Below are 54,971 nucleotides of genomic sequence, written 5' to 3' on the forward strand. Positions count from 1 at the left end.
AATTCGCCTCCCGCTACGAGAGATCGCAAGCGAGTCAAGTGTTTGAAGTTGAACGAGTTTCTCGCAAAATACTTCGAAATAAACGCTTGACAGACACAGAGGAAAGCGTAGAATGCGCGCCTCGGTTGAGACGAAGCGCTCAACCAACCGCTCTTTAACAAATTGAATCAAGCAATTCGTGTGGGTGCTTGTGAGTACGGTTTGATAGTCGCCAAGATTATCAGCATCACAAGTGGCCACATGAGAAATCATAGTGGTCATTTGAGATTGCTGAGCCAAGTTTAGGGTTTCTTAAAAACCCAAGCAGTATTGAACTGAAGAGTTTGATCATGGCTCAGATTGAACGCTGGCGGCAGGCCTAACACATGCAAGTCGAGCGGATGAGAAGAGCTTGCTCTTCGATTCAGCGGCGGACGGGTGAGTAATGCCTAGGAATCTGCCTGGTAGTGGGGGACAACGTTTCGAAAGGAACGCTAATACCGCATACGTCCTACGGGAGAAAGCAGGGGACCTTCGGGCCTTGCGCTATCAGATGAGCCTAGGTCGGATTAGCTAGTTGGTGAGGTAATGGCTCACCAAGGCGACGATCCGTAACTGGTCTGAGAGGATGATCAGTCACACTGGAACTGAGACACGGTCCAGACTCCTACGGGAGGCAGCAGTGGGGAATATTGGACAATGGGCGAAAGCCTGATCCAGCCATGCCGCGTGTGTGAAGAAGGTCTTCGGATTGTAAAGCACTTTAAGTTGGGAGGAAGGGCAGTAAGCGAATACCTTGCTGTTTTGACGTTACCGACAGAATAAGCACCGGCTAACTCTGTGCCAGCAGCCGCGGTAATACAGAGGGTGCAAGCGTTAATCGGAATTACTGGGCGTAAAGCGCGCGTAGGTGGTTTGTTAAGTTGGATGTGAAAGCCCCGGGCTCAACCTGGGAACTGCATCCAAAACTGGCAAGCTAGAGTACAGTAGAGGGTGGTGGAATTTCCTGTGTAGCGGTGAAATGCGTAGATATAGGAAGGAACACCAGTGGCGAAGGCGACCACCTGGACTGATACTGACACTGAGGTGCGAAAGCGTGGGGAGCAAACAGGATTAGATACCCTGGTAGTCCACGCCGTAAACGATGTCAACTAGCCGTTGGAATCCTTGAGATTTTAGTGGCGCAGCTAACGCATTAAGTTGACCGCCTGGGGAGTACGGCCGCAAGGTTAAAACTCAAATGAATTGACGGGGGCCCGCACAAGCGGTGGAGCATGTGGTTTAATTCGAAGCAACGCGAAGAACCTTACCAGGCCTTGACATGCAGAGAACTTTCCAGAGATGGATTGGTGCCTTCGGGAACTCTGACACAGGTGCTGCATGGCTGTCGTCAGCTCGTGTCGTGAGATGTTGGGTTAAGTCCCGTAACGAGCGCAACCCTTGTCCTTAGTTACCAGCACGTTATGGTGGGCACTCTAAGGAGACTGCCGGTGACAAACCGGAGGAAGGTGGGGATGACGTCAAGTCATCATGGCCCTTACGGCCTGGGCTACACACGTGCTACAATGGTCGGTACAGAGGGTCGCCAAGCCGCGAGGTGGAGCTAATCTCACAAAACCGATCGTAGTCCGGATCGCAGTCTGCAACTCGACTGCGTGAAGTCGGAATCGCTAGTAATCGCGAATCAGAATGTCGCGGTGAATACGTTCCCGGGCCTTGTACACACCGCCCGTCACACCATGGGAGTGGGTTGCACCAGAAGTAGCTAGTCTAACCTTCGGGAGGACGGTTACCACGGTGTGATTCATGACTGGGGTGAAGTCGTAACAAGGTAGCCGTAGGGGAACCTGCGGCTGGATCACCTCCTTAATCGAAGACATCAGCCTGCTGATGAGCTCCCACACGAATTGCTTGATTCACTTGTATAAAGACGATGCTGTAACGTGACCCTGTTATAGGTCTGTAGCTCAGTTGGTTAGAGCGCACCCCTGATAAGGGTGAGGTCGGCAGTTCAAATCTGCCCAGACCTACCATTGCAGATACACGGGGCCATAGCTCAGCTGGGAGAGCGCCTGCCTTGCACGCAGGAGGTCAGCGGTTCGATCCCGCTTGGCTCCACCATTTTGCTTCATGCTTCACAGCTTGTCAGAACTTAGAAATGAACATTCGGTGATGAATGTTGATTTCTGACTTTTGTCAGATCGTTCTTTAAAAATTCGGATATGTGATAGAAATAGACTGACATGCACTTTCACTGGTGTGTGATCAGGCTAAGGTAAAATTTGTGAATGCTCGAAAGGGCAGTACGAATTTTCGGCGAATGTCGTCTTCACAGTATAACCAGATTGCTTGGGGTTATATGGTCAAGTGAAGAAGCGCATACGGTGGATGCCTTGGCAGTCAGAGGCGATGAAAGACGTGGTAGCCTGCGATAAGCTTTGGGGAGTCGGCAAACAGACTGTGATCCAGAGATCTCTGAATGGGGGAACCCACTCAGCATAAGCTGAGTATCTTGTACTGAATACATAGGTGCAAGAGGCGAACCAGGGGAACTGAAACATCTAAGTACCCTGAGGAAAAGAAATCAACCGAGATTCCCTTAGTAGTGGCGAGCGAACGGGGACCAGCCCTTAAGTTGGTTTGAGATTAGTGGAACGCTCTGGAAAGTGCGGCCGTAGTGGGTGATAGCCCCGTACACGAAAATCTCTTGTCAATGAAATCGAGTAGGACGGAGCACGAGAAACTTTGTCTGAACATGGGGGGACCATCCTCCAAGGCTAAATACTACTGACTGACCGATAGTGAACCAGTACCGTGAGGGAAAGGCGAAAAGAACCCCGGAGAGGGGAGTGAAATAGATCCTGAAACCGTATGCGTACAAGCAGTGGGAGCCTACTTTGTTAGGTGACTGCGTACCTTTTGTATAATGGGTCAGCGACTTATATTCAGTGGCGAGCTTAACCGAATAGGGGAGGCGTAGCGAAAGCGAGTCTTAATAGGGCGTTTAGTCGCTGGGTATAGACCCGAAACCGGGCGATCTATCCATGGGCAGGTTGAAGGTTGGGTAACACTAACTGGAGGACCGAACCGACTACCGTTGAAAAGTTAGCGGATGACCTGTGGATCGGAGTGAAAGGCTAATCAAGCTCGGAGATAGCTGGTTCTCCTCGAAAGCTATTTAGGTAGCGCCTCATGTATCACTGTAGGGGGTAGAGCACTGTTTCGGCTAGGGGGTCATCCCGACTTACCAAACCGATGCAAACTCCGAATACCTACAAGTGCCGAGCATGGGAGACACACGGCGGGTGCTAACGTCCGTCGTGAAAAGGGAAACAACCCAGACCGTCAGCTAAGGTCCCAAAGTCATGGTTAAGTGGGAAACGATGTGGGAAGGCTTAGACAGCTAGGAGGTTGGCTTAGAAGCAGCCACCCTTTAAAGAAAGCGTAATAGCTCACTAGTCGAGTCGGCCTGCGCGGAAGATGTAACGGGGCTCAAACCATGCACCGAAGCTACGGGTATCACCTTCTGGTGATGCGGTAGAGGAGCGTTCTGTAAGCCTGTGAAGGTGAGTTGAGAAGCTTGCTGGAGGTATCAGAAGTGCGAATGCTGACATGAGTAACGACAATGCGAGTGAAAAACTTGCACGCCGAAAGACCAAGGTTTCCTGCGCAACGTTAATCGACGCAGGGTTAGTCGGTCCCTAAGGCGAGGCTGAAAAGCGTAGTCGATGGAAAACAGGTTAATATTCCTGTACTTCCGATTGTTGCGATGGAGGGACGGAGAAGGCTAGGCCAGCTTGGCGTTGGTAGTCCAAGTTTAAGGTGGTAGGCTGGGATCTTAGGCAAATCCGGGATCCCAAGGCCGAGAGCTGATGACGAGTTGCCTTTAGGCGACGAAGTGGTTGATGCCATGCTTCCAAGAAAAGCTCCTAAGCTTCAGACAATCGGGAACCGTACCCCAAACCGACACAGGTGGTTAGGTAGAGAATACCAAGGCGCTTGAGAGAACTCGGGTGAAGGAACTAGGCAAAATGGCACCGTAACTTCGGGAGAAGGTGCGCCGGCGAAGGTGAAGGGTTTACCCCGTAAGCTTTTGCCGGTCGAAGATACCAGGCCGCTGCGACTGTTTATTAAAAACACAGCACTCTGCAAACACGAAAGTGGACGTATAGGGTGTGACGCCTGCCCGGTGCCGGAAGGTTAATTGATGGGGTTAGCGCAAGCGAAGCTCTTGATCGAAGCCCCGGTAAACGGCGGCCGTAACTATAACGGTCCTAAGGTAGCGAAATTCCTTGTCGGGTAAGTTCCGACCTGCACGAATGGCGTAACGATGGCGGCGCTGTCTCCACCCGAGACTCAGTGAAATTGAAATCGCTGTGAAGATGCAGTGTATCCGCGGCTAGACGGAAAGACCCCGTGAACCTTTACTATAGCTTTGCACTGGACTTTGAATTTGCTTGTGTAGGATAGGTGGGAGGCTTTGAAGTGGGGACGCCAGTTCTCATGGAGCCATCCTTGAAATACCACCCTGGCAACTTTGAGGTTCTAACTCAGGTCCGTTATCCGGATCGAGGACAGTGTATGGTGGGTAGTTTGACTGGGGCGGTCTCCTCCCAAAGAGTAACGGAGGAGTACGAAGGTGCGCTCAGACCGGTCGGAAATCGGTCGTAGAGTATAAAGGCAAAAGCGCGCTTGACTGCGAGACCCACACGTCGAGCAGGTACGAAAGTAGGTCTTAGTGATCCGGTGGTTCTGTATGGAAGGGCCATCGCTCAACGGATAAAAGGTACTCCGGGGATAACAGGCTGATACCGCCCAAGAGTTCATATCGACGGCGGTGTTTGGCACCTCGATGTCGGCTCATCACATCCTGGGGCTGAAGCCGGTCCCAAGGGTATGGCTGTTCGCCATTTAAAGTGGTACGCGAGCTGGGTTTAGAACGTCGTGAGACAGTTCGGTCCCTATCTGCCGTGGACGTTTGAGATTTGAGAGGGGCTGCTCCTAGTACGAGAGGACCGGAGTGGACGAACCTCTGGTGTTCCGGTTGTCACGCCAGTGGCATTGCCGGGTAGCTATGTTCGGAAGAGATAACCGCTGAAAGCATCTAAGCGGGAAACTTGCCTCAAGATGAGATCTCACTGGGATCTAGAATCCCCTGAAGGGCCGTCGAAGACTACGACGTTGATAGGTTGGGTGTGTAAGCGCTGTGAGGCGTTGAGCTAACCAATACTAATTGCCCGTGAGGCTTGACCATATAACACCCAAGCAATTTGCTCATGCAGATTGCGGTGGTGAAGACGAAACGCTGAAGATTCGTACACAAACATCACATATCCGAATTTGCTGGGCCGTTCATCTGGACGTTCTGGCTACAGAATTTCTTGACGACAATAGAGCATTGGAACCACCTGATCCCATCCCGAACTCAGTAGTGAAACGATGCATCGCCGATGGTAGTGTGGGGTCTCCCCATGTGAGAGTAGGTCATCGTCAAGATTCATTTCGCAAAACCCCTATCTGCGCGAGCAGGTAGGGGTTTTGTCTTTTCCGGGATCCATAAAATCCAGAGCTGCAGCGCAGCCTAAAATTGTCGCTCCAGCTACCATTCCCGGCACTTTTTACCCCATCCAGCGCTCATAACGAAGTGCCAGTATGCTTATGTCTCGCATCAGGGCGGCCACGCGTCTCCCACAATGCGAGCCAGAACACTAGAATAGAGCCCACGCTTCCACTCAGACGCCCATATGCCCAACCCTGCCGACCCCGAAGTGCTGGCCAATCTGCCGCTGGACGACCTCATCGCCTGCCATGAGTGTGACCTGCTGCTGCGCAAGCCGCCCCTGCAGCACAATGAGAAGGCGCTGTGCCCACGTTGCGGCTACGAGCTGTACGCTCACCGCCATAACGTGGTCAATCGCAGCCTGGCGTTGGTGCTGGCTGCGCTGCTGCTTTATATACCCGCCAACTTCTTGCCGATCATGCAGCTGCACCTGCTCGGGCAGACCTCCGACGATACCGTCTGGAGCGGTGTGCTTGGCTTGTACAACTCACAAATGCACCTGATCGCCGTGGTGGTGTTTCTCTGCAGCATGGCCATCCCCTTGCTCAAGCTGCTGTGTCAACTGGCAGTACTGCTGAGCATCCGTCTGGACATCGGGCGCAGCTACGGCTTGCTGATCTACCGGGTGTATCACCACCTGCGCGAGTGGGGCATGCTCGAGGTGTACTTCATGGGCGTGCTGGTGGCCATGGTCAAGCTGCTCGACCTTGCCCAACTGAATATCGGTATTGGCCTGTTCTGCTTCATCAGCCTGCTGCTGGTGCAAGTCTGGTTGGAAGTGGTGATGTCGCCGCATCAGATCTGGGTGGCGTTGTCCGGGGAGGATCTGCATGCGGGCGATTGATGCCGGGATTCTGGTGTGCAATGAATGCCACGAGCTGAACCGTCAGGAAGGCGATGACGCCGGGCAGACCTGTATCCGCTGCGGTGCCATCGTCCACCCTCGACGGCCTAACAGCATCGTGCGCACCTGGGCACTGCTAATCACTGCGTTCATCCTGTATATCCCAGCGAACCTGTTGCCGATCATGACGGTCAGCTCGCTGGGCAAGGGCAGCCCCGACACGATCATGTCCGGGGTCATCACGCTGATGCACCACGGCATGTTGCCTATCGCAGCCGTGGTGTTCATTGCCAGTATCCTGGTGCCGACCTTCAAGTTGGTCGGCATCGGCCTGCTGCTGTACTCGGTGCAAAGACATCAGCCGCTGTCGGCCCGGCAGCGCATCTGGATGTACCGCTTTATCGAATTCATCGGGCGCTGGTCGATGCTCGACATCTTTGTCATTGCCATTTTGGTGGCGGTGGTCAATTTTGGCCGGATCGCCAGCGTCGAAGCTAATCTGGGCGCCATCGCTTTCGCCTGCGTGGTGATCCTGACGATGTTTGCTGCCTTAACTTTCGATCCCCGACTGATCTGGGATAACACGGAGTCGGATGACGACCATGAGTGACGTGCCTACGGCAAAAACCCGCCCTGCCTCGAACTGGTCGGCCATCTGGATCCTGCCCCTGATCGCGTTGATCATCGGCGGCTGGCTGGGCGTTCAGGCCTACCGTTCTGCCGGTGTGGAGATCCAGGTGCGTTTCAAGACTGGTGAAGGGATCGTCGCCAACAAGACCGAGGTGATCTACAAGGGTATGCCAGTCGGCAAGGTTACCGAACTAGAGCTGGATGACACCGGCAGCAACACCGGGGTGATCGCCACCATCGAGATGAACAAGGCGGCAGACACCCAGCTGACCACCGGCACGCGCTTCTGGCTGGTCAAGCCGAGCGTTACCCTGGCGGGCATCTCCGGCCTGGAGACACTGGTATCGGGTAACTATATTGCCGTCGACCCGGGCAAAGGCGAGCCGACCAAAAGCTTCAAGGCGCTGGCCTCGGCGCCGCCGCTGTCTGACTCCGAGCCCGGCCTGCACCTGACCCTCAAGGCCGATCGACTTGGCTCGCTCAATCGCGACAGCCCGGTGTTCTACAAGCAGATCCAGGTCGGTCGGGTGAAGAGTTATAAGCTGTCCGAGGATCAGGGCACCGTTGAGGTCAAGGTGTTCATCCAGCCCGCCTACGCCAGCCTGGTGCGCAAACATACGCGCTTCTGGAATGCCAGCGGCATCAGCATCGATGCTGACCTGTCCGGGGTCAAGGTGCGCAGTGAGTCGCTCAGCAGCATCGTTGCCGGTGGTATTGCCTTTGCTACCCCTGAGCACCGCAAGGACAGTCCGCCGACTGATCCAAGCCTGCCATTCCGCCTCTATGAAGACTTTGACGCTGCCCAGGCGGGTATCCGCATCAAGGTCAAACTGACTGATTTTGAAGGCCTGCAGGCAGGGCGTACGCCAGTATTGTACAAAGGCATTCAGATCGGCTCGCTGAAGACCCTGAAGATCGAAGACGACCTGGCCAGTGCCTCGGCCGAACTGACCCTTGATCCTCTGGCCGAGGATTATCTGGTCGAGGGCACGCAATTCTGGGTGGTCAAGCCGTCCATTTCCCTGGCGGGCATCACTGGCCTGGAGGCGCTGGTGAAGGGCAACTACATTGCCATCCGTCCAGGTGACAAGGGCGCACGGCCGCAGCGCGAGTTCGAAGCACGGGCCAAGGCGCCGCCGCTCGATCTGAAGTCGCCAGGGCTGCATATGGTGCTGTTTGCCGACAGCCTCGGCTCGCTCGAGGTCGGCAGCCCGGTGATGTATCGCCAGGTCAAGGTCGGCAACGTGCAGAGCTATCAGTTTGCCCGCAACAGCAAACGTATCCTGATCGGCGTGCACATCGAGAAGGAGTACGCCAATCTGGTCAACGGCTCAACGCGCTTCTGGAATGCCAGTGGTATCACCCTGACCGGCGGCCTGTCCGGGATCAAGGTCAAGAGCGAGTCATTGCAGACCCTGATGGCGGGCGGCATTGCCTTCGATACGCCGAAGCCGGATGTGCCGCTCAAGCGTCATATCCCGCGCTTCCGTCTGCATGAGAGCGAAGAGGCAGCCAATCGCGCCGGTACCCTGATCACCATCCGTGTCGAGCGCGCTGATGGCCTCAAGCCGGGCACGCCGATCCGCTTCCGCGGCCTGGAGGTGGGCAGTATCGAGAGTACCGACCTGACCGACGATCTGCAGGCGGTACTGCTGCGTGCGCGCATCAACGAAGCTGCCGACCGCATCACCCGTGTCGGTACGCAGTTCTGGGTGGTCAAGCCAGCATTGGGGCTGGTCAAGACCGAGAACCTCGATACGCTGATCGGTGGGCAGTACATCGAGGTGCAGCCAGCTGCCAGGAGCCAAGGCTCACAGCGTGACTTCATCGCTCTGGCGGAGGCGCCAGAGGTGAAAGGTCAGGAGATCGGCTTGCCGATTACCCTGAGTGCTCCGCGACGTGGCTCGATCAAGCCGGGCGTGCCGGTCACCTACCGCGAGGTGGCGGTGGGCAAGGTCACTGGCTTTGAATTGGGACAGAACGCTGATCGAGTGCTGATCCACATCCTCATCGAACCGCGCTATGCCGGGCTGGTGCGCGGTGGCAGCCGGTTCTGGAACAGCAGCGGCTTTGGCTTCGACTGGGGCTTGTTCAAGGGGGCAACGGTGCGTACCGAGTCGCTGGAGACGCTGATCGACGGCGGCATTGCCTTTGCCACGCCAGAGGGCGAGCAGATGGGTAACCCGGCACGACCGAAGCAGACCTTTGCCTTGTTCGACAAGCCTGATGACGTGTGGCTGCAGTGGGCGCCGAAGATACAGTTGGGCAAGTAAGCAATACGGCTGCGCTGCAGATCTTGTAGCGGCGGCCTTGTGTCGCGAAAGGGGGCGCGCAGCGCCCCCAGCAGTTCTGCGGCGTTGCCTAAATCGCGGGGCCGCTGCGCGCCCCTTTCGCGACACAAGGCCGCTCCTACAGGGGTTGCATCCAGGCGGGGATAAATCGCAGGCAATAAAAAACCGACCCTAGGGTCGGTTTTTAACAAGCGCGTCGCTTAGGCAGCTGCAGTTTCTTTCAGCGCCTTGATGTGGCCATTCAGACGGCCTTTATGGCGAGCAGCCTTGTTCTTGTGGATGATACCTTTGTCGGCCATACGGTCGAGGACAGGCACAGCCAGTGTGTAAGCGGCTTGCGCTTTTTCGGCGTCTTTTGCGTCAATGGCTTTAACTACATTCTTGATGTAGGTACGAACCATGGAACGCAGGCTGGCGTTGTGGCTGCGACGCTTCTCAGCCTGTTTTGCGCGTTTCTTGGCGGAAGGTGAGTTGGCCACCGTCGAGCTCCTTGAAAGACTTTAGGGAAATAGCAAACAAAATAGGCCGCGAATCATGCCGATGCGTACGACAGATGTCAAGGCCACCTGCAAGGTTCCGCCGAGTGGTGGGTCCGCGAGAGGGAAATATTCCTTTCTGCGCCGCGACCTGTAAACTCGGGAATTTTGGCTCCCCTGCGAAGGCGCGGGAGTATCGCACATCTTGGCGGCTTTAGTAGCGTCCTCCGTCCCCAGCGTGAAAATTTTTCGATGAACCTGCTCAAATCCCTGGCTGCAGTCAGCTCCATCACCATGATTTCACGGGTGCTGGGCTTTGTCCGCGACACCATCCTGGCGCGCGTATTCGGTGCCGGCGCGGCAACCGATGCGTTCTTCATCGCCTTCAAACTGCCCAACCTGCTGCGGCGTATCTTCGCTGAGGGCGCATTCTCGCAGGCCTTCGTGCCGATCCTGGCCGAGTACAAGACCCAACAGGGCGAAGAGGCGACGCGCACCTTTATTGCCTACGTCAGTGGCTTGTTGACTCTGGTACTGGCCGTTGTTACTGCGCTGGGCATCTTCGCCGCGCCGTGGATCGTGTGGGTCACGGCGCCGGGCTTTGCCGCCGACGCCGAGCGCTTCGCCCTCACCACCGACCTGCTGCGGGTGACCTTCCCTTATATATTGCTGATCTCGCTGTCATCGCTGGCAGGGGCGATCCTCAATACCTGGAACCGCTTTGCGGTACCGGCGTTCACCCCGACCCTGCTCAACGTGGCGATGATCGCCTTCGCCCTGCTGCTGACGCCGTACTTCGAGCAGCCGATCATGGCCCTGGCCTGGGGTGTGTTGGCGGGCGGCCTGGCGCAGTTGCTGTATCAGCTGCCGGCATTGAAGAAGATCGGCATGCTCGTGCTGCCGCGCCTGAACCTGCGCGACAGCGGTGTATGGCGGGTGCTCAAGCAGATGCTGCCGGCGATTCTGGGCGTGTCGGTCAGCCAGATCTCGCTGATCATCAACACCATCTTCGCTTCCTTTCTGGTGGCCGGATCGGTGTCGTGGATGTACTACGCCGACCGCCTGATGGAGCTGCCCTCAGGCGTGCTCGGGGTAGCGCTCGGCACTATCCTGTTGCCGACCCTGGCCAAGACCTACGCCAATCGCGACCGCCACGAGTACTCGCGGATTCTCGACTGGGGCCTGCGCCTGTGCTTCCTGCTGGTACTGCCGTGTACCCTGGCTCTGGCAATTCTGGCCGAGCCGTTGACCGTGTCGCTGTTCCAGTACGGCAAGTTCAGCGCATTCGACGCGGCCATGACCCAGCGCGCCTTGATCGCCTACTCGGTCGGCCTGCTGGCGATCATCCTGATCAAGGTGCTTGCGCCGGGCTTCTATGCCCAGCAGAACATCCGCACGCCGGTAAAGATCGCCATCTTCACCCTGATCTCGACCCAGCTGCTCAACCTGGTGCTGGTCGGCCCGCTGGCCCATGCCGGGCTGGCCCTGGCCATCAGCATCGGCGCCTGCCTCAACGCCGGCTTGCTGTACTGGCGCCTGCGCCGCCAGGACCTGTTCCAGCCGCAACCAGGCTGGGCGCGGTTCCTGCTCAAGCTGATCCTCGCGGTCAGCCTGATGTCGGCCGTGTTGCTGCTGGGCATGCATTACATGCCAGCCTGGGAAGAGGGCGGCATGCTCGAGCGCTTCCTGCGCCTGGGTGCCCTGATCGGTGCCGGCGTCGTGACCTATTTCGGTTGCCTGTTCGCCTGCGGCTTGCGTCCTCGGCAGTTTGCCCGCAATGCCTTGCATTAAGGTGCCAGGCGGCCAGGCGTCGGTTTTACACATTAGTCGCCACCCCAGGGCGCTGCTGCCTGTCACCAGCGCCCGGGTGTGGTTATAATCGACCACTTTATGAGCAAGAAGCGCGTTATGCAGCTGGTTCGAGGTCTTCACAACCTGCGCCCCGAGCACCGGGGGTGTGTCGCCACCATTGGCAACTTCGACGGGGTTCACCGTGGCCACCAGGCAATCCTGGCGCGCCTGCGCGACCGCGCCCGGGAGTTAAGCCTGCCCACCTGCGTGGTGATCTTCGAGCCACAGCCGCGCGAGTACTTTGCCCCTGAGACTGCGCCGGCACGCCTGGCGCGGCTGCGCGACAAAGTGCAGCTGCTGGCCGCCGAAGGCATCGACCTGGTCCTGTGCCTGGCCTTCAACCAGCGCCTGAGCCAGCTCAGCGCCGATGAATTCGTCAAGACGATCGTGGTCGATGGCCTCGGCGTGCGCCACCTGGAGGTCGGTGACGACTTCCGCTTTGGCTGCGACCGTGCCGGCGACTTTGATTTTCTGGTCGAGGCCGGCAAAAAGTACGGCTTTACCGTCGAGGCCGCCAACACGGTCGTGCAGGACGGCTTGAGGGTCAGCAGCACCAAGGTGCGTACCGCCCTGGCCAATGCTGACTTTGCCCTGGCCGCACACCTGCTGGGCCGCCCGTACACCATTACCGGGCGCGTCCTGCACGGCCAGAAGCTGGCTCGTCAGCTCGGCACGCCGACCGCCAACATCCAGCTCAAGCGCCGCCGCATCCCACTCAGCGGGGTCTACCTGACCAGCGCCGAGATCGACGGCAAGCGCTGGCCGGGTGTTGCCAATATCGGGGTACGACCCACCGTTGCTGGTGATGGTCGTCCTCACCTGGAGATTCATCTTCTTGATTTTGCCGGCGACCTGTATGGCCGGCGTCTGACGGTGGAGTTCCACCAAAAGCTGCGCGAAGAGCAGCGATTCGCCTCCCTGGAGGCGCTGAAGTCGGCGATCGACGCGGACATCGCCGCCGCACGTGCCCACTGGCACGCTCAACCGCTAACCAAGAGCCTGAAATGACCGACTACAAAGCCACGCTTAATCTTCCGGACACCGCCTTCCCGATGAAGGCCGGCCTGCCCCAGCGCGAACCGCAGATCCTGCAGCGCTGGGACAGCATTGGCCTGTACCAGAAGCTTCGCGAAATTGGCAAGGATCGTCCCAAGTTCGTCCTGCACGATGGCCCGCCCTACGCCAACGGCAAGATCCACATCGGTCATGCGCTGAACAAGATTCTCAAGGACATGATTGTCCGCTCCAAGACCCTCTCCGGTTTCGACGCGCCGTACGTCCCGGGTTGGGACTGCCACGGCCTGCCGATCGAGCACAAGGTCGAGGTCACCCATGGCAAGCACCTGAGCCCGGACCAGACTCGTGAGCTGTGCCGTGCCTATGCCGCCGAGCAGATCGAAGGGCAGAAGAGCGAGTTCATCCGCCTGGGTGTGCTGGGTGACTGGGACAACCCCTACAAGACCATGAACTTCGCCAACGAAGCGGGCGAAATCCGCGCGCTGGCCGAAATCGTCAAGCAAGGCTTCGTGTTCAAGGGCCTCAAGCCTGTGAACTGGTGCTTCGACTGCGGCTCGGCCCTGGCTGAAGCTGAAGTCGAATACGCCGACAAGAAGTCCTCGACCATCGACGTCGCCTTCCCTATCGCCGATGCCGACAAGCTGGCCAGCGCCTTTGGCCTGGCCGCGCTGGCCAAGCCTGCCGCCATCGTCATCTGGACCACCACGCCGTGGACCATTCCCGCCAACCAGGCGCTGAACGTCCACCCGGAGTTCACCTACGCCCTGGTCGACACCGGCGAGCGTCTGCTGGTACTGGCCGAAGAGCTGGTCGAAGCCTGCCTCAAGCGCTGGGACCTGCAAGGCTCGGTCATCGCCACCGCGCCAGGTTCGGCGCTGGAACTGATCAACTTCCGTCACCCGTTCTACGAGCGTATGTCGCCTGTCTACCTGGCTGAATACGTCGAGCTGGGCGCCGGTACCGGTGTTGTCCACTCGGCACCTGCCTACGGCGAAGACGACTTCGTGACCTGCAAGCGCTATGGCATGGTCAACGACGAAATCCTCACCCCGGTGCAGAGCAACGGCGTCTACGTGCCATCGCTCGAGCTGTTTGGCGGCCAGTTCATCTGGAAGGCCAACCCAGCCATCGTCGACAAGCTGCAGGAAGTCGGTGCGCTACTGCACACCGAGACCATCAGCCACAGCTACATGCATTGCTGGCGCCACAAGACCCCGCTGATCTACCGCGCCACCGCGCAGTGGTTCATCGGTATGGACCGCAAACCAGCCAGCGGCGACACCCTGCGTGAGCGTGCACTCAAGGCCATCGAAGAAACCAAGTTCGTGCCGGCCTGGGGCCAGGCGCGCCTGCACTCGATGATCGCCAACCGCCCTGACTGGTGCATCTCGCGTCAGCGCAACTGGGGTGTGCCGATTCCGTTCTTCCTCGACAAGCAGAGCGGCGAGCTGCACCCGCGTACAGTCGAGCTGATGGAAGAGGTCGCCAAGCGCGTTGAACAAGAGGGCATCGAAGCCTGGTTCAAGCTCGACGCCGCCGAACTGCTCGGTGACGAAGCCGGCCAGTACGACAAGATCACCGACACCCTCGATGTCTGGTTCGACTCCGGTACTACCCACTGGCACGTACTGCGTGGCTCGCATGACATCGGTCACGCCACCGGCCCGCGCGCCGACCTGTACCTGGAAGGCTCCGACCAGCACCGCGGCTGGTTCCATTCGTCGCTGCTGACCGGCTGCGCGATCGACAACCATGCGCCTTACCGCGAGCTGCTCACCCACGGCTTCACCGTCGATGAGAACGGCCGCAAGATGTCCAAGTCGCTGGGTAACACCATCGAGCCGCAGAAGGTCAACGACACCCTCGGCGCCGACATCATGCGCCTGTGGGTTTCGGCCACCGACTATTCCGGTGAAATGGCCGTCTCCGACCAGATCCTCCAGCGTAGCGCCGACGCCTACCGGCGCATCCGCAATACCGCGCGCTTCCTGCTGTCGAACCTGTCCGGCTTCGATCCGGCCCGCGACCTGCTGCCGGCCGAAGACATGCTTGCGCTGGACCGCTGGGCCGTCGACCGCGCGCTGCTGCTGCAACGCGAGCTGGAAGAGCACTACAGCGAGTACCGGTTCTGGAACGTCTACTCCAAGGTGCACAACTTCTGTGTGCAGGAGCTGGGCGGGTTCTACCTCGACATCATCAAGGACCGCCAGTACACCACCGGCGCCAACAGTGTTGCCCGGCGTTCGTGCCAGACCGCGCTGTACCACATCAGCGAAGCGCTGGTGCGCTGGATCGCGCCGATCCTGGCGTTCACCGCCGACGAGCTGTGGCAGTACCTGCCAGGCGAGCGCAACGAGTCGGTGATGCTCAACACCTGGTACCAAGGCCTGACCGAACTGCCAGAAGGCTTCGAGCTGGACCGCGCCTACTGGGAGCGGGTCATGGCGGTCAAGGCAGCGGTCAACAAAGAACTGGAAAACCAGCGTGCGGCCAAGGCCATCGGTGGCAACCTGCAAGCCGAAGTGACCCTATTTGCCGAAGAAAGCCTGAGCGCCGATCTGGCCAAGCTTGGCGACGAACTGCGCTTCGTGCTGATCACCTCGGCCGCGAGCGTGGTGCCGTTCGTGCAGGCGCCGGCCGATGCCGTGGCCACCGAAGTCGAAGGCCTCAAGCTGAAAGTGGTCAAGTCCGGTCACGCCAAGTGTGGCCGTTGCTGGCACTTCCGCGCCGATGTCGGTGCCAATCCCGAGCATCCGGAAATCTGCGCACGCTGCGTCGACAACCTGAGCGGTGCGGGCGAGGTGCGTCACTATGCCTAATCCTGCAGTGGGGCGCTTCGGGCGCCTCGCCTGGCTGTGGTTGAGCCTGCTGATCGTGGTGGTCGACCAGGTGACCAAGCTGTACTTCAACAGCAACCTGAGCATGTACCAGCAGATCGTAGTCATCCCTGACTACTTCAGCTGGACCCTGGCCTACAACACCGGCGCTGCGTTCAGCTTCCTGGCCGACGGCGCCGGCTGGCAGCGCTGGCTGTTTGCCCTGATCGCGATCGTGGTCAGCGCGGTGCTGGTAGTCTGGCTCAAACGCCTTGGCCGTAACGAAACCTGGCTGGCAGTTGCCCTGGCGCTGGTACTCGGCGGCGCGCTGGGCAACCTATACGACCGTGTCGTGCTCGGTCATGTGGTCGATTTCATCCTGGTCCACTGGAAGAATACGCATTACTTCCCGGCATTCAACGTTGCCGACAGTGCCATTACCGTGGGCGCGATCATGCTGGCGCTGGATATGTTCAAGAGCAAGAAGTCCGAGGAGCCCGCGCATGACTGAGACCCGTATCGGCCAGAACAGCGAAGTCACTCTGCACTTCGCCCTGCACCTGGAAAACGGCGACACCGTCGACAGCACCTTCGACAAGGCTCCGGCCGTGTTCAAGGTTGGCGATGGCAACCTGCTGCCGGGTTTTGAAGCCGCGTTGTTCGGCTTCAAGGCCGGCGACAAGCGCACCGTCAGCGTGCCCCCGGAAAACGCCTTCGGCCAGCCGAACCCGCAGAACGTGCAGATCATGCCGCGTTCCCAGTTCGCTGACATGGAGCTGTCCGAAGGGTTGCTGGTGATCTTCAATGATGCAGCCAACGCCGAGCTGCCTGGAGTGGTCAAAGCCTTTGACGAGCACCAGGTGACGATCGACTTCAACCACCCATTGGCTGGCAAGACCCTGAGCTTCGAGGTGGAGATCCTCGCGGTGAAGGTCTTGTAAGCCTGGAGCCGAGCATGCAAATCAAACTCGCCAACCCTCGCGGCTTTTGTGCGGGGGTCGACCGGGCGATCGAGATCGTCAACCGTGCCCTGGAAGTGTTCGGCCCACCGATCTACGTGCGTCACGAAGTGGTGCACAACAAGTTCGTGGTCGAAGATCTGCGCAACCGCGGGGCGATCTTCGTTGAAGAACTCGACCAGGTGCCTGACGACGTCATCGTCATCTTCAGCGCCCACGGCGTCTCCCAGGCTGTCCGCCAGGAGGCCGCAGGCCGTGGCCTGAAGGTGTTCGACGCCACCTGCCCGCTGGTGACCAAGGTCCACATCGAGGTTGCCAAGTACAGCCGCGATGGCCGTGAGTGCATCCTGATCGGCCACGCCGGCCACCCGGAAGTCGAAGGCACCATGGGTCAGTACGACGCCAGCAACGGTGGCTCCATCTATCTCGTCGAAGACGAGAAAGATGTGGCCAATCTGCAGGTGCGCGACCCTGATCACCTGGCCTTCGTTACCCAGACCACCTTGTCGATGGACGACACCAGCCGGGTTATCGACGCCCTGCGCGCGCGCTTCCCCAACATCGGCGGGCCGCGCAAGGACGACATCTGCTATGCCACCCAAAATCGCCAGGACGCGGTCAAGCAGCTGGCTGACGAGTGCGATGTGGTGCTGGTGGTCGGCAGCCCGAACAGCTCCAACTCCAACCGCCTGCGCGAGCTGGCCGAGCGAATGGGCACTCCGGCGTACCTGATCGACGGCGCCGAGGACCTGCAGCAAAGCTGGTTCGACGGCATTGGCCGGGTGGGTGTCACTGCCGGTGCTTCGGCACCTGAAGTGCTGGTGCGCGGGGTGCTTGAGCAGCTCACGGCCTGGGGCGCAACCGGTGCCGAAGAGCTCGACGGGCGCCCGGAGAACGTGACCTTCTCGATGCCCAAGGAACTGCGGGTGCGCTCGCTGCTCTGAGCCAGCCCTCAGGGGCCTGCGCACAATGGCTCAACGGCCATGTCCGTGCGCAGGCGCACCCTGCCGCTGGGCGCCAGGACGATCTGGCGTGGTTGCCCGCCTTCTGCGTGTGGGCATATCTGCAAACTCCCGCCGTGAAACCCGCCGCTACCGCGCAACGGTACGCCCTGTGCGCTGAAGCGCACACCGTCAGCCAAGTTGCCAACGGTCCGTACCCGCTGCGGTAAACGTTGCTCAGCCAGTAACAGCCCGCTATCCGCGTCCACCACGCGCCAACCCACTCCCCAGCCTGCCTCCAATGGCTCGACCCGCACGGCCTGCTGCTGCAACAAGGCCTGGCTACGTGCCGAGCGAAAGGCCTGGAGCAGCTGTTGCGCCGCTGCCGCCCGTTGCAAGTCCTGGCTGAGCGCGGTGTAGGACGGCGTCGCCAGCTGCGCCAGAACCGCGACCAGCGCGAGCGCCAACATCATTTGTATCAGTGTTGCCCCGTGTTGCCACACCGTGCATTCCTCCCTGGAAGTGCTTCGCTGTAGCTTCAGACACGGCGGACATGAGGTCCAGTCGGCCACTTGGCTGGCACATTGCGGGAAATTTCCCAAGGAGCGCATGGATGCGCAAAGGACAGCAGGGCATCACGCTGCTCGAGGTCGTGCTGGGCATGCTGGTGCTGGCGCTTGGCCTGTTTGCGGCAGCGGCTTTACAGGTCAAGGCATTGCAGGCTACCGCCAGCGCTCGGCAGCACAGCCAGGCGACCTATCTCGCCCAGAGCCTGCTGGAGCAGGCGAGGGCGGGCGGGTCAGTGGAGGATTCAGGACAATGGCAGGCGCAGGTAAGGCTGGCCCTTGGCGCGCAGGCCGAGGGCTGGGTGCGAAGTTCAGGGTCATCGCTGAAGGTCATCGTCGACTGGCCCGATGCGCGTGACCCGGAGCATCAGGGCGTAAGCCTGCAGGGCTGGCCATGAACGGCAGTCAGGCGGGTTTCAGCCTGCTCGAAGGGCTGCTCGCGCTGGCCTTGGGCTTGATGCTGCTGGCCGCAGCGAGCCAAGTGTTTGTCGCTACGGTGCAAGCCTGGCGCTTGCAGGGCGCGCTGGCGCAGCAGCAAGAGGATGCCCGCCTGGCGCTGCAACGGATCGCCCAGGATATCCGCATGACCGGTATGTTCGGCTGTTTGCGCTTGCACGCCAGCGACTTCGACTCACCCAGCGCAGCGGCCGCCTTTGCCAGGCCTGTGCAAATCAGCCAGGGCGGCGCACAACTGAGTCTGTTGGTGGGGCAGTTGCCCGGCAGCGGTAGCCGGCCCGACTGGACGGTGTTGAGTGATTGCCGCAGTTGGGCTCAGGTCCGGGCCGACGCCCACGAGGGTGACGAGCAGACCCTGGCCTTGCCGGTCAGCCGCATCACCTACGAGCTGCGCGATGGCAGCCTGCGGGTAGTGCGCCGAGGCTCGCCGCAGGCTTTGATCGACAATGTGCGCAGCCTGCACGCTAACTTGGTAACGAACGCGCAGGGCCAGCGGGTCGACCTGCAACTAAGCCTGTTCGACCCACAGCACAATCTCGAACAGCAGTACGCCATCAGCGTAGCTCTACGCAATCGGCTGCCAGAACAATGAAGCACCAGCGCGGCATGGTGCTGCTGACCGCTCTCATATTGAGCCTGCTGCTCGGTCTGCTCGCTGCCGCCGCCCTGCGCGAAGCAGTGCTGCAGACACGCATGGCCGGGCTTTTGCTGGCCAGCAGCCAAGCGCTGGAGCAGGCCGAGGCAGTCTTGCTGGAGGGCGCATCGCGGCTCGCCGTGGCGCCACCCAACGAGTGCCAGCTCTGCTCGCCGCCAGCCGACTCCCATGACGTAAACGCCGCTGGTGGCGACTGGCAGGCAGCCGGGCAGGGCTGGTTCAACCTGCAGAACCTTGGCCAAAGCGACCGGCCCGCGCACCTGCCCGTGGGCACCCAGGCCACCCTCTACCGAGTGACCGCAGTCAGCCAGCAAACCCGCGCGCGGCGTGTGCTCGAAGCCGTATACGCGCAGCCCGCCGACCCGTCGCAGGCACTGCAAAGAATCCTCTGGCGGCAAAGAGTGCAGGAGCAATGATATGCAGCAAGGCCTGAGCCTGATCGAGTTGTTGATTGTCGTCGCCGTCAGCGGCATTCTGGCAGCCATTGCCTACCCCGCTTACAACGAACAATTGCGCCGCGCCGCCCGCAGCGAAGTGGTCGGCCTGCTGCACGACGCTGCGTTGCGTCTGGAGCGCCACCATGCGCGCAGCGGCCAGTACAGCGACACTGACCAGCATCAATTGAGCTTGCCCGCCGACAGCCGCTATTACCGCCTGCAGTTGCAACGCGATGACGCCAGCTTCCGCCTGCAGGCGCAGCGCTTGCCGACCGGTTTGATGGCGCAGGACCAGTGCGCTGACTATCAGCTCGATCAGGCGGGTGTGCGTAGCAACCCGGGCAGCCAGGACGCTGCGGGTTGCTGGAGCGGTTGACGGGGTAGCTCGGTTTTTTCAGGTATTGGATCGACAGATGAACAAGCAAGTAGTGGTTGTCGGCGGTGGCGTGATCGGCCTGCTGACTGCGCTCAACCTGGCAGCAAAGGTCGAGCGGGTGGTGGTGTGTGATCAAGGCGAAGTCGGCCGCGAGTCGTCGTGGGCCGGTGGCGGCATCGTCTCGCCGCTGTATCCGTGGCGCTACAGCCCGGCAGTCACGGCGTTGGCGCATTGGTCACAGGCGTTTTATCCACAGCTGGGCGAGCGCCTGTTCGCCAGCACCGGCGTCGACCCCGAGGTGCACGTCACCGGCCTGTACTGGCTGGACCTTGAGGACGAAGCCGAGGCGCTGGCGTGGGCGGTGCGTGAGCAGCGGCCATTGACGGCTGTGGATATCTCGGCGGCATATGACGCCGTGCCGGGCCTCGGCGCCGGCTTCACGCGGGCGATCTACATGGCTGGAGTGGCCAATGTGCGTAATCCACGGCTGGTTAAGTCGTTGAAAGCAGCGCTGGCGGCTCTGCCCAATGTCACTCTGCGCGAGCACTGCCAGATCAGCGGCTTTGCCCAGCAAGACGGGCGTATCAGCGGTGTGCACACGGCCGATGGGCTGCTCGAAGCCGATGACGTGGTGCTCAGCGCGGGCGCCTGGAGTGGTGACCTGTTGGCCACGCTGGGCCTGACCTTGCCGGTCGAACCGGTCAAGGGCCAGATGATCCTCTACAAGTGCGCCGAAGACTTTTTGCCGAGCATGGTTCTGGCCAAGGGCCGCTACGCGATCCCGCGGCGCGACGGGCATATCCTCATCGGCAGTACGCTGGAGCATGCCGGCTACGACAAGACCCCGACCGAGCAGGCACTGGAGAGTCTCAAGGCCTCCGCCGTTGAGCTGTTGCCCGGGCTTGCCGACGCCACGCCGGTGGCGCACTGGGCCGGTCTGCGTCCAGGCTCACCCGAGGGTGTGCCGTATATCGGCCCGGTGCCGGGGCATGCCGGGCTGTGGCTGAACTGCGGGCATTACCGCAACGGCCTGGTGCTGGCGCCGGCTTCGTGCCAGCTGTTTGTAGATTTGCTGACGGGCGTTGAGCCGATCATTGATCCCACCCCATATGCCCCGGCCGGGCGGCTGGCTTGAGATTTTGGGGCTGCAAAGCAGCCCCCGGCGCCCCTCAGCCGATAACCGGTGCCTGCAGATGGCGAGTCGGGTAATGCTGCTCGTACGCCTTGCACACCCGCAGCACCTGCTCATCGGCGAAGCGCCCGGCCACCACCTGCAGTCCCACCGGCAGCCCTTCGCGGGTGAAGCCACACGGCACCGAGGCCGCCGGTTGCTGGGTCAGGTTGAACGGGTAGCTGAACGGCGTCCATTCCATCCACTGCTCCAGCCCAGAGCCCGGCGGCACATTGTGCCCGGCGGCAAACGCCACCAGCGGCATCATTGGCGACACCAGCACGTCGTAGCGCTGATGGAAGGCGTTCATCCGCGCCACCAGCTCAGCCCGTGCTTCCAGCGCTGCGGTGTACTGCTCGAGACTGATGGCCGCGCCTTGCTCGGCAATCCAGCGCAGGCCCGGATCGAGCAGCTCGCGCTGGGCTGACGTCAACTGGCTGGCCAGCCGCGCCGCGCCGGCGAACCACAGGGTATTGAAGGTTGCCAGCGGGTCGGCAAAACCTGGGTCGACTTCTTCGACCTGCGCCCCTAATCGCGCCAGGCGCTGCACTGCCTGAGCGGTCAGAGCGTGAATCTGCGGGTCGACGCTGACGTAACCGAAGTCGGCGCTGTAGCCGATGCGCAGCCCGCTCAAGTCCTGCTCTGCGGCCAGCCAGGGTCGCTGGCGCGGTGCTCCGGCGAGACCGTCGCGCGGATCGGGGCGAGCCACACAGTCGAGCATCAGCACAGCATCGTCGACCGTGCGCGTCATCGGCCCCAGGTGCGAGAGGATGGTCATGGCACTGGCCGGCCACTGCGGCACATAACCAAAGGTAGGTTTGATGCCGAAGGTGCCAGTGAACGCGCAGGGGATGCGGATCGAGCCGCCGGCATCGCTGCCCTGGTGCAACACGCCGAGATTGAGCGCCGCTGCCGCCGCCGCACCGCCCGATGAGCCGCCGGCAGTCAGGCGCGTATCCCACGGGTTGCGCGTGATGCCATACAGCGGGTTGTCGGTGACGCCCTTCCAGCCGAACTCAGGCGTGGTGGTCTTGCCCAGCAGCACCGCGCCGGCTTCGCGCATGAACCCGCTGAACGGTGCGTCGACGTCCCACGGCCCAGCTGCCGAAGACGTCAGCGAGCCCTTGCGGGTGGGCATGCCACGGGTCAGGGTCAGGTCCTTGATCGAGGTCGGCAGCCCATCCAGGCGGCCACAGGGCTCGCCGCGCTGCCAGCGCTGCTCGCTGGCGCGGGCGGCGGCGCGGGCGCCTTCGGCATCGACATGGCAGTAGGCGTTGACGGCCGGGTTGTGCCGGTCGATGCGGGTCAGCACGTCATCGATCACCTCGAGCGGAGACAGCTGGCGCCGTTGATACAGGTCGAGCAGCTCGACGGCGGTGAACTCGCCGATAGCAGTTTTGCCGGTCATCTCAATGGGCTCCCTGATTGGCGGCCTGGACCATTGCCCGCAGCAGCACATCACAGCCATCGGCCAGGTCCTGCGGCGCGGCGTTTTCGATTTCGTTGTGGCTGATGCCGCCTTCGCACGGCACGAAGATCATCCCCGCCGGGCCCAGCTCGGCGACGAAGATCGCATCGTGGCCAGCGCCGCTGACGATATCCAGATGGCTCAGGCCCAGCGCGACTGCGCCCTGGCGCACAGCGTCGACACACTGCTCGGCAAAATACAGCGGCGGGAAGTCAGCGGTTGGCGTCAGCTCGAAGCTCAGGCCATGCTTGGCCGTGGTGGCTTCGATCACCGCGCGCACCTCGGCGACCATCGCATCGAGCTGCTGCGGGTCGAGGTGACGCAGGTCGATGGTCATGTGCACCTGGCCGGGGATCACGTTGCGCGAGCCAGGATGCAGGCTCAGGCAGCCGACCGTGCCGCAGGCATGCGGTTGATGGGCATGGGCGATGCGGTTGACCGCGCTGACTACATCGGCGGCGCCGACCAGTGCATCCTTGCGCAGGTGCATCGGCGTAGGCCCGGCGTGGGCTTCGACGCCGGTCAACACCAGGTCGAACCACTTTTGCCCGAGGCAACCCTGCACCACGCCAATGGTGGTGCGCTGGTCTTCCAGCACCGGGCCTTGTTCGATATGCGCCTCGAAGTAGGCGCCGACCGCATGGCCGGTGGGCACACGCGGGCCGGCGTAGCCGATGCGCGTAAGCTCGGCGCCGACTGACAGGCCTTGCTCGTCGCGCTTGGCCAGGGTCTCGTCGAGGTCGAACTTGCCGGCAAATACCCCGGAACCCATCATGCATGGCGGGAAGCGCGAGCCTTCTTCGTTGGTCCACACCACCACTTCCAGCGGTGCTTCGGTTTGCAGGCCGAGGTCGTTGAGGGTGCGGATCACCTCCAGCCCGGCCATCACCCCGTAGCAACCGTCGAACTTGCCGCCGGTGGGCTGGGTGTCGATATGGCTGCCGGTCATCACTGGCGCCAGGTCCGGATTGCGCCCCGGACGGCGGGCGAAGATATTGCCGATGGCATCGACACTGACGCTGCAGCCCGCCTCGGTGCACCATTGCACGAACAGGTCGCGCGCCTGGCGGTCGAGGTCGGTCAGAGCCAGCCGGCACACGCCGCCCTTGGCGGTGGCACCGAGGCGGGCGAGGTCCATCAGCGACTGCCAGAGGCGCTCGCGGCTGATCAAGGCGCCCTGGCCTAGTGTTGCTTGCGCTGGATCGATAGGGTTTTGGCTGTTCATGGTCGGTCTCCTTCAGGCGCTCAAGGCCAGGTAGCGGTTCTTGATGCTCGGGTCGGCGCGGAACTGCTCGGCGCTGCCCTGATAGGCCACGCGGCCTTGTTCCAGCACGTAGTGACGGTCGGCGAGGGCGTCGCAGACCTTGAGGTTCTGCTCGACCAGCAGGATCGACAGGCCTTCGTCCTTGATCCGCCGCAGGATCTTCACCAGTTCGTCGACGATTACCGGGGCCAGGCCTTCAGTCGGCTCGTCGAGGATCAGCAGCTTGGGCCCATTGAGCAGCGCGCGGGCAATCGCCAGCATCTGCTGCTCGCCCCCGGACAGGGCAAAGCCGCTGTTGCGGCGACGTTCCTTGAGCCGCGGGAACATCGCGTAAACGTCCTCCAGCTGCCAGCGGCTGTGCTTGCGCGCGGCGATCTTGAGGTTCTCTTCGACGTCCAGCTGGCGGAAGATGCCGCGGTGCTCCGGCACCAGCGCGATGCCTTGGCGGGCGATGTCAAAGATCTCGCGACCGACCAGCGGCTGGCCGTTGAAGTGAATCTGGCCTTGGCGCGGGCGGACGATGCCGAGAATGCTGCGCAGGGTGGTGGTTTTGCCGGCGCCGTTACGCCCGAGCAGAGTCACCAGCTCGCCGGCCTCGACCTTGAGTGAAACGCCCTCGAGCACATGGCTCTTGTCGTAGTAGGAATGGATCGATTCGACGCTGAGCATCAGGCGGCCTCTCCAAGGTAGGCGGTACGCACGCGTTCGTCGTTGCGCACCTGATCCGGGGTGCCTTCGACCAGGATCTGGCCGTGGCTCATGACGGTAATGCGTTGGCTGATCGACATGACGATGCTCATGTTGTGTTCGATCAGCAGCACGGTGTGGTCGCGGCCCAGGTCGCAGATCAGGTCGGTCATCACCGGGATGTCATCGATGCCCATGCCCGAGGTGGGCTCGTCGAGCATCAGCAAGGTGGGCTTGGCGCAGATCGACATGCCGACTTCCAGCACCCGCTGCTGGCCGTGCGACAGCTCGCCAGCGAGGGTCTCGGCGCGGCCGTTGAGCTTGAGCCGTTCGAGCACCTGGTCAGCGGTGTCCCAATGGCTGCGCTTGTGCTCGACGCTGCGCCAGAAGTTGAGCGCGCCAAGGCCATCGCGGCCCTGCGCGGCCAGGCGCAGGTTCTCGCGCACGCTTAGGTTCTGGAACAGGCTGGTGAGCTGGAACGAGCGCGCCATGCCCAGAGCGACGCGGCCGTGAGACGGTTTGCGGACGATGTCCTGGCCGTTGAGGAGGATCTTGCCGGCGGTGGCCTGGCGCTCACCGGTGAGGCAGTGGAACAGGCTGGTCTTGCCGGCGCCGTTGGGCCCGATCACGGTGTGGATGGTGCCGGCACGGACTTTCAGGTCGACGCCATCGACGGCATGGAACGGCCCGTAGGCCAGTTGCAGGTTGTGTGTTTCGAGGAGGAATTCGCTCATTACAGCTGCTCCTTGGTTTTGCCATCGACGGCAGGCGAAGGGCGCAGGCGCTTGGCCAGATCAGCCAGGCCACCCCACAGCCCACCGCGCATGAACACCACCACCAGAATCAGGATCACCCCCAGCAGCATCAGCCAGCGCGGCCACAGCTCCGACAGCACGTCCCCGAGCAGCACGATCGCGCCGGCGCCGAGCAACGAGCCGAACAGCGAGCCGGTGCCGCCGACGATGGTCATGATCAGGATGTTTTCACTCATCATCAGGTCGATGTTCGACAGCGGGGCAAAGTGCAGCAGCATCGCGTACAACGCCCCGGCGATACCGGTGATGGCGCCAGACAACATGAACACCAGGATCTTGAAGTGGCGAATGTCATAGCCGATGGCCGCAGCGCGGGTTTCGTTTTCGCGGATTGCCAGCAGGGTGCTGCCGAACGGTGAGCGGATCACCCGCAGGGCGCCGGCAAAGATCAGCAGGAACAGCACCGCGACAAACGCGTAGAAGTGGCGCGGGTCGGCAAGGTCGAGCAACACATGCCCGGCAACCGTGATGTTCGGCCGTGGCACGTCGAGCAGGCCGTTGTCGCCGCCGGTCCAGCCGCTCAGGGTGTAGGCCAGAAAGTACGCCATCTGGCTGAAGGCCAGGGTCAGCATGACGAAGTAGATGCCCTTGCGCCGAATCGCCAGCGCACCGACCAGCAAGGCCAGCAGCGCGCCGAACAGCGCCGCGCCAACCAGAGCGCCGAGCATGCCCCATTGCAGGTGAATCATCAGCAGCGCCGCGCCGTAGGCACCGGCACCAAAGAAGATGCCCTGGCCGAACGAGAGCAGGCCGGTGTAGCCCAGCAGCAGGTTGCAGGCCAGCGCGGCCAGGCCAAAGATCAGGATCTCGGTGGCGAGGGTGGTCGACGGCAGGATCAGCGGCAAGCCGATCAGGGTCACGAGCAGCAACAGCAGCAGCGCCGGGCCATGCCCTTTGGCCACGGCCAGTGGATTTTTCTCAGTCATGTTCATGCTCTCCCGAACAGGCCGTAGGGACGAACCAGGATCACCGCCGCCATCGCGCCGTAGATCATCAGGCTGGCGCCTTGCGGCCAGAGGCTGCTCATCATGCTTTGCACCACCCCGACCAGCAGGCCGCCAACCAGCGCACCGCCAAACGAGCCCATGCCGCCGATCACCACCACGACGAAGGCGATGCCGAGAATCTCCGGGCCCACGAACGGCTGAGCCCCGCGCAGTGGCGCAAACAGCACCCCGGCCACGCCCGCCAGGCCCACGCCAAGGGCAAAGGTCAGCGAGAACAGGCGGAAGATGTTGGTGCCCAGCAGCGACACCGTCTCGGTGCTTTCACTGCCGGCTCGCACCAGGGCGCCGAAGCGGGTGCGCTCCAGCAGCAGCCACAGGCCAAGGCCGATCAAGGCGGCGAAGCCGATCAGGAACAGGCGGTAATAGGGGTAGATGAAGTCGCCGATGATCAGCACCCCGCGCAGCTCCGGCGGCACCGCGATATGCTTGCCGACCGGGCCCCAGATCAGCACCGAGGCTTCCTGGATGATCAGCGCGATACCAAGGGTGACGAGAATCTGGAAGGTGTGCGGCAAGTGGTAGATGCGCTTGATCAGCACCCGCTCAACCACCCAGGCCAGCGCGGCTACCGCCAGCGGCGCGATCAGCAGCGCCAGCCAGAAGTTGCCGGTCAGCGCCACGGCGGTGTAGCACAGGTAGGCACCCAGCAGAAAAAACGCACCGTGGGCGAAGTTGACGAAGTTGAGCAAGCCGAAAATGATTGTCAGGCCCACGGCAATGAGGAAGTAGATCATCCCCAGGCCAAGGCCGTTGAGCAGCTGGAACAGGTACAAATCGAGCATGAACGTGCCCTCTGCAGCGCGCCGCGCGCCTGCAATTTTGTCGAGTGGGAAGGCGTGGCGTCAGGCCAGGGCGCAACCGGTTTGAGAGACCTCGATGAACGAACGGCCGGCGTGCAGCACTTCGGCCAGATCATCGTCATCTCGCATCTGTGCTTGAGGTTTGCCGCGCAGCAGGTAGTAGTCCTTGAGCACCTGATGGTCACCCGGGCGGATCAGCTCGTCGCCGGTCGGGCCCTGGAAACTCATGCCCTGCAGGGCTTTGGACACTGCGGCGCCGTCGAGGCTGTTGGCCTTGATGATGGCTTCGAGCATGACCCGAGTGCCGATGTAGTCGGCCGCCAGCGGGTAATTGGGGTTGATGCCGTAGGCCTTGCGCGTGGCCGCGACCAGCTCGCGGTTGAGCGGGGTGTCAACCTGATGCCAATACTGCGCGCCGAGGTACACGCCTTCCAGTACATCGCTGCCCAGCTCCTGGAATTGATCGAGCCCGGCCGACCACACCAGCAGCACTTTCATCCGATCCTTGATGCCGAAGTTGACCGCCTGGCGCAGGGCATTGGATGACTGGCTGCCGAAGTTGAGCAGCACCAGTACGTCCGGCTTGGCGGCAATGGCGTTGGTCAGGTAGCCGGAGAACTCCTGCTCCTGCAGTGAGTGGTAGCTATTGCCGATGTGCTCGATGCCGTGTTCGCTGAAGACCTTGCGTGCGTTGTCCAGCAGGGCATCGCCAAACACGTACTGCGGGGTGATGGTGTACCAGCGCTTGGCCTCGGGCAGCAGCTTGATCAGCGGCACCAGGGTTTCGCGAATGGCGCCGTAGGTCGGCACCGACCAGCGAAAGGTAGAACTGTTGCAGTCCTTGCCGGTGATCTCGTCGGCGCCGACCGGGGTCATGAACACGCCGCCGGCCTTGTTGATTTCCTTCGACACCGCCAGCGCCGAGGACGACAGCGTGCAGCCTTGAAAGAACCGCGCTCCGTCCTGGCCGATGGCTTCCTGGACCTTGCGTACCGCCTTGCCGGCGTTGCCCTCGGTATCGATGACCTTGTACTTGAGCGGCTGGCCGAGCAGCTGCGGGTGTTCGGCAATCGCCAGGCGCGAGCCCATGTCGGCATATTTACCGTAACTGGCAAACGGCCCGGACATCGACTTGAGGCCATAGAAGGTCAACGGTTGCTCGGCGAACACCCGCGACGCTCCCAACGGGAGGCTGCCGAGGGCGCCGAGGGCAAGGCCTGCTTTGAGCAGGGTACGTCTTTGCATGAGTAACTCCTTGTTTGTGGTTATTAGGCAGGAGTGGCAATGACAAAGCGGGTACGGCCGGGCCTGTGTGCAGGCCTCTGTCCAGGCGAATCAGTGGTTGTGGCTGAACTCCAGGAGGAAATTGCGGGCGACTTCGCCTTCCAGCGCAGTCATGTGGTGTTCGGCGTCGCACATGTGCTCGTGCATCAAGCGGCGCACGGCGGCTTCATCGTTGGCGCGCAGGGCGTCGAGCAGCTGCTTGTGGTAGTCGATGTTGGCCGCGGCGAACTGCTGGCGCTTGGGCAGGTAGGCTTTTTTCAGCACCACCAGGTCGCGCAGCAGGTCGTTGAGAAACACCGCCATGAAGCTCAGCAGCGGGTTGGCGCAGCGACCGGCCAGCAGGGTATGAAACTCAAGCTCGGCCAAACGCTGCTCGCGCTGGCCTTCTTCGCTGTCTTCCGGGGTGCTGCAGAAATCGATGTTGGCTTGCAGCGCGGCGTAGTCGGCCTCGCTGAGGCGGCCCATCACTGAAACCGCCAGCTCGACCTCGATGACTTTGCGCAGTTGGTACACCTGCTCGCCATCCAGGTGCTGAAAATGCAGGTAGTTGCGCAGCGCACGGCTGGCCGGTTCGGTGCCGACTTCATTGAGGTAGGCGCCGCCGCTCGGGCCGGTGCGGGTGCTGACCAGGCCCTCGACCTCGAGCGCCTTGAGCGCCTCGCGGGCGGTGCCCTTGGAACATTCGAAGTGCTCCATCAGCTCGCGCTCGGTTGGCAGACGGTCACCGGGGTGCAGCGCCTCGGTGACGATCGAGCGCTTGACCGACTCGACGATCATGTCCGACAGCTTCTGACGTTTGCGCTTGGGTTTGAGCATGCGGGCTATTTTTCATATTTATGCGGATAAATAGGATTTAGCGAATTTGCCGCCGGTGGGTCAAGAGTTGAGGCGGGGAGGGGGTCGTAAATGGAGCGGATGGGTCGGCTACGGGTATGTGTGTTCAGCGGGCGGGCATGAAAAAGCCGCTGTAACCGGGTTACAGCGGCTTCGCCGGAGCAGACCGTTGATCAGTCTTTCGGGCCTTGCTCCAGATGGGCTGGGCTGCAGTACCACTGATTGCCACGGTGCAGCGCCCGGTCATTGGGCAGGTGCACGCCGCAGTGCGCGCAGCGCACCATGGTCAGCGGGTCATCCAGGCGCTGCGCGGGGCGCGCCTGCTGGCTGAGCTTGAATTTGCGCCACAGCCAGAACGCGGCGGCGATCAGGGCGATCCAGAAAAGTAGGCGAACCATGGTGTCCAGCTTGGTCGAGAAGAAGAGCCGACAGTCTAGGACGCGGGCAATAAAAAAGGGAGGCCTTGGGCTTCCCTTTCTTTTTTGTTTTTCCGACATAGTGCTTGCTGTGTGTAGGAGCGGCCTTGTGTCGCGAAAGGCCTGCGCAGCGGGCCCAGCAATTCTGCGGCGCTGCGTAGATCGTGGGGCCGCTGCGCAGCCCTTTCGCGACACAAGGCCGCTCCTACAAGGGCAGCCTGTATCAAATCAATCAAACAGACCGAAGGTCGCGTAGCTGAACCACGAACGGCTCTCTTCGGCTTCTTTCGGACCGGCCGGCAGAATCGGATCACCGTCTTCATCTTTAGGCAGCAAGTCTTGCGGAATCTCCGAACGGGCATCCTTGAACTGGCGAACCACGTCCTGATTGGCGCGGGTCTCACCTGGCGGCAGCGGCGTGTCGGTCTCGATCAGGCCCAGGGTCGCCTTGGACAGCCACGAACGCTGATCACCATCAGCTTGCTTGGGCTCGAAGCTGCCGTCGACCAGGCTTGGGTGATCTGGGTAGTTGAGCTTGAGGGTTTCCAGGCTGGTATTGGCCAGCTCGTCCAGGTGCAGATGCTGGTAAGCCTCGACCATCACCGCCAGGCCGTCACCGACCGATGGGGTTTCCTGGAAGTTCTCGACCACGTAACGGCCACGGTTGGCCGCAGCGACATAGGCCTGGCGGCTCATGTAGTAGTCAGCAACGTGGATTTCGTAGGCGGCCAGCAGGTTGCGCAGGTAGATCATGCGCTGCTTGGCGTCAGGCGCGTAGCGGCTGTTGGGGAAGCGGCTGGTCAGCTGGGCGAACTCGTTATAGGAGTCGCGGGCAGCGCCCGGGTCACGCTTGGTCATGTCCAGCGGCAGGAAGCGCGCCAGCAGGCCACGGTCCTGGTCGAACGAAGTCAGGCCCTTGAGGTAGTAGGCGTAGTCGACGTTCGGGTGCTGCGGGTGCAGCCGGATGAAGCGCTCGGCAGCCGACTTGGCAGCCTCTGGCTCGGTGTTCTTGTAGTTGGCGTAGATCAGCTCGAGCTGGGCCTGGTCGGCGTAACGGCCGAACGGGTAGCGCGATTCCAGGGCCTTGAGCTTGTTGACGGCACTGGTGTAGCTCTTGTTGTCCAGGTCGGCCTGCGCCTGCTGGTACAACTCGGCTTCGCTGAGGTTCTCGTCAATCACTTCCTTGTTCGAGGAACAGGCAGCGGTAAGCCCGAGGAGGGCGATCAGCAGCAGGTGTTTCACTTGCATGGCGGCTTGCGTCCTTTGACGGCCGCTGTCTTGGGCGGTGCCGTCCTGTTATGATGAGCGCCCCCGGGTTGACCCCAGGGCAAAAGAAGCCGTATTTAACCACAAGCGCGCAGTTGAAACCAAAGGCTGTGCGCCAGCCGAATCGAGCATGTCCGAGATCATCCAACTTAGCGAAGAGGTCCCGTCCGAAATGGGCGGCCAGCGCCTCGACCAGATCGCCGCCCAACTGTTCGGCGAGTACTCGCGTTCGCGCCTGACCACCTGGATCAAGGACGGCCGTCTGACGGTCGACGGTCAAGTCGTGCGTCCACGCGATCCGGTCTATGGCGGTGCCAAGCTGGTCCTTGAGGCCGAGCAGGAAGCCCAGGGCGAGTGGATCGCCCAGGACATCCCGTTGAACATCGTCTACGAAGACGAGCAGATCCTGGTGATCAACAAGCCTGCCGGGCTGGTTGTCCACCCGGCTGCCGGGCATGCCGATGGCACCCTGCTCAATGCCTTGCTGCACCACGTGCCAGACATCGTCAACGTGCCGCGTGCGGGCATTGTCCACCGCCTGGACAAAGACACTACCGGCCTGATGGTGGTGGCCAAGACCCTGCAGGCGCAGACCAAGCTGGTCGAGCAGATGCAGAGCCGCAGTGTCAGCCGCATCTACGAGTGCATCGTGATTGGCGTGGTCACCTCCGGTGCCACCATCAACGCCCCGATCGGCCGCCACGGTGGCTCGCGTCAGCGCATGGCGGTGACCGAGACCGGCAAGCCTGCCGTCAGTCACTACCGCGTGCTCACCCGCTTCCGTTCGCACACCCATGTGCGGGTCAAGCTGGAGACCGGCCGTACGCACCAGATCCGCGTGCACATGGCCCACGTCGGCTATCCGCTGATTGGTGATCAGACCTACGGCGGTCGCTTCCGCATCCCGCCTGCGGCCGAGCCGGAAATGGTCACTGCGCTGAAGACCTTCCCGCGTCAGGCCCTGCACGCACGCTTCCTCGCCCTCGATCACCCGCTCACGGGTGAGCGGATGCAATGGAAGTCGGCCCTGCCGGAAGACTTCGTCGGCTTGCTGGAGCTGCTCCAGGAAGACCGCGACAGCTTTATCGGATGAACGGTCTGACGCAGTTGCTGCGCCCTGATTGGCCAGCCCCGGCCACGGTGCGCGCCTGCGTCACCACCCGTGCGGGTGGCATCAGCCTGCCGCCGTACGACAGCTTCAACCTCGGCGATCATGTCGGCGACGACCCGGCTGCCGTCAGCGAAAACCGCCGACGCCTCAGTGAGCAATTCGACATTCATCCCGCCTGGCTCAAGCAAGTCCACGGCGTGGTGGTGGCTGACGCTGACCCGGCGCAGGTGATGGAAGCCGATGCGAGCTGGACCGACCAGGCGCACATTGCCTGTACGGTGATGACCGCCGACTGCCTGCCAGTGTTGTTCTGCGATCGCGCCGGTACCCGCGTTGCCGCAGCCCATGCCGGCTGGCGCGGGCTGGCGGGCGGCGTGCTCGAGGCTACCCTTGAGCGCCTGGCAGTGCCGGCCGATCAGGTGCTGGTCTGGCTCGGCCCGGCCATTGGCCCGAGCGCATTCGAAGTAGGCGAAGAAGTCCGTGACGCCTTCACTGCCGAGCACCCGCAAGCCGCCGAGGCATTCGTGCCGGGTGAGCGTCCGGGCAAACTGCTGGCCGACATCTACCAGCTGGCACGCATCCGCCTCGCGGCGCGCGGCGTCACAGCTGTTTACGGTGGTGGCCTGTGCACGGTCAGCGACCCACGCTTCTATTCCTATCGGCGCACCCCGCAGGGTGGGCGCTTCGCTTCGCTGGTTTGGCTCGATCCGCTCTGCGTCTGATTTGAGAGCGCCGGGGCTGCGTTGCAGCCCTTTCGCGACACAAGGCCGCCCCTACAGGGGACCGCGTTCTACCTGTAGGAGCGGCCTGGTGTCGCGAAAGGGGCGCAAAGCGCCCCAGCATTGCCAGCTCCTCATGCAGTCATCGTTCTTGTAGGACATTCCCGTAACTGATCTCGATCAACCCCGCTAAGCTTGAAACTCCCAGAATAAGCCTTATCTATTAGTCATCTCTGGCAGGTTTTCTTCATCAGGTGTGTCCATCGCTCCGGCCTGCCCTTATTTAGGAAGGTATCCCCATGCGAATAGACCGATTAACCAGCAAACTGCAATTAGCGTTATCTGACTCGCAATCCCTGGCGGTGGGCATGGACCACCCGGCCATCGAGCCGCTGCACCTGCTGCAAGCACTGATCGACCAGCAAGGTGGTTCGATCAAGCCGCTGTTGATGCAGGTCGGCTTTGACGTCAACAGCCTGCGCAAGGCGTTGAGCAAAGAGCTCGACCAGCTGCCGAAAATCCAGAACCCGACCGGCGACGTCAACATGTCGCAGGACCTGGCGCGCATGCTCAACCAGGCCGACCGTCTGGCCCAGCAGAAGGGTGACCAGTTCATCTCCAGCGAACTGGTGCTGCTGGCGGCCATGGACGAGAACAGCAAGGTCGGCAAGCTGCTGCTCGGCCAGGGCGTGAGCAAGAAGGCCCTGGAAAACGCCATCAATAACCTGCGTGGCGGTGCGGCCGTCAACGACGCCAACGTCGAAGAGTCGCGTCAGGCCTTGGACAAGTACACCGTCGACCTGACCAAGCGTGCCGAAGAAGGCAAGCTTGACCCGGTGATCGGCCGTGACGACGAAATCCGCCGCACCGTGCAGGTATTGCAACGCCGGACCAAGAACAACCCGGTGCTGATCGGCGAGCCTGGCGTGGGTAAAACCGCCATCGCCGAAGGCCTGGCCCAGCGCATCATCAATGGCGAAGTGCCGGACGGCCTTAAAGGCAAGCGCCTGCTCGCCCTGGATATGGGTGCGCTGATCGCTGGCGCCAAGTACCGCGGCGAATTCGAAGAGCGCCTCAAAGGCCTGCTCAACGAGCTGTCCAAGCAGGAAGGGCAGATCATTCTGTTCATCGACGAGCTGCACACCATGGTTGGCGCCGGTAAAGGCGAGGGCGCCATGGACGCCGGTAACATGCTTAAACCGGCACTGGCCCGTGGCGAGCTGCACTGTGTTGGCGCCACTACGCTCAACGAGTACCGCCAGTTCATCGAGAAGGACGCGGCGCTCGAGCGACGCTTCCAGAAGGTGCTGGTCGAGGAGCCAAGCGAGGAAGACACCATCGCCATCCTGCGCGGCCTGAAAGAGCGCTATGAAGTGCACCACAAGGTGGCCATCACCGACGGTGCGATCATTGCCGCGGCCAAGCTCAGCCACCGCTACATCACCGATCGCCAGCTGCCGGACAAGGCCATCGACCTGATCGACGAAGCGGCCAGCCGCATCCGTATGGAGATCGACTCCAAGCCTGAAGTGCTCGACCGTCTCGACCGTCGTCTGATTCAGCTCAAGGTCGAATCCCAGGCGCTGAAAAAAGAAGAAGACGAGGCGGCGAAAAAACGCCTCGAGAAACTTCACGAAGAAATCCAGCGGCTGGAGCGCGAGTACTCCGACCTGGAAGAGATCTGGCAGTCGGAAAAAGCCGAAGTACAGGGCTCGGCGCAGATCCAGCAAAAAATCGAGCAAGCCCGTCAGGAGCTTGAAGCTGCGCGCCGCAAAGGCGACCTGAGCCGCATGGCCGAGCTGCAGTACGGGGTGATCCCGGACCTGGAGCGCAGCCTGCAGATGGTCGACCAGCACGGCAAGAGCGAGAACCAGCTGCTGCGCAACAAGGTCACCGAGGAAGAGATCGCCGAAGTGGTCTCGAAGTGGACCGGCATCCCGGTGTCGAAAATGCTCGAAGGCGAGCGTGACAAGTTGCTGAAAATGGAAGCGCTGCTGCACCAGCGCGTGATTGGCCAGCACGAGGCCGTGACCGCCGTGGCCAACGCCGTGCGCCGTTCGCGGGCCGGGCTGTCTGACCCGAACCGGCCAAGTGGTTCGTTCATGTTCCTTGGCCCGACCGGGGTAGGTAAAACCGAACTGTGCAAAGCCTTGGCCGAGTTCCTGTTCGACACCGAAGAGGCCATGGTGCGTATCGATATGTCCGAGTTCATGGAGAAACATTCCGTGGCTCGCCTGATCGGTGCTCCACCAGGCTATGTAGGTTACGAAGAGGGCGGGTACCTGACCGAAGCCGTGCGCCGCAAGCCGTACACCGTATTGCTGCTGGACGAGGTCGAGAAGGCCCACCCGGATGTATTCAACGTGCTGCTGCAAGTGCTTGAAGACGGTCGCCTGACCGACAGCCATGGCCGTACGGTGGACTTCCGCAACACGGTCATCGTGATGACCTCCAACCTCGGCTCGGCACAGATCCAGGAGTTGGTCGGCGACCGTGAGGCGCAGCGTGCGGCGGTAATGGACGCGGTGGGTAACCACTTCCGGCCGGAGTTCATCAACCGGATCGACGAGGTGGTGGTGTTCGAGCCGCTGGGCCGTGAGCAGATCGCCGGTATCACCGAGATCCAGCTGGGCCGCCTGCGCAGCCGTCTGGCCGAGCGCGAGCTGTCGCTGGAACTGAGCCCGGAGGCGATCGACAAGCTGATCGCGATTGGCTACGACCCGGTGTATGGCGCACGTCCACTGAAGCGCGCGATCCAGCGCTGGATCGAAAACCCGCTGGCGCAGTTGATCCTGGCAGGGCAGTTCATGCCGGGGACGACGATTACCGCCAAGGTCGAAGGCGAAGAAATAGTCTTCGAATAAAAAATAATCTTGAGCCCCGCACGTGCGGGGCTTTTTTTTGAAAATTTTCTGGGTTTTTTTACCCAAAAACGGCTTTGACCCTGAGAAAAACGCCTGCCACGACGATTATTCTGCCCATCCCGAAGCGAGATTCAGCAGCGTTTTCTGCCCTCCAGTTGGCTCGTAGGGCGCTCGTAAGCTACTGATAATCCCGGCAAAACCCCCAATTTACGGGGGCTCGCGGCAAGCCCGTAAAATTATTGAAATTTATGCTTGCATCTAAAATCGAGTGCTCCTAATATACGCCCCGCTGTCAGCCACTAAGCAGATCGCCAGCGGTAACGACGATCTGAAAACAGTTTGCAAATCAGTAAGTTGAATGCAAATTGGGGGTTGACAAGCAAAACGAAGGATGTAGAATAGCCGGCCTCAGAGACGCAAACGCAGAAATGCAGAGTGTTGAAGGGATCGAAGCTTAAACAGCCTTCGAGATCGGGAGATCGAAGTTTAGTTCCGCGATAGCTCAGTCGGTAGAGCAAATGACTGTTAATCATTGGGTCCCTGGTTCGAGTCCAGGTCGCGGAGCCATTTCGGGGTGTAGCGCAGTCCGGTAGCGCGCCTGCTTTGGGAGCAGGATGTCAGGAGTTCGAATCCCCTCACCCCGACCATTTTCCGGGTCGTTAGCTCAGTTGGTAGAGCAGTTGGCTTTTAACCAATTGGTCGTAGGTTCGAATCCTACACGACCCACCAGTAAGATAAGGGTACCTCGACTGAGGTGCCCTTTTTCTTCGTCTAGTGTTTGCTTTTGTACAGTTTCACTTTCGGGGTGTAGCGCAGTCCGGTAGCGCGCCTGCTTTGGGAGCAGGATGTCAGGAGTTCGAATCCCCTCACCCCGACCATATTCCGGGTCGTTAGCTCAGTTGGTAGAGCAGTTGGCTTTTAACCAATTGGTCGTAGGTTCGAATCCTACACGACCCACCATGTAAGAGAAGGGCACCTCGACTGAGGTGCCCTTTTTCTTTGTCTGGATTTTATCTCTGCAGGTTTTCCCGCCTGCCCCCGCCACGTTGCCGACCTGCCGGCACAGCCTTTCCAGGGCGTGCTCCGACGGCGAGCGCCAGCAAGATCAGCAGCATCGACGCCAACCCCAATGTACTTGGCCATTGCCCCAGTATCAGCATCGAACTGACGATGCCGAACAGCGGGATCAGCAGCGACAGCGGTGCTACCTGTGATACAGGGTATTCGCGCAGCAGCAGGTTCCAGCCCCAGTAGCAAAACAGCGTCGCGCCGTATACCTGAAACGCCAGCGAAAACAAGGTAAACCCGTGCAATTGGGCCGGCAGCGCGGTGAATGGTGCTGAGCCGTGTGCAAGCCAGGTCAGCAGTAATAGCGGGATTGGCGGGAACAGGCTGGCCCAGACCACAAAAGCAAAGATTTCCTGCACCTTCGACTTTTTGATCAGTACATTGCCGATGCTCCAGGCCAGGGCGCTGGCGATTACCAGCGCTAAACCGACAGTGCTGACAGTGCCTGAGCCATCCACCAGCACGCCGAACAGGCCAAGAGCCGCCAGGCATATGCCGATCAGTTGTGGCCGATTCAGGCTTTCGCCAAACCACAATACGCCCCAGCCCAAGGTGAAAAATGCACTTAGCTGAATCAGCAGCGAGGCACTGCCAGGTGGTACGCCCAAAGCGATGCCCTGGTTGATAAGCGCCCACATGGCCACGCCGAAGATCAAGCCGTAGCCGGCCAGCCAGCGAAACCTTACCTGCGGCCGCTTGACCACGAATACCCAAGGCAGGGCGGCAAGGCTGAAGCGCAGCGCGGTCAGCAGCAGCGGATCGATCTCGGCCAGGCCGAGCTTGGTGATGGGGAAGTTCAACCCCCAGATGGCCGTGACCATGACGGCCAGGCACAGGTGCTTTTTCTGCATTGTCAGACTTTTCCCAGAACAACGAGCGCACAGGCGCGAGAGCGGGAAATATGCGAGAAATGGCGCTGGCCTGCTTTCAGCTTGAGGCCAACTATCATTAAAATCAGGCCATGAAAGAATCTTTCGGTCTTGATCCTTACCAGAACGTCCCGCGTGATGCGGTGGTGACGGTGCGTGATTACGCCGACGGCCAGGTATTTGCCGCGCACAGCCATCAACGCGGGCAGTTTGCCTATGCCTCATGTGGCGTCATCACCGTGTTTACCGACAGGGGTAATTGGGTGGTGCCGCCCCAGCGGGCTATCTGGGTGCCGGCGCGGCTGGGTCATGCCATGCACATGCGTGGCCCGGTCACCATGCTCAACACCTATATCCGCGAGCCTGCTGCACTGGCTTTGGGCTTGCCGGAGGAGTGCCAGGTGTACGGTGTGTCTGCACTGCTACGGCAGTTGCTGAACAAGGCGATTGAGGTCCCGGCGCTGTATGCCGCAGAGGGGCGTGATGGCCACCTGATGGGCCTGTTGTTGCATGAGATAGCGGCCATGCCAGCGCTGTCGCTGAATGCGCCACTGCCGCATGAGCCGCGGCTGGCGCAGGCCTGCCGCGAGTTTCTCGAGCAACCTTCACTGGAGGTCGGCATTGACGCCATGGCCCAGCGCACGGCCATGAGCCGGCGCACGTTCACTCGCCTGTTCAGGGCGCAGACCGGCATCAGCTTCATCGAATGGCGGCAACAGGCTTGCCTGCACGCGGCGGTGATCAGGTTGGGCAACGGCGAGCCAGTCACGCAGGTGGCAATAGCGCTTGGCTACAGCAGCTCAAGCGCCTTTGCGACTGTTTTCAAGCGGGTGTTGGGCGAGGTGCCGAGCCGTTATATGGCGGAGTCAGCAAGCGGCAGGAGAGGCGGTTAGCGAGGCGTAGCCACCGGGGCCGCAAGGCTGCGGCCCGGCAGTTTTTACATCAGTGCAGCTTGAGTCGCGGTTCGGTGCCGCGGCCGATCTTGCTGCCAATCATCAGCATCGCCGTGCGGAATGCGCCATACAGCGCCATCTGGTGCATGCGGTACAGCGACACATAGAACATCCGCGCCAGCCAGCCTTCCAGCATCACGCTGCCGGTCAGGTTACCCATCAGATTGCCCACTGCCGAGAAGCGCGACAGCGAGACCAGCGAGCCGTAATCCTTGTAGGCATAGGTTGGCAGCGGCTTGTTGTCGAGGCGGGCTTTCAGGCTCTTGGCCAGCATCGAGGCCTGCTGGTGCGCAGCCTGCGCGCGAGGCGGCACATTGCGGTCGCTGCCCGGTTGTGGGCATGCAGCGCAGTCGCCAAAGGCGAAGATATCGTCATCCAGTGTGGTCTGCAGGGTAGGGCGCACCACCAGCTGGTTGATCCGGTTGCTTTCCAGGCCGTCGATATCCTTGAGGAAGCCCGGCGCGCGAATACCTGCCGCCCACACTTTGAGGCTGGCCTGGATGACTTCGCCGGAGGCGGTTTTCAGGCCATCTTCGGTCACTTCACTGACCGAGGCGTTGGTCAGCACCGTTACCCCGAGTTTCTCCAGGGTCTTGTGCACTGGCACGCTGATGCGCTCAGGCAATGCCGGCAACACCCGCGGGCCGGCTTCGATCAGTGTGATGTGCATGTCTTGCGGCTGAATCTTGTCCAGGCCGTAGGCGGCCAGCTCATGCGCGGCGTTGTGCAGCTCAGCGGCCAGCTCGACGCCCGTGGCGCCGGCACCGACAATGGCCACGCTGATTTTTTCGCCCGCTGCATTACCGGCATGGGCGCGCAGGTAGTGATTGAGCAGCTGCTGATGGAAGCGCTCGGCCTGCTTGCGGCTGTCGAGGAACAAGCAGTGCTGCGCCGCGCCCAAGGTACCGAAATCATTGGTATTGCTACCAACTGCAATTACCAGGGTGTCGTAGCCCAGGGTGCGCGCTGGCAGCAGCTCGCGGCCGTCTTCATCGAGGGTGGCCGCCAGCTGGATCTGCTTGCTCTCACGCTCCAGGCCACTCATGCGGCCGAGCTGGAAGTTGAAGTGGTTCCATTTGGCCTGGGCGACGTAGTTGAGCTCGTCTTCCGAAGAGTTCAGCGAGCCGGCCGCCACTTCGTGCAGCAGCGGTTTCCAGATGTGGGTCAGGTTGGCGTCGACCAGGGTGATTTCGGCCCTTTTGCTCTTGCCCAGGCTTTTACCCAGGCGGGTCGCCAGTTCCAGGCCGCCGGCGCCGCCGCCGACAATCACGATGCGATGTGTCATGGAGATATCTCATAAGGTTAAACGAATGCTTGGCCCTGAGGGCCGGCGTCGTGGCCGAGGGGAGGGCGAGCGCAACGCAGCTCATAGCACCAGTCCACTCAACAAACGACTCAAGAGGCCCAGACCGATGGTCACTGCGACCACCAGCGCCAGGAGCAGCCACGGCCGAAAAGGCCTGCGCTCGACTTGGTGCTGAGGGGCTTTGAGATACTCATCGACGCGACGCTGATCTTCAGGATTCAGGCGGCTGGTCATGGTGGGCCTCGTCAGATAGACGCTTGAGACTGCACGAACGCTACAGGGTTCGTGCACCAGGCAGCAACGAATGATAATACTTTCTGTGTATGCCGCCGAGTGTACGCCGCTGCAAAGACTCTCGGCACTGGATCAAAGACTGATCCCGACATCGAAAACGATACTGCGTCCCAGGTTGCCGCGCAGAAAATCCGGCGCGTCCGGGTGGGCGAACAGCACCCGGGCAAAGGTTGGTCCGACCAGCGACAACGACCGCCAGCCCTGGCGCAGGTATTCGGTCGGCGGCGGGAAATGGCTGTTCAGGTCGAGCACTTCACGCTTGAGGCTGGCAAAAGCGATGATATCCAGCTCGTTCAGCTCCAGGCCGCGCTCGCGGTAATTGTGGGCTTTCTTGCGCAAGGTTGGTGCCAGGCGCAGCAGCAATTCCTGCGCGCTGATGCGTCTGGGCCGGGCTTCGCGGCGTACCAACTGGCTCAGCGAGAAAGCACTGCGCCGCCGTTGCAGCTCTTCGCGCCACTCGTCATTCAGCCGCCGACCCTCATCTAGCACGAAAAATACCTCGAATGCCGCGTCGCGAAACAGCACGTCCGGCGGCTCCTGCCCGGCGGGGGTGAAGTCTTCGTTGCGGTAGGGAATATTCAGCCCCTGCAGCAGGCGCTGGCAGACCCAACGCTCGCGTTCCCATTTGCGGGCATTGGACAGAAAGGCATTGGCCTGTTCGGCCTGGATAGTAAGCAGGCGCAGGTAATCTGAGTCATCCATGGCTCAAGCTTAGCCGCTAATCTGTGAAGGTAAGATGTTGTTTACCGATGTAAATCAGCCCACCTCCAGGTCAAGGCGGTCCCGTAGGAGCGGCCTTGTGTCGCGAAAGGCCAGCGAAGCTGGCCTGGCGATATCAGCGGCGAAGCTGAAAATGTGGGGCCGCTGCGCAGCCCTTTCGCGACACAAGGCCGCTCCTACGCCGAGCGCGCCAGGTTTGGAAGAATGGATAGTCAACACAGGAGACATCAAACGTGATCAGCGCACAGGTCCTGTCCACCACCAGCCTCACCCTCGGCTGGCTGGCCTACCTGCCACTGCTGCTCTGGGCCATATCGCGCAGCAGCTGGATCGAACTGTGCAGCGATCGTCGCCGCCAACACCTGCTGTTCGGCGCGATATTCGCCTTGTTTGCGTTATGGCTGGTTCGTCGCGACTTCGACACCGGCGTCTCCTACCACTTCATCGGCATGACTGCCGTAACCCTGCTGCTCGACTGGCCGTTGGCGATCATCGCCGGCTTCATCGCTCAACTCGGGCTGTTGTCGCTCGGCCGGCAGGATTGGGCCGCGCTCGGCATCAACGGCCTGCTGATCGTCGGCCTGCCGGTGCTGGTTACCGAAACCTGCGCAATCCTGGTCGAGCGGGCGCAGCCGCGTAACCTGTTCATCTATATATTTTCAGGCTTTTTAGCCGCCGCGCTGTCAGCCCTGCTGTGCCTGACGGCTGCGCTGGGCCTGCTCTGGGTCGATGGCCTGTTCGCCATGCCCGAGTGGCTGACGGACTTTGTCGGTTACCTGTGGCTGATGATGTTTCCCGAAGCCTTTATCAACGGCATGGTCATAAGTGCACTGGTGGTGTTCTGCCCGGAATGGCTGGAGACCTTCAACCGCACCCGCTACCTGCAGGCGCCGTGGAAGGATGACGAGCGCTGAGGCCCATCACCCAGGCATGGACTCAGTGACGCGGCTCCAGATCAGCCGAATACAACTCATCTTCCGATTCCGGCGCGCCGGCAATCTTGTGTTCCTCAGCCGCCCAGGCGCCAAGGTCGATCAATTTACAGCGGTCGGAGCAAAACGGCCGGTTGACGCTGGCCTCGGTCCATTCCACAGGTGCGCCACAGGTTGGGCAATCAACGGACAACGGCTGGCTCATGGCTGGCCTCCTCGTAAAGTCAGGTAAAAGTGGTGCAACTGGTCGATCTGCTCGTGCAGCCAAGGCACATCGCGATCATTCACCAGCACATCGTCGGCATGCCGCAAACGTTCCTCGCGGGTCGCCTGAGCCGCCAGAATCGCCTGCACCTGCTCAGGGCTGGTGCCGTCGCGCTGCAATGTACGCTGCACTTGTAGCGCCTGCGGCACATCGATCACCAGCACGCGCTGGGTCTTGCGATACTGCCCCGACTCGATCAACAGCGGCGAAACATACACCGCATAGGGCGACTCGGCCTTGGCCAGGTAGCTGAAGATCTCCTGCCCGATCAACGGGTGCAGCAACGCTTCAAGCCAGCGCCGCTGTTCAGGGTCGGCAAAAATCAGCTGGCGCAGTGCCGCTCGATCGAGCTGGCCATCGCCTTGCAGCACGCCCGCGCCAAAGCGCTCGACGATGCTGGCCAACGCTGGCCGCCCAGGCTCGACCACCCAGCGCGCAGCCTGATCAGCGTCGACCAGGTGCACACCCAGCTCGACAAAACGCTCGGCCGCAGCGCTCTTGCCACTGCCGATGCCGCCGGTCAGGCCCAGGATCCAAGGGGAAAACGCCGCAGTGGTCATCAGATTCCAAGCAGTTGCAGGTAAGAGGCGTACATTTCATCACCCCAGAGCACAGCAATCCACCCCGCAATTGCCAGATACGGACCAAACGGCATCGCCGTGCACAGCGAAGCGTTACGCCAACGCAGCAAACACAGGCCGATCAACGCCCCCACCAGCGATGACAACAGCAGCGTCAACGGCAGCACCTGCCAGCCACCCCAGGCGCCGAACAACGCCAGCAGCTTGAAGTCGCCATAGCCCATGCCGTCCTTGCCGGTCACAAGCTTGAATAACCAGAACACCGTCCACAGGCTCAGGTAGCCCATCACCGCGCCCCACAGCGCGTCCGGCAACGGCACGAACATACCCGTGGCATTGAGCATCAAACCGATCCACAGCATCGGCAGCACCAGCACATCGGGCAGCAACTGATGCTGGCTGTCGATCAAGCTCAATGCCAGCAGGCACCAGGTCAGTAACAGCGCAGACAGCGCCTGCAGCCCAGGCCCGTAGTGCCATGCCACCACCAGCGACAGCCCGGCGCAGGCCAGCTCCACCAGCGGGTAACGCCTGCTGATCGCGCCCTTGCAGCCCGCGCATTGTCCACGCAGCAGCAGGTAACTGAGCACAGGAATATTCTCCCAAGCCCGGATCCGATGCCCACAGTGCGGGCAATGCGAAGCCGGCAGCGCCAGATCAAACCGCCCATGTTCGGCGACCGGCAACTCCAGCACCTCCTGCGCTTCACGCTGCCACTGCCGTTCCAGCATGATCGGCAAACGGTGCACCAACACATTGATGAAGCTGCCCACCAGCAAGCCCAGCAGTGTCGCCAAACAGGTGAAATAAACCGGCTGTGCGGTCAAAAGCGTCCACAGATTCATATTCAGACCAAACTACCCAACTGGAAAATCGGTAGATACATCGCCACCACCAAACCACCGACCAGTACCCCGAGGATCAGCACGATGGCCGGCTCGAGCAGGCCGGTCAACTGATCCAGCGCCTGGCTCACCTGCTCTTCATAATGACTGGCGGCCTTGCCCAGCATCTGGTCCAGCGTGCCACTGGATTCGCCGATGGCCGCAAGCTGCACCAACAACGGCGGAAACAACCGATCCGCACTCATCGCCTGATGCAACCCCAGCCCATTGGCCATGCCCTGACGCAAACGCAAGATCGCCTGCTCATGCACCACGCCACCACTGACCGAGGCCACTGTCGCCAACGCATCCAGCAATGGCACCCCCGCTGTGTACGCTGTGCCCAAACTGCGGGCAAAACGCGCCAGTGCCGCCTGTGCCAGCAACCGCCCCAGCACCGGCACCTCAAGCACCCGCAAAGATATCCACAAGCGCGCCACAGCGTTGTGCCGATACAGCCAGCGCAGCGCCACTGTGGATAACACCATCAATGCCCCCAGCCAAGGCGCATGCCGCGCCAGCCCTGTGGACAAGTCCAGCACCCACTGGGTGAACGCCGGCAAGCTCTTGTCAAAACCGGCAAACAACCCCTGAAAGCGCGGCACCACCTCCAGCAGCAGCAGCGCCGAAACCCCCAGCCCCGTCAGTAACAGCAGCAGCGGATAGATCATCGCCTTGCGCACCCGCCGCTGCAGCGCCTGACGCTGCTCAAGCATGTTCGCCAGCTCCTCCAGCTGCCCATCCAGCTTGCCCGACTGCTCACCCACCCGCACCAAGTTGCAGTACAGCCGATCAAACCAAAGCGGCTGGCGCTGCAACGCATCCGCCAATCCTAACCCCGCTGCCACATCCTGCTGCAATTTCACCAGCAACCGCCCCAGGCCCTCGTCGCCACCACTGCGCCCCATCACCTCAAACGCCTGCAACAACGGCACCCCCGCCTTCAGCAGCGTCGCCAACTGCCGACTGAAGCCCGCCGCATCCGGCTTACCCCGCCGCTGCGGCCAACTCAGCTGCCAGCCACCAACCGGACGCAGCCGCGCAATGCTGATGCCCTGCCGCACCAGCCCAGCCCGCACCCACGCCGGGCTACGCCCCTCGCACTGGCCGCTGACCCGCGCACCGCTGCGGTCGGTGCCCTCCCAGGTGTAAATACGCGATGTGGTACTCATGCACAGCTCCTTGCGGCTGATGCGACAAGCCCGGTAACAGCTTGCCGCGCCCATCCATGGGCGGGTTGTGAAGATGCTCACTAGAGTAGTTCAGCGAACATGACGTCCAGCCGAGCAGGGGTGACAAAAGGTGTCTGTTGAGGCCTACTGCGCGCCTGAAAGGCTGACGTCCACAGTGGATGAAGGCTCAGCCGAATCAACAAGGAAACGCGTTCATGAAAGCCCAACAAGGCATCACCCTGATCGAACTGATGATCGTCGTCGCAATCATCGGCATCCTCGCCACCATCGCCGTACCGATGTACACCAATCACCAGGCCCGTACCAAAGCCGCGGCTGGGTTGCTGGAGATATCCGCGCTGAAAACCGCGATGGACTTGCGCCTGAACGAAGGCAAGGACGTGCCCGATGTGACTGCGCTCGGTGGACAGGCGACTACTGCGCATTGTGCAATTGCTGCCAGTGGCGTTGCGGCCAGTGGGGTAGGGAGTATTGCCTGCACGCTGGTGGAAGCGCCGGGGAATGTGGTGGGCAAGGTGATTACCCTGAGCCGGTCGGCGGCGGGGTGGGCTTGTAGTACCAGTATTGAAGAAGATCTGGCGCCTTCGGGGTGTAAGGCGGGGTGACGTTGGCGGCTGTTGCTGATTTGGCGGATGGAGATGGTGCGCTGGCCCGTATCATGCCGATTGCATTTGTATGATGCTAACTCGCCGCAACTGCGTAATCGGCAATGTGGTGTCCAGCGCAACGCGGCGGGGCATCGATCCACCGTCTGAGGCTCGAAGTCACCGGGCTTGACCAAGAGACCTTCGCAGCCATGTGCCGGATGTCCACAAAAAGCCTGTACGAACTGGAGAGCGGGAAGTCGAATTCCAAACTCAGCACGTTGGAATCCGTGTTGCGTCTGTTTGGCGTGCGGATGGGTATGGTGATGACTGCCAAAGATACGCCCGTTGCAGCAGTCATCGGCACTCCGCTGGCCGGCTCCAACGTGGTGGCCGGACCAAAACGAGGGAAAAGCCCTGCGGCAGCCAAAGCGAAGAGGGCAGCGTCGAAGCCGGCATCGCCACGGGCACGGGAACGCAGTGAGGAGAAGTGAGTGTGTTACCGATATTGAAAAGGACTTGGCCCCAGCGGGTGCAAGGCGGGGTGATATTGGCTCCGGTCGTTCGACCTGAACGGCGCGGCCAAACGCAGTGATTTGCGGTTGGGCGATTGCTGGCAGGGGCGGTTTGCCTAAGCATCGCAGGTAATGATACGTTCGCAAAACGCCGGTGTAGCTCAGTCGGTAGAGCAGCGCACTCGTAACGCGAAGGTCGCAGGTTCGATTCCTGTCCCCGGCACCAGTAAAATCAAGTGGTTAGGCTAAATCAAGCTCTCCAATTTCTCGAGCATGACAGCAGGGTGACAGCAAATGGAGAGAGTTTTCTCTCAGCTTAACCAACCTTTCTCAACCCCGGGACACCGTGTAAATCAAGGTCTCTAGCGATTTTAGATATCGTCGTCAATTTCCCAGGCTGCATGACGAGTCCTAGATGATCGATACAGGCATTTAAAAGCCCCGTTCAGGTAAGTGCCTGCCGGGGCTTTTTCGTAACCGTGGCACTGACATCAAGGAAAGGTATGGATACGCTAAAGAGCTTGGCTCTGACCATCATCAGCTCCGCCGGGGTGAGTGCCGCTCTACTCGCTGCGCTTGCATGGCTGGCTAGAAGCTGGATCGGCGAAAGGCTGAAGGCTAGCATCAGGCACGAATATGATGATCGACTTGAAAAGCTTAGGGCGGACTTGAAAGCCCAAGGCGATGCTCAGCTCACATCGCTCAAGTCAGAGCTAGACCGTCAGGCAGAAAAACTTAGGATCGCGTCCGCCTCGTTCTCCGAGGTCCAAAAAGCGACCATTGCTAAGAAAATCGAAGCTGTAGATGCGCTATGGCTAGGTGTGATTAGGTCGCGCGCCGCGTTTCCTGGCGAAGTCACGATAACCGACATCTTCACGGATAAGGAGATGCAAGGCTTTTACACCAACCCCCAGATGCGAAAGTACTCCAACAAGCTTGCGGGTATCAGTGAGTACGATTATTTCCAAGCTGGCTTCGAGGAGGTGCAGCTTTTTCGGCCGCACTTGGGGGAGTACACCTGGGCGCTCTATGTCACCTACCGCTCTGTCCTAGGTCGCTCGATTTACCTGATAAAGCAAGGAGCTGAGAACCCTGAAAAGCTTGCCTGGCATCAAGATGACAATATCAAAAGGCTTATTGCCTCTGCCTTTGGTCCTGAGCTCATGAATGAGTTTAACCTCCTGACACATTCGAGATATCAGTGGCTCAGCTACAAATTTGACACTCTGTTGTTCAAGGCCATTGATACTCTCCTCACGGGCAAAAGCTTCAGTGATGCGGCCTTACGCCAGGCTCAAGAGATGGAGCAGCAGATCGGGGCGAGCCTACCTCCAAATTAAAGCGCGGTGTCTCTGATTCTAAGGACAGTAGTTGTTGAGCAATCAGCGTGTCGCGCTGTCGCGCGGATGCCGAGCCCTGCGTTCAGCAATTCCTTCACCCTCCTGTGCAGATCCGCGTCCACCGGTCGCCCTTGGTACTTGCCGGCGGCCTTGGCCTTCTGGATACCCTGGGCCTGGCGCTCCCGGCACTGCTCGTAATCCTTCCGTGCGATCGCAGCCATCATGTCCACCAGCATTGAGTTGATTGCGGCCAGCATCCGGTGAGTAAACTCGTCGCCCTTCGTGTCGAGCATACCCTGGTGACTGGTCGGCAGGTCGAGCGCGACGATGCGCAGGCCCTTGGCGTCGATCGCAGCCTTGAGCTTGGCCCACTCATCGGCTGGGAGGCGGGAAAGGCGGTCTATGGATTCGACAAGCAGCACGTCACCCTTGCGGGCGTCCTTAAGCAGGCGCAGCAGCTCCGGCCTATCTGCGGCGGCACCGCTGGCGTTCTCCAAGTAGTCACAGGCGATGGTCTTGTTGTGATCGCTGGCGAACTTCTCCAAGGAGGTCCGGGCTCGGCTGGCATCTTGCTCGTCGGTAGAGGCTCGGAGGTAAGCGCGGATGAACATGGTGCAACCTGTATCAGTTAGGGTGTCTTCCTACAGCTGTTGCACTTTGGGTGTCACTTTTCAAGTGTAAAGGTTGCCAAAGGCTCGAATCACCCGTATCAGTCTAGGCATACACCGGTTCGACGAGAAAACGTACCTATGGCGCGCACCGTTACGCCCTTGTCAGACCCCAAATGCGAGGCTGCCAAGCCGCGGGACAAGGACTAGAGCGCCTTGAGGAGATTGCTAGCCTTGCGTCATCGCGCGCTGCGTTTGGTGATACCTATGAAGACGAACTACATGACATTTGGGTGCATTTGAATGCCGAATATGAACAGTAGGCGGGAAGAGAACGTTTGGAGTATGTGAGACTGTCTGGGGAGCCCTCGTTAGCGTCAGGTTAGGTCCCTTGCATGCAGCGGAATAGGCAGGTATCCACTCTGGTATCCATGAAATGGGTAGCTCCAGCAGGCAGTGCCGGGCGTAATTCGCGCAGCGGTTCACGCACGATCGTCACGTAGTCGGAATGCGTGACCCTGCCGAGGTACGCAGCCAGGTACGCGCTGCTGGTACGCACGCAGGTTCACCAGCCCATGGGCCGTGAGGGCAAGGGGCGCATCAAGGTGGTGCTCCCTCTGGCTTCGCTAACGGACACTGCCTGGCGGGTGCCGGCGACCTTGGAAGGCCACCCCTAGTAACGCTGCGGGCGCTACTTCACCGAAAAATCACAGACCCCACATCCGAACCAGGGCAAACCCCAAATCCACGTTGACGCATTCGTGTCCGTCCACCCACTGGTCAGTGCGAAGCCTCCGCCCGGTATTTGTCTCCCTTTCACCCTTGGCTATCACAAGAACGAACAGCTTTGTAGGACACTCGAAGGAGTTCAGCCGCTTCACATCGGCCTGTACTGACCACGGGCCTTCAAGGCACTTCGTTTGTGACACATCTCCCAGGCACTTTATTTCAGCGACCATGTTGGCTATGCCGCTGTCATCCACTGCATACAGATCCGCTTTACGCCTGTCGCCTATCGGATGGTCAGTCCAGATTTCGATGCCGTCTTCAAACCAGGCGTGAAGGCTTACTTCGGCCTGAATCCAGTGCTCGCGACAACTGCTCAATTGCAGCACTTGCTCAAGTCTTTTGCTCATCCCGCAAAAAGCTCGTTCGAATAAGGAGATCCATTGGGTTGTGTCCATTCAACACCCGTGCCTACAAAAAATGAGGTGTGCTGATATGCGGCAATTGGTTGCTCAGCACCATGATCGGCTACGCGCTGTCGCTACTCATTTCGGTGCTGGGCCAGTTCGCACCGGTGGTTCGCACTCAGGTTCGCAACCCCCTATGCGCGAACCTTCCGCTCCAGTTGATGCAAGTTGAGCCAACTAGATTCCAGAGAAACTGAGCTTCTCGACTTTGGCTGAGGCTTCATGAAGTCGAGCTGCAACTAAGGCTAGATAGTTGTTAAATCGGGCCCGGGCGCCAGGGGATACGCTAGCAATCAGCGTTTCGTCGACAATGCCCACACCCCGTAAAGTGCTCTGAAGGTTGGCAATCCAGCTGCTCATGAACCCGTCGTATAGGCTCGGCACCGCATCGAAAACCGATTTGATCGCTTTAGAGATAGCAGCGTCGTCGAGACTGTTCACAATCTTATGGGCAAAGGTATTCCTTGCGTCACGCAGACTATGAAGCAGCGTCAGCATTTCTAATGAAATCATGCCTAGCGAGAACGCCATGTCGATCTTGGCTGCGTACTGGAATCGGAGCTTGCCCACGCGAGCTGAGGGCAAACCTATGAGGCGCGATTTGATCATCTCATCCAGAATTCCGTCTGTTATCACTCCGCTGAGCAGCACCGCGCCTCGGTCATTCTCCTCAGACAGCAGCTCAAAGGTTTTCTTATAAACCTCACCAGCTGTAGCTCCTGCGAACATGGTTTTCTCCATCGAGCCTGGGGCAGCCTACCCGACATGGCCGCCTGTGATTTATCCGCACTATGGCATGAGCACCGTCAGTGTGCACAGGCGGGGTGAGCATCAGGCTCGTGACCGCTATCCGGGCGGCATGCCTGTTGAGAAATGTTGAGGTTGCCAGGTCTTGGTTTCCACTTTGGTTTCCACGGTATTGGAGCCTGCCAGTGAGCCCGCCGCGATGACCACATGAGAACCACAATGCTCACCGCCCAGCGCCTGCTGATCCAATCTCAGGTTTTGTCAGTTTCCACCGTGTAAGACGAGTGTCGCTAGGAGGGTGGAATTCGTGCAGGTCATGGTCAGCAGCTGTGCTATGAGCAGGCCGGATTACGGCGTTTGGTCAGTGCGGTGGTTCTGCGTGGCAATTTGACATCTGTCCTTGGCAGGCAACAGTATTGGTACGAAAGGGGCGAGGGACAGCTCTATGCTGTATGGATATCCAGTAAAAGGCTTTACTATGCTAGCTCTATCCAACAGAGCCGCTGGCGAACTCACGCACGGCGGTGGAAGGGCTGATTATGCTTAGCATCCTCATGAAATTCGCGCTCGTACTGACAACGATTGCGCCAATCGGTTTAACGCTCTCATTCTTGCTTTATCAAAGCAATGACCAGAAGCTATGGTCATTGTTTGTACTATTTTGTTCGTTGTCGCTCTGTGCGACTTGTCATCAGATAATTATATCTTCAGCCGCAAAGCTCAACAAAACGACCGTCACGGCCGTTTCGATAAAGCCTGCCGACAAAGAGATTTCGGGATACTTTGTGGCGTACATGCTGCCGGTGTTAGGTGGTGGGAAGTACTTTCTTGAACCTCTCACTTTCGCCTTTTTTGCAATTATGTTTTTTGTTTTCATTTGGGTGTCCAAGTCCTTTTACGCGAATCCGGTGCTGGCAATTTGCGGGTATAAATTCTATGAGGTCCAGCTAAATAATGGCGGGAACCTTCTGCTTATTACGAAGAGGGTCATAAGTAAGCCAGCAGATATTGTAAAGGTAAGTTACATAACATCGCACACAGTGCTTGAATCTTCATAGGGGCCAATGGATGGATCTTTTTGTTTTGCTAGAAACAACGCCGCGTATCCTTAGAGTTGTTACGAGTGGCGAGCTTCAAACCGATATCGACAAGGAGCTTCGCCGACAGGCTCAAGCATTCATTAGCAACAAAACCGACGTTGCCTTTGATGCGCGCTACCGCCCTGATGACGATGAGGTACTTCTGATAGATGGATTCGATGATCTGGACGGCCTGATCGCCACTGTACGGGAGCCAGAAAACGCAGACATTTGGCAGCCCTCAGAGCAGGGGCTGGGTGTAATCAAAGGGCTGTTTGGAGGCTTCACTGAGAATGGATCTACGACAGTAGTCGTCCAAGCTTTCGATAAGCGTCAAGCAATAGCCACAGGAAAGTTTTCAATTTTTTATGACAAGAATACCTTCCGTCGACTAGATGGGATAGGTATCGCCTTGGACAACAAGCCAACCGCAATACTCACTCAAGCTGTTGCTGAGAATTCGCCTACCGAACTTCGATTCGTTAGCCTTCACAATGCTCGACGGCTTTTCGATATGGATGCCTATTATCATGAAAGTACTAAGGAAGAGGTAGAGAATTTCTTTAATCTTGATAAGTTCCATGGCTTTGATTCCAGTTGGCTTGATGCCAACATTGATAACTGGATACGCAAGAAGGTCACCTTCATTAATCAGGAAGGTATTCTCGACGCTTGCACGCCACAGGAACTGCGTATTGCAGCTGCCGGGTTTGATATTGATATCGGTGTTTATGATGAGGCCGGACAAATGAAGCTCGTCTTCCCGGGGGACAAGAAGAGTCTTAAGGCGTTGCTAAGATTCCTGGATGAGGATATTTATCAGTCCCCGATTTCAGGCAACCGTTTCCAAACGAACTCCAAGCGGAAGATCGCCGCGCAAGCGTAAAGCATCAACAAGCTTTACCGGGCCTTTACCGAATGTGAGACAGGCATGAGACGGAACCAGCATGGCCCGGGCGTTTAAGGCCATACGCCAGGCCATGCCGGTAAAGCTGGTGGTCGGCGCTGTCTCATATTGCTGGTGGTGCTGGGCGCTACTTTAACCACGCTTTGACGAAGTACGGGCCAGGCTGATGGCCGTGGCGCCTGCGGGCGGGCGCCTGAGGCTTGGCCGGTGCTGGAGGCCGTCAAAGTAGAGGCCCTGGCCGTCACTCACCCCCGACAGACCCCTGGCGGATTCTAGACAGGCCCTAGGCGGATCGAGCGGCAGTAGCGGATGGGCAAGATTGCGGCGAAGCCTGCCGCTGTTGAGCATTCAGCCGGGTGCCGAGCATGCTTCGGTCTGATTGCCGTCAAGAATCCGCGAAAATATTAGACAGGCATTACACGAAGTCAGACAGGCCGCCTGGCGGCTCAATCGATGAATCCCTCAGCAGGCCTGGGCTACAGCTCTGTCCGTTGCATTAACATGCCTACGCCTCGTCAAATGTTGTCGGCCGCCTATTCTGGACAGGCTCTGGACGGATTCGCGGAGCCAGAAGGTGGCCTGCCGGGCTGGGGAGCACGCCGGGAACGGGTTGCGGGTCGGTAGGGTCGAGCCTCGAGCGAATGCCCGTCCAGAATGGCGCCAATCTTGACTGGCCCTTGACCATCCTGGACAGAAATTCTTGACCCTTCTTGACGGATTGGGCTGCTGGCGCTTGAGCATGATCGGCTGTAAGGCTTGCTGTACAAGGGCTGGCGCTGTCTATGGCGGAGCTGTGGGAGCGGAGGCCGTCAAGGATATCCGCGCGTGCTTGTCAAGGGAAAACCGGGCGGTCCAGAACCTGACAAAACCTGACTATTTTAGCGACCTGCCCTATATGGATTATCAGGATAAGGCGCCCAATGTCCATGCTTAAGTGTAGTGGCCGCTTTAAATCAATTGGCCAGTCCCCATATGCCAGTTACAGGGATGCCCCCTGATTACGAGGAATGGAAATCATGGCTACAGAAGATAAGTTCGCGGTTGGCGACATCGTAAAATTGAAGTCAGGTGGGCCTGCTATGACTGTTCAGGCGAAGGAATTCAACAGCGACTACTACGTCTGCCAGTGGTTCGCAGGGAAAAAGCTCGAAAGCGGTCGCTTTAAGACTGACTCTTTGGAAAGCACAACTCTAGAGGCGAAATAGTGGACGCTGAGGTGGTTGCACAGTGGATGCTTGCCGAAATCGAGCGTGACGCTTGCGTCTACCAAGACGATGTTGTTGATTACATCGTCAGAGCGAGGCATGAGGAGCTTCTGATTGATAATGCGGATGGCAACCAGGTTCTCGGCAAAGCTATCCTCGCTGCATTTCGCAAGCTTACCCCTGACAATGTGGTCTGGGTTAAACCTGACCGCTACTGGCGCTTTCGTGTAGCTGAGGATGAGCCTGGGCGAAACGCCCGAGGTTGAGATGACCGGCTGCCCCTATGGTAGACCGACGCGGTTAGCGGGTGGTGAGAGCCACCCCACCGTTTCGGGAGAGTGGTACCCGGCTATACGCGACCCCTTGGGCATCGCTTATACAATGGCTATACACGACCCCCCAAGCATCGTCATGTTAGAGGCTCTTGGCATGGGGCTGCTTAGGAAGGATGATGGCCATAAGCCATTGAGTTTGGAGGGAGCAACTGTGACATGAGGTCCGATGATGAAGAGTACAAGCTGTACGAGAAGATCTACCTCGCTGAGGCTGACCGTAAGGAGAAATTAATCTCCAGGCTGAATCTGCCACTCGCGCTGATCGTAGCCCTCTTGAGCTTCCTCTCCTACCTACTTCCCAAAGCTCCGCCGACAGAAACGACCGCGGGAATCTATTTCTGGATTCTGTACCTAGGGGCAGGCGTTTTCGTTGTCAGAGCGATGTGGCATTTCGCCTGGGCTTGGCGCGTCCGTTTCGATGACTTAGCCATACCGGTTGCCGAAAAGCTTGAGGCTCACCGGAAGACGCTCATCGATTACTACGATGGGAGCGTTGAGCAGGCGAACAGCTTCTTCATGCAGATCATGATGGACTACTACGTCATGGGAGCGACGAGAAATGCTAACAATAACGATCGACGGAGCAACGAGCTTGACGGTTTGTCGAGGAACGTTATCTACGCTGTGATTTGGTCGCTGATTTCCTTCCTGCCGATCTACATATCAACCAACCCATAGGAAAACTTCATGTCCAACCAAAAGCCGCCGCCGCCGCCGCCCCCCCCGATGAGAAACATCAAAAGTGATGTGGATCTTCCACGGCGCGTACCGCCGCCACCGCCTCCGCCGCCGCCAAAGAAAGCGTAAGACCAAGCCCTCTTAGGAGGGCGTGTTCGTGTTCGCCGCTAACCACGACGCCCCGGGGTACTTTTCGGTTTAGGTATATGTTTAGGTATACAGTTGTGGCATTGCATCATATGGCTGCCCGATTTTACTGGTCTGGAGGTACCCGATTCGACTCCTGTCTCCGCACCAGACATCAGTTCCCAGAAGTCCACACTGTCTAAGCAAATACCCAACAAAAGCCCGCCTCGTGCGGGCTTTGTTGTTTCTGTAATTCCTCGTTTCGAGGCCGACTCACGGATCCGTCGGCCAGTCATCTGTCAGTTTTGCTAGGTAAAAATGACAGTATCAGCGTCTCGAAGGAGGCTTATAAAAGCGCGGGCCAGCAAGTTGAAGTGCTAGCGCCTTCCAACTCCACCGGACAGGAGTCCGTCTTATGCCTACAGATCTGGACACGTTGCTTTCAAGTATTCGCGAGTGCGGAACCCATGACGCGTCAAAAAGTCGCCTCGCGCCTGAGCTCTACAAGAACAGGTCGTAAGACAGTTTGCTGATCAGAATCACCAACAACACCAAGAACAGCGTGCGGACAAAGGGCACGCCTTTATGGACCGCCAACCAAGTGCCAGTGAGCGCTCCGAAAATGTTGAACGCAGCCATGGGAATCGCGACCAGGTAGAGCACGTTACCCGTCGGAATGAAGAACATCAGAGCCGCGATATTGGTAGCGATGTTCACGAGTTTCGCCGATGCCGAGGCGTGCAGAAAGTCGAAGGCGAAGCAGCGAATAAACAGGAAGATCAGGAAACTGCCAGTGCCGGGCCCGAACAGGCCATCGTAAAAACCGATGGCGCCGCCGATGACGATCGCCAGCAGTTTTTCCCTGGTACCGATGCGCATCGGTTTATGCAGGGCGCCGAAGTCTTTTTTCCAAAAGGTGTAGATCGCCATCAGCACAATCAGCACCAGCACCGCCGGCCGCATCACTGACTGCGGTACGAACGATACCGTGGCGGCGCCGAAGAAGGCCATGACAAAGGCCGCACAGGC

Annotated in this window: 51 protein-coding genes, 8 tRNA genes, 3 rRNA genes and 1 pseudogene (2 of these 63 running past the window's edge); 37 read left to right on the forward strand and 26 right to left on the reverse strand. The window is 60.1% G+C overall.

Going from position 1 to position 54,971, the window contains the following annotated elements; genetic code table 11:
- Positions 1-261, reverse strand: partial view of a hypothetical protein gene (locus tag CXQ80_RS02525; protein ID WP_101316180.1) — the 5' portion only. It extends 96 nt beyond the left edge of the window; 261 of the gene's 357 nt are visible here — the first part of the coding sequence; it begins with the start codon at positions 259-261; its stop codon lies off the left edge, out of view.
- 50 nt (positions 262-311) lie between these two features.
- Between CXQ80_RS02525 and CXQ80_RS02530 the strand changes: the two genes are divergently transcribed.
- The 8 genes from CXQ80_RS02530 to CXQ80_RS02565 all read left to right on the forward strand — a co-directional run bounded on the left by CXQ80_RS02530 (position 312) and on the right by CXQ80_RS02565 (position 9,286).
- Positions 312-1,848: ribosomal RNA gene (locus CXQ80_RS02530) — 16S ribosomal RNA — on the forward strand.
- Positions 1,849-1,935: 87 nt separating this feature from the next.
- A tRNA-Ile gene (locus tag CXQ80_RS02535) sits at positions 1,936-2,012 on the forward strand.
- A 12-nt stretch (positions 2,013-2,024) separates the two neighbouring features.
- Positions 2,025-2,100 (forward strand) — tRNA-Ala (locus CXQ80_RS02540).
- 240 nt (positions 2,101-2,340) lie between these two features.
- A 23S ribosomal RNA gene (locus tag CXQ80_RS02545) occupies positions 2,341-5,233 on the forward strand.
- A gap of 126 nt (positions 5,234-5,359) precedes the next feature.
- Positions 5,360-5,475, forward strand: a 5S ribosomal RNA gene (gene rrf, locus CXQ80_RS02550).
- The 16S, 23S and 5S rRNA genes sit together here with 2 tRNA genes alongside, the layout of an rRNA operon.
- A 248-nt stretch (positions 5,476-5,723) precedes the next feature.
- Entirely contained in the window at positions 5,724-6,383 is a 660-nt protein-coding gene (locus tag CXQ80_RS02555) for a paraquat-inducible protein A (protein WP_101316182.1), read from the forward strand.
- Positions 6,370-6,993 (forward strand): paraquat-inducible protein A, encoded by a 624-nt coding sequence (locus tag CXQ80_RS02560; RefSeq protein WP_101316184.1) that lies wholly within the window; start codon positions 6,370-6,372, stop codon positions 6,991-6,993. The genes CXQ80_RS02555 and CXQ80_RS02560 overlap by 14 nt, the downstream gene beginning before the upstream one ends.
- Positions 6,986-9,286, forward strand: a complete 2,301-nt coding sequence (locus CXQ80_RS02565) for a PqiB family protein (protein ID WP_101316186.1) — start codon at positions 6,986-6,988, stop codon at positions 9,284-9,286. The genes CXQ80_RS02560 and CXQ80_RS02565 overlap by 8 nt, the downstream gene beginning before the upstream one ends.
- Positions 9,287-9,504: 218 nt before the next feature.
- On the opposite strand, the gene rpsT is transcribed toward CXQ80_RS02565, so the two are convergent.
- Complete coding sequence (gene rpsT / locus CXQ80_RS02570; protein ID WP_101316189.1) at positions 9,505-9,783, reverse strand: 30S ribosomal protein S20; 279 nt, start codon at positions 9,781-9,783, stop codon at positions 9,505-9,507.
- A gap of 249 nt (positions 9,784-10,032) precedes the next feature.
- Here rpsT and murJ point away from each other — a divergent pair, with 249 nt between their 5' ends.
- The 6 genes from murJ to ispH all read left to right on the forward strand — a co-directional run bounded on the left by murJ (position 10,033) and on the right by ispH (position 17,367).
- Positions 10,033-11,571 (forward strand): murein biosynthesis integral membrane protein MurJ, encoded by a 1,539-nt coding sequence (gene murJ / locus CXQ80_RS02580; RefSeq protein ID WP_101316193.1) that lies wholly within the window; start codon positions 10,033-10,035, stop codon positions 11,569-11,571.
- Between the two features lie 117 nt (positions 11,572-11,688).
- A complete protein-coding gene (gene ribF / locus CXQ80_RS02585) occupies positions 11,689-12,639 on the forward strand; it encodes a bifunctional riboflavin kinase/FAD synthetase (protein ID WP_101316195.1) in 951 nt (316 codons plus the stop codon).
- Entirely contained in the window at positions 12,636-15,467 is a 2,832-nt protein-coding gene (ileS, locus tag CXQ80_RS02590; protein ID WP_101316198.1) for an isoleucine--tRNA ligase, read from the forward strand. Before ribF ends, ileS begins: the two co-directional genes overlap by 4 nt.
- Positions 15,460-15,975, forward strand: a complete 516-nt coding sequence (gene lspA, locus CXQ80_RS02595; RefSeq protein ID WP_101316200.1) for a signal peptidase II — start codon at positions 15,460-15,462, stop codon at positions 15,973-15,975. Before ileS ends, lspA begins: the two co-directional genes overlap by 8 nt.
- Positions 15,968-16,405, forward strand: coding sequence for an FKBP-type peptidyl-prolyl cis-trans isomerase (fkpB, locus tag CXQ80_RS02600; protein ID WP_101316202.1), 438 nt, complete (start codon positions 15,968-15,970; stop codon positions 16,403-16,405). Before lspA ends, fkpB begins: the two co-directional genes overlap by 8 nt.
- 14 nt (positions 16,406-16,419) lie before the next feature.
- Complete coding sequence (ispH, locus tag CXQ80_RS02605; protein ID WP_101316204.1) at positions 16,420-17,367, forward strand: 4-hydroxy-3-methylbut-2-enyl diphosphate reductase; 948 nt, start codon at positions 16,420-16,422, stop codon at positions 17,365-17,367.
- Between the two features lie 8 nt (positions 17,368-17,375).
- Here the strand turns inward: ispH and CXQ80_RS02610 are convergent, their stop codons facing one another.
- Entirely contained in the window at positions 17,376-17,834 is a 459-nt protein-coding gene (locus CXQ80_RS02610; RefSeq protein WP_256585678.1) for a GspH/FimT family protein, read from the reverse strand.
- A gap of 143 nt (positions 17,835-17,977) precedes the next feature.
- On the opposite strand from CXQ80_RS02610, the gene pilV reads away from it, so the two are divergent.
- The 5 genes from pilV to thiO are packed head-to-tail and all read left to right on the forward strand — an operon-like array spanning position 17,978 to position 20,989.
- The gene (gene pilV / locus CXQ80_RS24700; protein WP_157831727.1) at positions 17,978-18,328 is read left to right on the forward strand and encodes a type IV pilus modification protein PilV; all 351 of its coding nucleotides are present in this window, start codon (positions 17,978-17,980) and stop codon (positions 18,326-18,328) included.
- Positions 18,325-18,978, forward strand: coding sequence for a PilW family protein (locus tag CXQ80_RS02620; RefSeq protein ID WP_101316208.1), 654 nt, complete (start codon positions 18,325-18,327; stop codon positions 18,976-18,978). The genes pilV and CXQ80_RS02620 overlap by 4 nt, the downstream gene beginning before the upstream one ends.
- Positions 18,975-19,457: a hypothetical protein gene (locus tag CXQ80_RS02625; protein ID WP_101316211.1), complete on the forward strand. Its 483-nt coding sequence runs from the start codon at positions 18,975-18,977 to the stop codon at positions 19,455-19,457. The genes CXQ80_RS02620 and CXQ80_RS02625 overlap by 4 nt, the downstream gene beginning before the upstream one ends.
- 1 nt (position 19,458) lies before the next feature.
- Positions 19,459-19,854, forward strand: a complete 396-nt coding sequence (locus CXQ80_RS02630) for a type IV pilin protein (protein WP_101316213.1) — start codon at positions 19,459-19,461, stop codon at positions 19,852-19,854.
- A 37-nt stretch (positions 19,855-19,891) separates the two neighbouring features.
- A complete protein-coding gene (gene thiO / locus CXQ80_RS02635; RefSeq protein ID WP_101316215.1) occupies positions 19,892-20,989 on the forward strand; it encodes a glycine oxidase ThiO in 1,098 nt (365 codons plus the stop codon).
- Positions 20,990-21,023: 34 nt separating this feature from the next.
- Here thiO and CXQ80_RS02640 read toward each other — a convergent pair whose 3' ends face one another.
- The 10 genes from CXQ80_RS02640 to CXQ80_RS02685 form a co-directional block, all read right to left on the reverse strand.
- On the reverse strand, positions 21,024-22,433 hold the full coding sequence (locus CXQ80_RS02640; protein ID WP_101316217.1) for an amidase: 1,410 nt from the start codon (positions 22,431-22,433) through the stop codon (positions 21,024-21,026).
- 1 nt (position 22,434) lies between these two features.
- A complete protein-coding gene (locus tag CXQ80_RS02645) occupies positions 22,435-23,718 on the reverse strand; it encodes a Zn-dependent hydrolase (RefSeq protein ID WP_101316219.1) in 1,284 nt (427 codons plus the stop codon).
- Between the two features lie 12 nt (positions 23,719-23,730).
- Positions 23,731-24,426 (reverse strand): ABC transporter ATP-binding protein, encoded by a 696-nt coding sequence (locus tag CXQ80_RS02650; RefSeq protein WP_101316221.1) that lies wholly within the window; start codon positions 24,424-24,426, stop codon positions 23,731-23,733.
- Positions 24,426-25,178 (reverse strand): ABC transporter ATP-binding protein, encoded by a 753-nt coding sequence (locus tag CXQ80_RS02655; RefSeq protein ID WP_101316223.1) that lies wholly within the window; start codon positions 25,176-25,178, stop codon positions 24,426-24,428. Before CXQ80_RS02655 ends, CXQ80_RS02650 begins: the two co-directional genes overlap by 1 nt.
- On the reverse strand, positions 25,178-26,185 hold the full coding sequence (locus CXQ80_RS02660) for a branched-chain amino acid ABC transporter permease (protein WP_101316225.1): 1,008 nt from the start codon (positions 26,183-26,185) through the stop codon (positions 25,178-25,180). Before CXQ80_RS02660 ends, CXQ80_RS02655 begins: the two co-directional genes overlap by 1 nt.
- Positions 26,186-26,187: 2 nt before the next feature.
- Positions 26,188-27,048: a branched-chain amino acid ABC transporter permease gene (locus CXQ80_RS02665; RefSeq protein WP_101316227.1), complete on the reverse strand. Its 861-nt coding sequence runs from the start codon at positions 27,046-27,048 to the stop codon at positions 26,188-26,190.
- Positions 27,049-27,108: 60 nt separating this feature from the next.
- Positions 27,109-28,311, reverse strand: coding sequence for an ABC transporter substrate-binding protein (locus tag CXQ80_RS02670; RefSeq protein WP_101316229.1), 1,203 nt, complete (start codon positions 28,309-28,311; stop codon positions 27,109-27,111).
- 90 nt (positions 28,312-28,401) lie between these two features.
- Complete coding sequence (locus CXQ80_RS02675) at positions 28,402-29,166, reverse strand: FadR/GntR family transcriptional regulator (RefSeq protein ID WP_101316231.1); 765 nt, start codon at positions 29,164-29,166, stop codon at positions 28,402-28,404.
- Between the two features lie 191 nt (positions 29,167-29,357).
- The gene (locus CXQ80_RS02680) at positions 29,358-29,582 is read right to left on the reverse strand and encodes a PP0621 family protein (RefSeq protein ID WP_101316233.1); all 225 of its coding nucleotides are present in this window, start codon (positions 29,580-29,582) and stop codon (positions 29,358-29,360) included.
- Between the two features lie 246 nt (positions 29,583-29,828).
- On the reverse strand, positions 29,829-30,848 hold the full coding sequence (locus tag CXQ80_RS02685) for an outer membrane protein assembly factor BamD (RefSeq protein WP_101316235.1): 1,020 nt from the start codon (positions 30,846-30,848) through the stop codon (positions 29,829-29,831).
- 148 nt (positions 30,849-30,996) lie between these two features.
- Here CXQ80_RS02685 and rluD point away from each other — a divergent pair, with 148 nt between their 5' ends.
- The 8 genes from rluD to CXQ80_RS02725 all read left to right on the forward strand — a co-directional run bounded on the left by rluD (position 30,997) and on the right by CXQ80_RS02725 (position 36,520).
- Positions 30,997-31,959: a 23S rRNA pseudouridine(1911/1915/1917) synthase RluD gene (gene rluD, locus CXQ80_RS02690; protein WP_101316237.1), complete on the forward strand. Its 963-nt coding sequence runs from the start codon at positions 30,997-30,999 to the stop codon at positions 31,957-31,959.
- A complete protein-coding gene (pgeF, locus tag CXQ80_RS02695) occupies positions 31,956-32,699 on the forward strand; it encodes a peptidoglycan editing factor PgeF (protein ID WP_101316239.1) in 744 nt (247 codons plus the stop codon). Before rluD ends, pgeF begins: the two co-directional genes overlap by 4 nt.
- A 296-nt stretch (positions 32,700-32,995) precedes the next feature.
- Entirely contained in the window at positions 32,996-35,560 is a 2,565-nt protein-coding gene (gene clpB, locus CXQ80_RS02700; RefSeq protein WP_101316241.1) for an ATP-dependent chaperone ClpB, read from the forward strand.
- Positions 35,561-36,051: 491 nt separating this feature from the next.
- A tRNA-Asn gene (locus tag CXQ80_RS02705) sits at positions 36,052-36,127 on the forward strand.
- A 3-nt stretch (positions 36,128-36,130) separates the two neighbouring features.
- Positions 36,131-36,207 (forward strand) — tRNA-Pro (locus CXQ80_RS02710).
- Positions 36,208-36,213: 6 nt separating this feature from the next.
- A tRNA-Lys gene (locus CXQ80_RS02715) sits at positions 36,214-36,289 on the forward strand.
- 72 nt (positions 36,290-36,361) lie between these two features.
- Positions 36,362-36,438, forward strand: a tRNA-Pro gene (locus tag CXQ80_RS02720).
- A gap of 6 nt (positions 36,439-36,444) precedes the next feature.
- Positions 36,445-36,520, forward strand: a tRNA-Lys gene (locus CXQ80_RS02725).
- A 50-nt stretch (positions 36,521-36,570) separates the two neighbouring features.
- Here the strand turns inward: CXQ80_RS02725 and CXQ80_RS02730 are convergent.
- Positions 36,571-37,479, reverse strand: coding sequence for an EamA family transporter (locus tag CXQ80_RS02730; protein WP_101316243.1), 909 nt, complete (start codon positions 37,477-37,479; stop codon positions 36,571-36,573).
- A gap of 110 nt (positions 37,480-37,589) precedes the next feature.
- Between CXQ80_RS02730 and CXQ80_RS02735 the strand changes: the two genes are divergently transcribed.
- Positions 37,590-38,390: a helix-turn-helix domain-containing protein gene (locus CXQ80_RS02735; RefSeq protein ID WP_101316245.1), complete on the forward strand. Its 801-nt coding sequence runs from the start codon at positions 37,590-37,592 to the stop codon at positions 38,388-38,390.
- Positions 38,391-38,439: 49 nt separating this feature from the next.
- Here CXQ80_RS02735 and CXQ80_RS02740 read toward each other — a convergent pair whose 3' ends face one another.
- From CXQ80_RS02740 to CXQ80_RS02750, 3 genes are all read right to left on the reverse strand, one after another.
- Complete coding sequence (locus CXQ80_RS02740; protein WP_101316247.1) at positions 38,440-39,735, reverse strand: NAD(P)/FAD-dependent oxidoreductase; 1,296 nt, start codon at positions 39,733-39,735, stop codon at positions 38,440-38,442.
- An 81-nt stretch (positions 39,736-39,816) separates the two neighbouring features.
- The gene (locus CXQ80_RS02745; protein WP_101316250.1) at positions 39,817-39,990 is read right to left on the reverse strand and encodes a DUF3094 family protein; all 174 of its coding nucleotides are present in this window, start codon (positions 39,988-39,990) and stop codon (positions 39,817-39,819) included.
- 132 nt (positions 39,991-40,122) lie between these two features.
- Positions 40,123-40,752, reverse strand: a complete 630-nt coding sequence (locus tag CXQ80_RS02750; RefSeq protein ID WP_101316252.1) for a DUF1780 domain-containing protein — start codon at positions 40,750-40,752, stop codon at positions 40,123-40,125.
- 251 nt (positions 40,753-41,003) lie between these two features.
- On the opposite strand from CXQ80_RS02750, the gene CXQ80_RS02755 reads away from it, so the two are divergent.
- The gene (locus CXQ80_RS02755; protein ID WP_101316254.1) at positions 41,004-41,684 is read left to right on the forward strand and encodes an energy-coupling factor ABC transporter permease; all 681 of its coding nucleotides are present in this window, start codon (positions 41,004-41,006) and stop codon (positions 41,682-41,684) included.
- A 22-nt stretch (positions 41,685-41,706) separates the two neighbouring features.
- Here CXQ80_RS02755 and yacG read toward each other — a convergent pair whose 3' ends face one another.
- Genes yacG through CXQ80_RS02775 form a run of 4 tightly spaced genes read right to left on the reverse strand, consistent with a single transcriptional unit; the run spans position 41,707 to position 44,604 of the window.
- Positions 41,707-41,907: a DNA gyrase inhibitor YacG gene (yacG, locus tag CXQ80_RS02760; protein WP_101316256.1), complete on the reverse strand. Its 201-nt coding sequence runs from the start codon at positions 41,905-41,907 to the stop codon at positions 41,707-41,709.
- Positions 41,904-42,527: a dephospho-CoA kinase gene (gene coaE, locus CXQ80_RS02765; protein ID WP_101316258.1), complete on the reverse strand. Its 624-nt coding sequence runs from the start codon at positions 42,525-42,527 to the stop codon at positions 41,904-41,906. The genes yacG and coaE overlap by 4 nt, the downstream gene beginning before the upstream one ends.
- On the reverse strand, positions 42,527-43,393 hold the full coding sequence (locus CXQ80_RS02770) for an A24 family peptidase (RefSeq protein ID WP_101316260.1): 867 nt from the start codon (positions 43,391-43,393) through the stop codon (positions 42,527-42,529). Before CXQ80_RS02770 ends, coaE begins: the two co-directional genes overlap by 1 nt.
- 2 nt (positions 43,394-43,395) lie before the next feature.
- A complete protein-coding gene (locus CXQ80_RS02775) occupies positions 43,396-44,604 on the reverse strand; it encodes a type II secretion system F family protein (protein WP_101316262.1) in 1,209 nt (402 codons plus the stop codon).
- A 215-nt stretch (positions 44,605-44,819) separates the two neighbouring features.
- Between CXQ80_RS02775 and CXQ80_RS02780 the strand changes: the two genes are divergently transcribed.
- The 4 genes and pseudogenes from CXQ80_RS02780 (at position 44,820) to CXQ80_RS02795 (ending at position 47,064) form a co-directional block, all read left to right on the forward strand.
- Positions 44,820-45,230 carry a pilin gene (locus tag CXQ80_RS02780; RefSeq protein ID WP_101316264.1) on the forward strand — a complete coding sequence of 137 codons (411 nt, stop codon included), beginning with the start codon at positions 44,820-44,822 and terminating at the stop codon, positions 45,228-45,230.
- A gap of 128 nt (positions 45,231-45,358) precedes the next feature.
- A pseudogene (locus CXQ80_RS02785) lies at positions 45,359-45,703 on the forward strand (helix-turn-helix domain-containing protein); the annotation flags it as partial.
- 171 nt (positions 45,704-45,874) lie between these two features.
- Positions 45,875-45,950 (forward strand) — tRNA-Thr (locus CXQ80_RS02790).
- 277 nt (positions 45,951-46,227) lie between these two features.
- Positions 46,228-47,064 carry a hypothetical protein gene (locus CXQ80_RS02795; protein ID WP_101316268.1) on the forward strand — a complete coding sequence of 279 codons (837 nt, stop codon included), beginning with the start codon at positions 46,228-46,230 and terminating at the stop codon, positions 47,062-47,064.
- Here the strand turns inward: CXQ80_RS02795 and CXQ80_RS02800 are convergent.
- From CXQ80_RS02800 to CXQ80_RS24705, 4 genes are all read right to left on the reverse strand, one after another.
- Complete coding sequence (locus CXQ80_RS02800; protein ID WP_101316270.1) at positions 47,061-47,675, reverse strand: recombinase family protein; 615 nt, start codon at positions 47,673-47,675, stop codon at positions 47,061-47,063. The genes CXQ80_RS02795 and CXQ80_RS02800 overlap by 4 nt on opposite strands.
- Before the next feature lie 704 nt (positions 47,676-48,379).
- The gene (locus CXQ80_RS02805; protein ID WP_101316272.1) at positions 48,380-48,856 is read right to left on the reverse strand and encodes a hypothetical protein; all 477 of its coding nucleotides are present in this window, start codon (positions 48,854-48,856) and stop codon (positions 48,380-48,382) included.
- Between the two features lie 186 nt (positions 48,857-49,042).
- Positions 49,043-49,594, reverse strand: a complete 552-nt coding sequence (locus CXQ80_RS02810; protein ID WP_101316274.1) for a hypothetical protein — start codon at positions 49,592-49,594, stop codon at positions 49,043-49,045.
- Positions 49,595-50,303: 709 nt separating this feature from the next.
- Positions 50,304-50,489, reverse strand: a complete 186-nt coding sequence (locus CXQ80_RS24705) for a hypothetical protein (protein WP_157831728.1) — start codon at positions 50,487-50,489, stop codon at positions 50,304-50,306.
- Positions 50,490-50,680: 191 nt separating this feature from the next.
- On the opposite strand from CXQ80_RS24705, the gene CXQ80_RS02820 reads away from it, so the two are divergent.
- From CXQ80_RS02820 to CXQ80_RS02835, 4 genes are all read left to right on the forward strand, one after another.
- Positions 50,681-51,577 carry a hypothetical protein gene (locus tag CXQ80_RS02820; RefSeq protein ID WP_101316278.1) on the forward strand — a complete coding sequence of 299 codons (897 nt, stop codon included), beginning with the start codon at positions 50,681-50,683 and terminating at the stop codon, positions 51,575-51,577.
- A gap of 1,037 nt (positions 51,578-52,614) precedes the next feature.
- Positions 52,615-52,803 (forward strand): YodC family protein, encoded by a 189-nt coding sequence (locus CXQ80_RS02825; protein WP_101322935.1) that lies wholly within the window; start codon positions 52,615-52,617, stop codon positions 52,801-52,803.
- Between the two features lie 11 nt (positions 52,804-52,814).
- Positions 52,815-53,069: a hypothetical protein gene (locus CXQ80_RS02830; RefSeq protein WP_371918909.1), complete on the forward strand. Its 255-nt coding sequence runs from the start codon at positions 52,815-52,817 to the stop codon at positions 53,067-53,069.
- Positions 53,070-53,294: 225 nt separating this feature from the next.
- A complete protein-coding gene (locus CXQ80_RS02835) occupies positions 53,295-53,816 on the forward strand; it encodes a hypothetical protein (protein WP_101316283.1) in 522 nt (173 codons plus the stop codon).
- Positions 53,817-54,443: 627 nt separating this feature from the next.
- On the opposite strand, the gene CXQ80_RS02840 is transcribed toward CXQ80_RS02835, so the two are convergent.
- Positions 54,444-54,971, reverse strand: partial view of a TSUP family transporter gene (locus tag CXQ80_RS02840; RefSeq protein ID WP_101316285.1) — the 3' portion only. 231 nt of this gene lie beyond the right edge of the window; the window shows 528 of its 759 coding nt (coding positions 232-759); its start codon lies off the right edge, out of view — the gene reads right to left on this strand; the stop codon is at positions 54,444-54,446.

The sequence above is a fragment of the Pseudomonas sp. 02C 26 genome, from assembly GCF_002843585.1.
Classification (GTDB): Bacteria; Pseudomonadota; Gammaproteobacteria; order Pseudomonadales; family Pseudomonadaceae; genus Aquipseudomonas; species Aquipseudomonas shirazensis.

Bases quoted from the DNA above. Each gene is read 5' to 3' on its own strand.
- CXQ80_RS02655 (WP_101316223.1), bottom strand. From the start codon at position 25,178: ATGAGCGAATTCCTCCTCGAAACACACAACCTGCAACTGGCCTACGGG.
- CXQ80_RS24705 (WP_157831728.1), bottom strand. From the start codon at position 50,489: ATGAAAACAAAAAACATAATTGCAAAAAAGGCGAAAGTGAGAGGTTCA.
- CXQ80_RS02555 (WP_101316182.1), top strand. From the start codon at position 5,724: ATGCCCAACCCTGCCGACCCCGAAGTGCTGGCCAATCTGCCGCTGGAC.
- CXQ80_RS02680 (WP_101316233.1), bottom strand. From the start codon at position 29,582: ATGGTTCGCCTACTTTTCTGGATCGCCCTGATCGCCGCCGCGTTCTGG.
- CXQ80_RS02675 (WP_101316231.1), bottom strand. From the start codon at position 29,166: ATGCTCAAACCCAAGCGCAAACGTCAGAAGCTGTCGGACATGATCGTC.
- ileS (WP_101316198.1), top strand. From the start codon at position 12,636: ATGACCGACTACAAAGCCACGCTTAATCTTCCGGACACCGCCTTCCCG.
- pilV (WP_157831727.1), top strand. From the start codon at position 17,978: ATGCGCAAAGGACAGCAGGGCATCACGCTGCTCGAGGTCGTGCTGGGC.
- CXQ80_RS02730 (WP_101316243.1), bottom strand. From the start codon at position 37,479: ATGCAGAAAAAGCACCTGTGCCTGGCCGTCATGGTCACGGCCATCTGG.
- murJ (WP_101316193.1), top strand. From the start codon at position 10,033: ATGAACCTGCTCAAATCCCTGGCTGCAGTCAGCTCCATCACCATGATT.
- CXQ80_RS02670 (WP_101316229.1), bottom strand. From the start codon at position 28,311: ATGCAAAGACGTACCCTGCTCAAAGCAGGCCTTGCCCTCGGCGCCCTC.
- CXQ80_RS02770 (WP_101316260.1), bottom strand. From the start codon at position 43,393: ATGAATCTGTGGACGCTTTTGACCGCACAGCCGGTTTATTTCACCTGT.
- CXQ80_RS02775 (WP_101316262.1), bottom strand. From the start codon at position 44,604: ATGAGTACCACATCGCGTATTTACACCTGGGAGGGCACCGACCGCAGC.
- coaE (WP_101316258.1), bottom strand. From the start codon at position 42,527: ATGACCACTGCGGCGTTTTCCCCTTGGATCCTGGGCCTGACCGGCGGC.
- CXQ80_RS02825 (WP_101322935.1), top strand. From the start codon at position 52,615: ATGGCTACAGAAGATAAGTTCGCGGTTGGCGACATCGTAAAATTGAAG.
- CXQ80_RS02835 (WP_101316283.1), top strand. From the start codon at position 53,295: ATGAGGTCCGATGATGAAGAGTACAAGCTGTACGAGAAGATCTACCTC.
- CXQ80_RS02735 (WP_101316245.1), top strand. From the start codon at position 37,590: ATGAAAGAATCTTTCGGTCTTGATCCTTACCAGAACGTCCCGCGTGAT.
- CXQ80_RS02645 (WP_101316219.1), bottom strand. From the start codon at position 23,718: ATGAACAGCCAAAACCCTATCGATCCAGCGCAAGCAACACTAGGCCAG.
- CXQ80_RS02610 (WP_256585678.1), bottom strand. From the start codon at position 17,834: ATGTTGGCGCTCGCGCTGGTCGCGGTTCTGGCGCAGCTGGCGACGCCG.
- thiO (WP_101316215.1), top strand. From the start codon at position 19,892: ATGAACAAGCAAGTAGTGGTTGTCGGCGGTGGCGTGATCGGCCTGCTG.
- CXQ80_RS02820 (WP_101316278.1), top strand. From the start codon at position 50,681: ATGGATCTTTTTGTTTTGCTAGAAACAACGCCGCGTATCCTTAGAGTT.
- CXQ80_RS02750 (WP_101316252.1), bottom strand. From the start codon at position 40,752: ATGGATGACTCAGATTACCTGCGCCTGCTTACTATCCAGGCCGAACAG.
- ribF (WP_101316195.1), top strand. From the start codon at position 11,689: ATGCAGCTGGTTCGAGGTCTTCACAACCTGCGCCCCGAGCACCGGGGG.
- CXQ80_RS02800 (WP_101316270.1), bottom strand. From the start codon at position 47,675: ATGTTCATCCGCGCTTACCTCCGAGCCTCTACCGACGAGCAAGATGCC.
- CXQ80_RS02650 (WP_101316221.1), bottom strand. From the start codon at position 24,426: ATGCTCAGCGTCGAATCGATCCATTCCTACTACGACAAGAGCCATGTG.
- CXQ80_RS02740 (WP_101316247.1), bottom strand. From the start codon at position 39,735: ATGACACATCGCATCGTGATTGTCGGCGGCGGCGCCGGCGGCCTGGAA.
- rluD (WP_101316237.1), top strand. From the start codon at position 30,997: ATGTCCGAGATCATCCAACTTAGCGAAGAGGTCCCGTCCGAAATGGGC.
- lspA (WP_101316200.1), top strand. From the start codon at position 15,460: ATGCCTAATCCTGCAGTGGGGCGCTTCGGGCGCCTCGCCTGGCTGTGG.
- CXQ80_RS02620 (WP_101316208.1), top strand. From the start codon at position 18,325: ATGAACGGCAGTCAGGCGGGTTTCAGCCTGCTCGAAGGGCTGCTCGCG.
- CXQ80_RS02625 (WP_101316211.1), top strand. From the start codon at position 18,975: ATGAAGCACCAGCGCGGCATGGTGCTGCTGACCGCTCTCATATTGAGC.
- CXQ80_RS02640 (WP_101316217.1), bottom strand. From the start codon at position 22,433: ATGACCGGCAAAACTGCTATCGGCGAGTTCACCGCCGTCGAGCTGCTC.
- CXQ80_RS02795 (WP_101316268.1), top strand. From the start codon at position 46,228: ATGGATACGCTAAAGAGCTTGGCTCTGACCATCATCAGCTCCGCCGGG.
- pgeF (WP_101316239.1), top strand. From the start codon at position 31,956: ATGAACGGTCTGACGCAGTTGCTGCGCCCTGATTGGCCAGCCCCGGCC.
- CXQ80_RS02665 (WP_101316227.1), bottom strand. From the start codon at position 27,048: ATGCTCGATTTGTACCTGTTCCAGCTGCTCAACGGCCTTGGCCTGGGG.
- CXQ80_RS02560 (WP_101316184.1), top strand. From the start codon at position 6,370: ATGCGGGCGATTGATGCCGGGATTCTGGTGTGCAATGAATGCCACGAG.
- ispH (WP_101316204.1), top strand. From the start codon at position 16,420: ATGCAAATCAAACTCGCCAACCCTCGCGGCTTTTGTGCGGGGGTCGAC.
- CXQ80_RS02685 (WP_101316235.1), bottom strand. From the start codon at position 30,848: ATGCAAGTGAAACACCTGCTGCTGATCGCCCTCCTCGGGCTTACCGCT.
- CXQ80_RS02780 (WP_101316264.1), top strand. From the start codon at position 44,820: ATGAAAGCCCAACAAGGCATCACCCTGATCGAACTGATGATCGTCGTC.
- CXQ80_RS02810 (WP_101316274.1), bottom strand. From the start codon at position 49,594: ATGTTCGCAGGAGCTACAGCTGGTGAGGTTTATAAGAAAACCTTTGAG.
- CXQ80_RS02660 (WP_101316225.1), bottom strand. From the start codon at position 26,185: ATGACTGAGAAAAATCCACTGGCCGTGGCCAAAGGGCATGGCCCGGCG.
- CXQ80_RS02745 (WP_101316250.1), bottom strand. From the start codon at position 39,990: ATGACCAGCCGCCTGAATCCTGAAGATCAGCGTCGCGTCGATGAGTAT.
- CXQ80_RS02630 (WP_101316213.1), top strand. From the start codon at position 19,459: ATGCAGCAAGGCCTGAGCCTGATCGAGTTGTTGATTGTCGTCGCCGTC.
- CXQ80_RS02565 (WP_101316186.1), top strand. From the start codon at position 6,986: ATGAGTGACGTGCCTACGGCAAAAACCCGCCCTGCCTCGAACTGGTCG.
- clpB (WP_101316241.1), top strand. From the start codon at position 32,996: ATGCGAATAGACCGATTAACCAGCAAACTGCAATTAGCGTTATCTGAC.
- CXQ80_RS02805 (WP_101316272.1), bottom strand. From the start codon at position 48,856: ATGGACACAACCCAATGGATCTCCTTATTCGAACGAGCTTTTTGCGGG.
- yacG (WP_101316256.1), bottom strand. From the start codon at position 41,907: ATGAGCCAGCCGTTGTCCGTTGATTGCCCAACCTGTGGCGCACCTGTG.
- fkpB (WP_101316202.1), top strand. From the start codon at position 15,968: ATGACTGAGACCCGTATCGGCCAGAACAGCGAAGTCACTCTGCACTTC.